Below are 56,626 nucleotides of genomic sequence, written 5' to 3' on the forward strand. Positions count from 1 at the left end.
AGCTTCGCCTGGTCGGCCCTACGGCGCGGGCACCCGCCGATGCGGCGCGTCGTTCCAGATCAGCGGCTCTTTCCGGCACGGCTGCCTGGCCCGGCGCGAACTCAGCGGAAGGCCGCCGCGTTCTCGGCAACCCAGTCGGCGAAGGTGCGGGCCGGGTGGCCCGTCACCTCCTCCACCGTCGGCAGGACCGTGCGGCCCTGGATCGGCGGGTCGGTGCGGACCTGGAGCATGAAGGCGACGTCCTCCGCGCCGAAGCCCCACGACGTCCAGACCGCGACCATCTCGTCGGCGGTCAGTTCCTCGAAGCGGATCTCGCGGTCGAGCACCTTCGACAACACCGCCACCTTCTCCGGGGCGGTCAGCGCCTCGGGGCCGGTGAGCCAGTACTCCCTGCCCTGGTGGCCGTCCTCCGTCAGGGCGCGGGCGGCGACGTCGGCGATGTCCGACTCGTGGATCATCGAGCTCGGCATGGTGGCGAAGCCGTCGCGGACCACGCCGTCCGCTTTGATCGAGTCGGCCCATTCCAGCACGTTCGACATGAACTCGACCGGGGCCAGGCAGGTCGGGCGCAGGCCCGCCGCGCGGAGGGCCTGTTCCAGCGGGTCGGCGGTGAGGGAGCCCTGCAGCAGGGTCACCCGGGTCAGGCCGCGGGCCGCCTCGGCGATGGCGGCCGGGTCGCCCGCGAAGGTGATGAGGTGGGCCGCCGTCACGCCGTCGAAGAGGCCCGAGGGGTTCGCCAGGTCGCCCTGCACGACGTCCACCCCTTCCGGCAGGGCCGCCCGCGCGGGGTCGCGGGTGAGCGCGACGACCTCGTGGCCCTCCGCGAGGAGCCGGTTCACCAGGGGGCGGCCGACGTTGCCGGTGGCGCCCGTCACCAGGATGCGTGTCATGCCGCCGACCCTAGGAACCCATGCGGTCAGTTCGTGACCTCAGATCGACTCGGCCCGCCCTTTGCGCCAGTAGCCCATGAACGCCACCGCCTTCCGGTCGAGCCCGCGCTCGCCGACCAGGTGCCGCCGCAGCGTCTTGACCACCGCGGCCTCCCCGGCCAGCCACACGGAACAGGCCGCCGGGGGCGTCTCGGGGATCTCCCACAGGATGTCCTCGTCGACGTCGACGTCCTCCACCTGCGCAGGGGCGGCCGGCGGGATGAGCCGCGCCGCCGCCGCCCTGACCTCGTCGATCAGCAGCGAGCCGTGGACGGCGCCGTTCCTCGGCAGCCAGGTGACCCGCATCCCGGCGGGCGCGGTCTCCTTCTGTACGTCCGCCGTCTCCGGCACCTCCAGCAGCGCCTCGCCGGTGGTGTCCGGAGGGAGCTGCTCCAGGATCCTGGTGATCGCCGGGACCGCCGTCTCGTCGCCCGCGAGCAGCAGGTTGCCGCCGTCGGCGGGCAGCTTGAACTCCAGCCCGCCGTAGGGGCCGCCGTGCCGGGAGTCGGGCCCCCACAGGGCGCACCGGTCGTCCTCCTGGACGTCGGCGGCCCACCGCGCGGCCGGGCCGAGGTGGCCGTCGTCGGCGTGCAGGACGACGTCGACGTCCACCTCCGCGACCGAGGGGCGGACGGCGCGCACGGTGTAGGTCCTGATCGGGTTCTTCTGGTCGTCGGGCAGGGCGCAGTAGCGGGCGTACCAGTCGGGGCCGTCGGGGAACAGCAGCGTGCCGTACTCGGGGATCGGGACGACCAGTTTGATGCGCTGGTCGTAGCCGGGGTCGGCGAAGTGCGCCAGGTCGTCGCCGGTGAAGGTGACGCGCAGGAACGCCGGGCTCAGCCGTTCGACGCGGCGGACGCGCACCTGGAAGACGTGCCACGGGTCGTGCATGTCAGGACTCCTGTCCCGCTCGTGACCGCCACAGCAGCCAGACGAAATACGGTGTGCCGAGCATGGCCGTGACCAGCCCGGCGGGGATCTGGGCGGGGGCGATGACCGTCCGGCCCAGGGTGTCGGCGAGGCTGACCAGCAGCGCGCCCAGCAGGGCGGCGACCGGCAGCACCCGGGTGTGCCTGCCGCCCACGAGCGCGCGGGCGGCGTGCGGGGCGACGAGCCCGACGAAGCCGACCACGCCGATCGCCGAGACGGCGGTCGCGGTCAGCAGCACCGCGCCCGCCAGGGCGGTGAGGCGGGCCGGTTCGACCGGCACCCCCAGGATGCGCGGGGTGTGCTCGTCGAGCGAGAGCAGGTCGAGCTCCCGGCGCTGCGCGACCGCCAGCGGCGTCACGATCGCCAGGGCGATCGCCACCGGCAGCAGTTGCAGCGGGACGCGGCCATAGGTCGAGCCGGACAACCAGGTCAGCGCCATGGCGGTGTTCCAGGGGTCGGTCTCCACGATGATCAGCACGGTCAGCGCCGTGCCGGCCGAGGCGACCGCGAAGCCCATCAGCACCAGCCGGTCGGAGCTCAGCCCGCCCTTCCACGCCAGGCCGTAGACCAGCGCGAACGACACCAGCGCGCCGAGCCCGGCGGCGCCGGTGACGGCCCACAACCCGGCCGCCGGGGCGAACGAGATGATCGAGATCGCGCCGACGCCCGCGCCCGAGGTGATGCCGAGCACGCTCGGCTCGGCCAGCGGGTTGCGGCAGACGGCCTGGATGATCGTGCCGGCCACCGCGAGCGCGGCCCCGGCGAGCACCGCTGCCAGCACCCGGGGATACCGCTGGTCGAGCACGAACGTGATGCCCATGCCGGTGCGCCCCTGCAACCACAACCCCACGTCGCCGGTCCGCAGGAAGGTGTCGCCGAGGAGCATGCCGAGCACGACGGCCCCGGCGAGCAGGACCGTACCGCAGGCCAGGAAGAGGGTGAAGACGGCGCGCGACCGGTGGGCGGCGGCCCGGATGCCGGGCGGACGGCGGGCCGGCCCGCCGTCGCGGTGCCGCCGCGCCAGGTAGACCATGACCGCCGCGCCGACCAGCGCCGTCACGACGCCGGGCGGCACGTCGACCCCCGACTGGCCGCCGAACAGTGCCCGCAGCGACACGTCGGCGGCCAGCACCACCAGCACTCCGGCCAGGCCGGAGAGTGGGACCAGGGTCCGGTGGGCCAGCAGGCCGGGCGACCACCGCCCGGCCAGCCGGACGACCACCGGCGCGCACAACCCGACGAACCCGACCGGCCCGGCGATCACCACGGCAGCCGTGGCCAGCAGCACGGCGAGCAGGGTCACTCCGAACCGCAACCGGCGCACGTTCACGCCGAGCACGGTCGCGCCCTCGTCGCCGAGGCCGAGCACGTCGAGCCGGGGCCCGACGAGGACCCCGGCGGCCAGCGCGACGACGATGATCGGCCCGACCTGCGTGACGACCGACAGGTCCTTCTGCGTCAGCGCGCCCGAACCCCAGGCGTACAGGCCCGTCGTCTCCTGCTGGAACAGGATCATCATCAGGTTCGTCAGCGCGGTGAACGCCAGCGCGGCGGCCGATCCGGCCAGGATCAGCCGGGTGGTGCCGCTGCGCCCGCCCGCCGACACGGCCATGACGAGCCCGGCCGCCGCGAGGCCGCCGAGGAAGGCCAGCCCGCCCGACGGCAGGGTCGGCAGGTTGACGCCCAGCGCGGCGGCGGCCACCACGGCGAGGTAGGCGCCGGAGGAGACAGCCAGGGTGTCGGGTGAGGCGAGCGGGTTGCGCGAGATCGACTGGAGCAGCGCCCCGGAGGCGCCGAGCGCCAGCCCGACCGCGACCGCGGCCAGCAGGCGCGGCAGCCGGGAGGCCAGCAGCACGCGCATGGCCTCGTCGCCGGTGTCGAGCAGGTCGAACAGGCCGACCGACGAGGTGCCCTGGGTGAGGTGCACCGCCGCGACCACGACGATCGCGGCGACGGCGGCGGCGAAGACGCCCGCCACCCCGAGTCGCGGGGCGGCGGGGGTCACGACGGTGGTGGTCAAGCCGTGTAGGCCTTCACGAGCGCGTCGGCGTACTGGGCCACCGAGAGGGGGCCGCCGAACGTCCAGATGCCGTTGGGCAACTTGGTGACCTGGCCGCTCTTGACGAAGGGCAGGGAGGTCCAGATCGCGTTGTTCTTCAGGTCGTCGGCGAAGACGTCGAGGCCGTCGCTGGCGTTGTAGAAGAAGCGGATCTTCTCGTCCTTCAGCGGGCTCAGGCCCTCGACGTCGGTGGTGCCCAGGCCCCAGTCGGGGTCGACCTCGCCGGTCCAGGCGTTGCGCAGGCCGATGGCCTCGGCGGTCTCGGCGACCAGGGCGCCCTTGCCGAACATCCGGATCGACACGCTGCCGCCCTCGGACCAGCCGTCGGCCATCGCGAACGCGCTGCCGGCGTGCCCGGCGGCCTCGAGGGCCGACTTCGCGGCGGCGAACTTCGTGTCCATGTCGGCGAGCAGCCGGTCGGCCTCGGCCTCCTTGCCGACGGCGGTCGCGATCATCTTCAGGTCGGCGCGCATGCGGCCGAGGTTGTCGGTGGCCGAGGAACCCTTGGGCACCAGCACCGGGACGAACTTCTCCAGCTGCGCCACCAGCGGGCTGTTGGCCGCGGCCTCCATCACGATCAGGTCGGGCTGCAGGGCCACGATCGAGTCGACGCTCGGCTCGCCCCGGGTGCCGACGTCCTTGACCGACGGGTCGAGCGGCGCGGCGGTCACCCAGGTGGCGTATCCCTTGACGTCGGCCGCGCCGACCGGCATCACGCCGAGGCCGACGAGCATCTCGATCTCGCCCCACTCCAGGCCGACCACGCGGGTGGCGGGCTTGGCCAGCGTGACCTCGCGGCCGAGGCCGTCGGTGACGGTGATCGCCTGGGCCTGGCTCTCGGAGGCGGTGGGGGCGGGGGCTGCGGCGGGCTCGGTCGTGCCGCACGCGCCCAATCCCAGGACGGCGGCGATGAGGAGCGCGGTGCGCAGGGGCTTCATTGAACGTCTTCCTTAAATGGTGCTTCTCGAATGACGGCCGACCGGACGGGTCCGGATCGTCGCGCCGTCGTGGGTCACTTCGACCCGGATGCCGTAGGCCTCGGTGAGAAGGGCCTCGGTGAGGACCTCGGCGGGGGAGCCGACGGCCTTGATCCGGCCGCCGTGCAGCAGCACGACCTCGTCGGCGAGGGCGGCGGCCTGGTCGAGGTCGTGCAGCACGACGCCGATGGCGACGTCGTGGTGGTCGGCCAGATCGCGGACCAGGTCGAGCAGTTCGACCTGGTAGCGCAGGTCGAGGAAGGTCGTGGGCTCGTCGAGCAGCAGCACGCCGGTCTGCTGCGCCAGGCAGGTGGCCAGCCAGACCCGCTGGAGTTCGCCGCCGGACAGTTCGTCGGCGGGGCGGTCGGCCATCGTGGTCGTCCCGGTCAGGTCCATGGCCCGCGCCACCGCCGCCGCGCCCTCGGCGTCGCCGGCGCGCCAGCGGCCCCGGTGGGGATGGCGGCCGTACGCCACCACGTCCCGCACCAGCACGCCCGAAGGCGTCGGCCGTGACTGGGAGAGCAGGGTGACCTTCCTGGCGAACTCGCGGGGGGCGAGGTCGAAGACCGAGGTGTCGTCGCCGAGCCGTACGGAACCGGAAACGGGCTCGTGGAGCCGGGCCAGCGCGCGCAGCAGGGTCGACTTGCCGCTGCCGTTGGGGCCGACGAGCGCGGTCACCCGGCCGGGGCGCAGCACGATCCCGGCGTCGTGGACGACGGGAGCGCCTTGGTAAGCGAGGGACAGGCCGGAGCCGCGCAACGCGAGAGTTTCGGTCACGTGGACTTAGGTTAGGCTAACCTTCGCCAACCTTCAATATCGGGTAAAAAGGACACCCCCGTTAGAACCCCACCCCTGGTGGCAGACTCCCCGCCATGGAGCGCCACGAGTCCGACGGATTCCTGATCATCCCGTTCGCCTCCGCCGAGGCGTTCGAAGACTGGCTGGAGAAGAACCACGCCCACGAGCCCGGCCTGTGGCTGAAGTTCGCGAAGAAGGGGCGCGGGATCCCGACGATCACCTTCGAGGAGGCCCTGGAGAGCTCGTCGTGTTACGGCTGGGTCGACTCGAAGATGTACCGCTACGACGACGACTACTACATCCTCCGCTACCAGCCGAGGAAGAAGACCTCCAAGTGGTCGCCGCGCAACAGCGACCTGGCCCAGCGGCTCATCGACGAGGGCCGGATGCGCCCCGCCGGGCAGGCCCAGGTCGACCAGGCCAAGGCCGACGGCCGCTGGTCGGGCACCAAGGGCTGACCCGGCTCGGCGGCCCTCATCGGATCGCGGTGAGCACGCAGTCGCCGCAGATGCCGCCCACCCGGTAGTGGAGACAGCACGACCGGCGGACGCCCCGCCGGTCGAGCGTGCCGGTCAGCGGCCCGTCGTTCAGGTACTCGCGCCGCAGTTCCTCGGCCTTGGACGCCTGCCACGGCCGCGCCCGGGAGAACGCGCCCACCGCGCCCGTCAGCGCCGAGGCCGCGTTGCCGTAGAGGACCTTGGGCGACACCCACGGCAGCGCCGCCACCAGCGGTTCGAGGGCGAACCTCGGCCCTTCGCGCAGCTCCGGCACCCGCACCCCGTCGTCGTCCCAGCACGCCTCGGCCAGGTCGATCGAGATGCCGTGGGCGGCCCGGAGGGCGACGTACGGGGACCACAACCGCGCCAGCGCCCCCTGGAACAGGATGGACGCCGCCGCCCTGCGGTCGAGGGTGAGCAGCCGTTTCGCCGTCGCGTCGATCACCGCGTCGTCGGCCAGCCGCTCCACGAGCGGGACCCCGCCGCCGACGCCGAGCGCGAAGAACGCGTTCACCCCGGCCACGTCGGCGACGGCGGCCTCGATGGTCGTCATTCCGCCGATTATCGGTCAGATGTAGGTGACCGTGCAGGGCACTCCGTTGAGCGTGATGCCGGTCGGGTTCGTGTAGGTCCCGGTGAACGTGGCCACGAAGCCGAGGGCCGCCGAGGTGGTTCCCGGGGCGATCGACGTGGCCCAGACGGGGTTGGCCGCCTGGAGGCTCGGGGGCGTCTGGGTCCAGGTGGCCGACCACCCGGAGCTCATCGTCTCGTTCCCGGCGAAGACGATCTGCAGCAGCCAGGGCGAGAAGGCAGACGTGCCGGTGTTCTCGATGGTGATGGACGTGACGAAGCCGCCGGTCCAGACGGTGGCGTCGTAGGTGACGTCGCAGGAGTACGACATCGCGTGGGCGGGAGCGGAGGTGCCGAGCACGAGTGCGGCGGCGACGGCGAGGGCGGTCAGGATCCTCATGCGCGGATGGTCTGCCGAGGACCGTTCCCGGTCAACGAAACAGCACGTCACCGCAGCTCAGCGCGATGAATCTTTCACATGCCAGGGCCGGTCGGGCCGGGTCGGCGTGGCAGTGCCGGCCACCCGCACGGCGTAGAGGTGGTCGCCGACGACGCCGAGGTAGTCGTGGCCGGTCAGGTGGCACCAGGCTGGCAGGTCGATGGGCGCGGCCGGGTCGGTCGCGCGCAGGTGCACGACCGCCCCCGGGTCGAGCGACTCGACGAGCCCGCGCAACTCGATCAGGAGCAGCACGCAGCGGCGGTCGCCGCCGTCGAGCACCACCGGTTCGTTGGCCATGGGACAAGTCTCCCCCAACCAGGTCAAGCGAGGGGGTGGCGGGATCGGGCCTTAGTCCGTACATGAACGGGATTTTCGGTAGCAAAACGGGGCAAATGCCGTATTGCTAGCGTGGCCCGGGTCCAGTCGATGTCAGGGGGGACGATATGGGCAAGGTCACCGTCGGCCGGGAGAACAGCGACACGATCGACATCCACTTCGAAGACCACGGCTCCGGACGGCCGGTCGTGCTGATCCACGGCTACCCGCTCAACGGCGCGTCCTGGGAGAAGCAGCAGCGCGTGCTGCTCGACGCCGGCTTCCGGGTGATCACCTACGACCGGCGCGGCTGGGGCAAGTCGAGCCAGCCGACCCAGGGCCACGACTACGACACCTTCGCCCACGACCTCAAGATCCTCCTCGACCACCTCGACCTGCCCGAAGTCGACCTCGTCGGCTTCTCGATGGGCACCGGGGAGGTCACCCGCTACCTGGCCAGATACGGCAACGCCCGGATCCGCCGCGCGGTCCTGCTGGGCGCGATCCCGCCGTTCCTGCTCAAGACGGCCGACAACCCCGAAGGCGTCGACCGGTCGGTCTTCGACGGCATCAAGGAGGCGGTCGTGCACGACCGCCCCGCCTACTTCCGGAAGTTCCTGGACGACTTCTTCAACGTCGACATGTACGAGGGCACCCGCATCAGCCGGGAGGCCTACCAGAACTGCTTCATCGCGGCCTGCCTGGGGAGTTCGTACTCGGCGTACAAGTGCGTCGACTCCTGGCTGGAGGACTTCCGCGACGACCTGCCGAAGATCGACGTGCCGGTCCTGCTGGTCCACGGCGACCAGGACCGCATCCTGCCCTACGCCAGCACGGCCGCCCGCCTGCCCGGCCTGATCAAGGACCTGACCTTCGTCACCGTCGAGGGCGGCCCCCACAACATCGGCTGGACGCACGCCGAAGAGGTCAACAAGGAGCTGCTGGACTTCCTGGAGCGCTAGGGCTTGCAGCCGCCCGCAAGGCGGGCCCAAGAGGGCCGCCCGACGCTTGGCCTCATGAGCTCACGCCTGTTCAGAGGACTCGCCGCGGCGGCCCTCCTCGTGTCCGCGGTCTTACCCGCGAGCCCCGCGTACGCGGCCCCCGCCCCGTATGTGCGGATCATCCTCGACTCGATCGTCGCCCACTCGACCCAGGAGGGCGGCTGGGACGAGATCAGACTCAAGGTCAAGGGGCCGGGGATCGTCCCGCTCTTCAGCCGCACGGTCCAGATCTGGCCGGCCAACGAGTGGTATCCGCCGGTGGGCATCAGGACCGGCGTCTGCTACAGCCCCGACGACGTCGCCTGCCCACCGGGGATGCCGGTCCAGACGAACGGCGGCGGCACCCCGAACCGTCCGGCGTTCCCCGCCAACGGCGGGCTCGCCCACATCGACCTGTGGGAGATCGACGACTTCGACCCCGACGACCTGATCCTGGGCGGCTCGGTCCTGCTGACCCCGAGAGAGGGCTTCTCCCGCCAGACGATCCGCATGCGAACCGGCGACGCCGACTACGAGGTCACCTTCACCATCGCCCCGAGCGAGACCCCGCTCTGAGGTCTCCTGACGGTGTGGAACGCCTCGGGACGGCTCCGGCGCCGCCCCGAGGCGGGTCTGTGTGGTGTGGTCACGCGGCGGCGTGGGGGGCCGGTCGGGCGGCGGCCGCCTGGGGGTCGACGACGATGCCCGGCACGCCGATGTCCCTGAGGAGGGCGCGCAGGGCCGGTTCGCAGAGCCTGATCCAGGGCTGGTCCTCGCCGAGCACGAGCGCGAGCCGGACCGGAGAGGTGAAGGCCACCGCCGTGCGGGCTCCCTCGGGGGTGCGGAACACCCGGAGAGCGTCGGCGCAGCCGGTCTTCCGGACCGGCACGAATAGCGGCACGTCCATCGTCGTTTTCCCTTCCACGTTCACGGCATCGACGTTAGGGGCCGGAGAAAGGCCGTGAGGCTTTCCCTACGGCGATCCGACGGGTCCGCCGCCGATGCTGACGCCGTTTTGACGCGTAGTCATCGCGTCAACAGGGCGTAGGAATGGCATCAATACGGCCCGGCGGGGTCCCTCTCGCTTGTTGAATATGAGCGAAAGGGGGCGGGAGAATGGTTTCTCGGCGCACCACGTCATTGGAGTTGCTGATTCCGGGCGCGGCCGTGCTGGCGGTCGGGGCGGTGGTCGTGGTGGCCGTGGCCGTCCCCGACGTGTCGGAACGGGTCGCGGCCATGGCCGGGCTGACGGCGGCGATCGGGCTGGCCGTGCGGCGGCCGGTGGCCGCCGGGGCGGCCGGGGTGATCGGCTGGTTCCTGACGACGGGGTTCCTGGTGAACGGGCTCGGCGAGCTGACGTTCACGACGGCCGACTGGTCGCGGCTGGGCCTGCTGACCGGGGCCGGGCTGGTGGGGGCGGCGATGCGGCTGCCGATGCCGCTGCGGGCGTCCGGACGGGTTCCCGTCGTCACTGCATATCGGCCTATCAGCCGATTTGCGCACCATAAGACTTTGTCCTGAATTAGCGTTCGCCGGGGCTGGCGTCAGAATCCATGCGGGTATTTTCCGGGCCGGACACCTCAATGGTGTTCGGTCATTTTGGAATTACAACTCATATGGAAGTGCATATGCACCCACGTGCCAACAAATGGAGTATGGGGCTGACGGGCGTACTCGCCGCCGCCCTGGTCACCTTCTCCGGGGCGGCCGCCTCGGCGCAGGTCAACCCCATCGACCCCCCCGTCCAGCCGGCCCCGGCCGCCAAGAACATCCCGGGCACGGCCGGCGCCGAGAAGTCGGCCAAGAAACCCGCCCGCGCCGCCGCCAAGAAGGCCGTCGCCATCTGGGGCGCCGCCCCGGCGACCTCGTCAGCCAAGAACGACGACCCGGTCCCGCCCGCCAAGCCCGCCAAGCCCGGGGTCCCGGCCGCGCAGACCAAGCCCGCCAAGCCCGCCGCTCCGGCCGCGCAGGCCAAGCCCGCCGCTCCGGCCGCGCAGGCCAAGCCCGCCGCTCCGGCCGCGCAGGCCAAGCCCGCCGCTCCGGCCGCGCAGGCCAAGCCCGCCGCTCCGGTTGCTCCGGCCAAGCCTGCGGCACTGCTCGTGCAGGCCAAGTCGGCCGCTCCGGTTGCACCCGCTGCTTCGGCCGAGCTCGCTCCCGCCAAGGCGGCTGTTCCGGCCAAGCCCGCGGCTGCGAAGCCTGCCGCCGCTGCCAAGCCTGCGGCTCCGGTCAGCGCGGCCGCGCCGGTCGAGCCTGCGGCTTCGGCCAAGGCGGCGGCTCCGGTCGAGCCTGCCGCCCCGGTCGAGGCTGCTGTTTCGGCTGAGGCTGCCGCTCCGGCGTCTGTTGAGGCTGCGGCGGTGGACGCCGTCGCCGTTCGGGCCGCGCTGGCCGAGAAGGTCGCCGCCAAGCGGGCCGAGGCGCTGCAGCGGGCCGCTGCCAAGCGGGCCGAGATGATGCAGAAGGCCGCTGCCAAGCGGGCCGCCATGATGCAGAGGCTGGCCGAGATGCGCGCCACCGCCGCGATCAAGGCCGCGCTGGTCGCGAAGGGCGCCGCTCCGATGGCGACGCTCGACGACCCGGCTGCCAAGGCCGCAGCTGAGAAGGCCGCCGCCCCGGCTCCGGTCGCGGAGGAGGCTAGTGCGCAGGGGCAGGGTGCGGCGCTGCTCGCCGGGGCCGCCGCCGCCACGCCGGCCGCCGTCGCGCTGACCGAGGCGGCCAAGGCCGAGGCGCAGCGCGCGGGGACTGCCGACCACCCGTGTTGCAAGGGTCCGCGCGGTCCGCGTGGCCCGATGGGTCCGGCCGGCCCTCCCGGACCGCCCGGGTTCCCCGGTGTTCCCGGCCCGATGGGTCCGCTGGGCGCGACCGGTCCGACCGGTCGGACCGGTCCGGCGGGTCCCGCTGGTCTGGCCGGTCCCGAGGGGGCGGTCGGTCCGGCCGGGGCGCCGGGGCTGAACGGTGAGGCGGGCCTGAACGGCGTCTCGGGTTACGAGGTCGTCGACGGGCTGCCCGTCACCTGCCAGCCGTTCGCCCAGTGCACCGCTCAGGTCGCCTGCCCGCTCGGCAAGCGTTCCGTCGGCGGCGGCTACTCGCTGGATCCGATCGGCCAGCCCGTGCTGAGCTCGGTCCCGGCCGCGTCGGGTCTCTCGTGGAGCGTGACCGTGTTCAACGGCGCCCTGCTGCCGCTGGTGACGGTCCCGCGGACGGTCTGCGTCTCCGCCCTCTAGGTCGGTCCGCCAGGACGAAACGCCGTCCCGCCTGGTGCGGGACGGCGTTTCGCCGTCTAACGGCCGACGTCGCGCCGCATCAGGTCGGCGGTCTCCTCGCGCCGGACGATCAGCCGCGCCGACCCGCTCCGCACGGCGACCACCGGAGGGCGGCACGTCAGGTTGTACGACGACCCCATCGCATGGTGGTAGGCCCCGGTCACCCGCACGACCACCAGGTCGCCGGGCCGGGCGTCACCGGCGGGCACGTCCTCGGCGATCACGTCGCCGGCCTCGCAGTGCCGCCCGACGATCGTCGCCGGCTCCCCGGAGCGGCCGGGCACCGAGACCGAGTACCGCGCGCCGTACAGCGCTGGCCGGGGGTTGTCGCTCATCCCGCCGTCGACCGCGACGAAGGTCCGGCCGCCCTGCCGCTTGACCGAGATCACCCGGTAGAGGGTCACGCCGGCGGCGGCCACGATGGCCCGGCCGGGCTCGACCACCAGCCGGGGTTCGGGCAGCCGCAGGTGGCGGCAGCGTTCGGCGATCACCTTGGGCACGGCGGCGCCGAAGTGCCCGAGGTCGAGGCCGTGTTCGTCGTCGAGGTAGGCGACGCCGTGGCCGCCGCCGAGGTCGAGTTCGGGCAGCGTGGTCGCGAACCGCTCCCGGACCATGGCCAGCTGGTCGACCATGATCTTGGCCGCCGCCTCGAACGGCGCGACCGAGGTGATCTGCGACCCGATGTGGCAGTGCAGCCCGGCCAGCCGCAACTCGGGCTGGCTCAGCACCCGCGCCACGGCGTCGGGGAGCTCGGCCAGCGGGATGCCGAACTTCTGCCCCTCGGAGCCGGTGCGGATCGCCGCGTGGCCCCCGGCGTCGATGCCGGGCGTGACCCGCAGGTAGACGTCCTGCCGCAGGGCGACGGGCACCAGCGCGGCCAGCCGGTGGATCTCGGCCACGTTGTCGATGACGACGCGCCCGACCCCGACGGCGTCGCGCAGTTCGGCGGGGGTCTTGGCGTTGCCGTGGAAGATGATCCGGGACGCGGGGAACCCGACCGACCGGGCGAGCGTGAGCTCTCCGCCGGAGCAGACGTCCAGGGAGAGCCCTTCTTCGGCCACCCACGACGCCATGGCCTGCGTGAGGAACGCCTTCCCGGCGTAGGCCACCGTCGCCGACGGCAACGCGGCGAGGTAGTCGCGGCAGCGGGCCCGGACGGCGTCCTCGTCCACGACGTACGCGGGGGTCCCGAATCGACGGGCGATATCAGCCAAATCCATAAATCGACACTAAGCACCCATAAAGCGATAAATGGGGATCTATATGTGGTCCTCGCGCCTTTCCTACGCCGTATTGACGGGGTCGTAACTGCCCACGCTCCACACGTGCCCTTCGGGGTCGCGGATCGTGTAGCCCCGGCCGCCGTAGTCCTCCGACCGCAGCTCCCGGATCACCTCCACGCCGGCCGCCTTCGCGATCTCGTACAGGGCGTCGATCTCCAGGTCGTCGACCACGACGTAGACGCTCGCGGGGCCGGTCACCACGTCGAGCCCGTGGCCGACGGAGCCCAGCATGACCATGCCGGTCCCCCGGCTGAGCTGGGCGTGGACGACCACGCCGTCGTCGGAGCGGTAGACCTCCGGCGAGGTGAACCCCAGCACGGCGGTCAGCCACGCGAGGGCCTTGTCGGCGTCGTGATAGCGGATCGTCGGAATCACTGTCATGGCGTACTTTTGCCCGCAAAGTCGTATGGACCTACCCCGGCCGGGCAAGGGGCGTGCGTATGGCGCTCTTCGACCGCCTCCACGACGCCCTGCGCGCCCACGTCGACGGCCAGGTCCGGTTCGACCGGGGGACCAGGGCGGCCTATTCGACCGACGCCTCCAACTATCGCGAGGTGCCGATCGGCGTGGTCGTACCGAGAACGATCGAGGACGCCGCCCTGGCGGTGGAGATCTGCGCCGACCACGACGTGCCCGTGGTGTCGCGGGGCGGCGGCACCAGCCTGGCCGGCCAGTGCTGCAACACCGCCGTGGTCGTCGACTGGTCGACGTACTGCACCCGGTTCCGGCAGCAGGACGACGGCTCCGTCGTCACCGAACCGGGCGCGGTCGTCGACGACCTCACCGCCGGCGGCCTGATGTTCGGCCCGAGACCGGCCACCCACAACCACTGCACCATCGGCGGCATGATCGGCAACGACGCCTGCGGCGCGACCGCGCAGGCGTACGGGAAGACCTCGGACAACGTCCACGACCTGGAGGTGCTCACCTACGAGGGCGCCCGTTTCTGGACCTCCGACCCGCCCGAGACGCTGCGCGCGGCCGTCGACGCCATCGCCGACGACCACGGCGACGCCGTCAGGGCCCGGTTTCCCAAGATCCCCCGCAGGGTCTCCGGCTACGGCCTCGACGCCCTGCTCCCCGAGAACGGCCGCGACCTGGCCAAGGCCCTGGTCGGCTCGGAGTCGACCCTGGTCACCGTGCTCCGCGCCCGGCTGAAGATGGTGCCCCGGCCGAGGGCGGGAGCGGCGGCGATCCTGGGCTTCCGCGACGTCTTCGAGGCCGCCGACGCCGCCCCGTCGATCGCGCCCTACGAACCGATCGCCCTGGAGGGCATGGACGACCGCCTGATCGGCCACGAACGTGCCCGCCGCCTCAACCTGGCCGCCATCGACCGGCTGCCGAAGGGCGGCGGCTGGCTGGTCGTCCAGTTCGGCGCCGACACCCCGGAGGAGGCCGCCGGCCTGGCCCGCGCGATGGCGGCCGACCTGGGCGTGCGGCCGGTGATCACGAACGACGTCGCCTCCGTGGCCGCCATCCGCGAGGCGGCCGTCGGGGCCACCGCGGGCGACGCCTGGCCCGGCTGGGAGGACTCGGCCGTGCCGCCGGAACGCCTCGGCGAGTACCTTCGCGACCTGCGACGGCTCCAGGAGGACCACGGCTACGGCGCGTCGTCCCTCTACGGCCACTTCGGCCACGGCTGCGTGCACACCCGGATGCCGTTCCGCCGCGACGACTACCGCGCCTTCGTCGAGGAGGCCGCCGACCTGGTCGTCTCCTACGGCGGCTCGTTCTCCGGCGAGCACGGCGACGGCCTGGCCAGGGGCGAGTTGTGGCCGAGGATGTTCGGCGACGAGGTCATGGCGGCGTTCATCCGCTTCAAGCGGCTGTTCGACCCCCGCAACCGGATGAACCCCGGCCGCCTGATCGACCCTGACCGGCTCGACGACCACCTGACCACCCGCCCGCCCGAGGCGGCGACCGTCTTCGCCTTCCGCGACGGCTTCGCCGCCGAGACGTTGGCCTGCGCCGGGGTCGGGGAGTGCCGCCGCGACACCGGCGGCGTGATGTGCCCGAGCTTCCGCGTCACCCGCGACGAGCAGCACTCCACCCGGGGCAGGGCCCGGCTGCTGGCCGAGATGCTCCGGGGCGAGGTGATCACCGGCGGCTGGCGGTCGGAGGAGGTCAGGGACGCCCTCGACCTGTGCCTGGCGTGCAAGGGATGCCGCTCCGACTGCCCCGTCCACGTCGACATGGCCACCTACAAGGCCGAGTTCCTGCACCACCACTACCAGGGCCGGATCCGCCCGTTGTCCCACTACGCCCTCGGCTGGCTCCCGCTGTGGGCGCGCTTCCCGCTGCTGCTGCGCGTCCCGAGGGTGCCCGGCCTGACGACCGAGCGCCCGCTGCCACGCCCGGCCCGGGTCCGCTTCAGCGACACCTTCCGGGCGCCGAAGCGCGGCCCGGAGGTGCTGCTGCTCCCCGACACCTTCACCGACAACTTCACCCCCCGGGTCGCGGTCGCCGCGACCCGGGTGCTCTCCCAGGCCGGTTTCTCGGTACGCGTCCCGCGCGCCCCCATCTGCTGCGGTCTCACCTGGATCTCCACCGGCCAGCTCGGCGTGGCCCGGCGGGTGCTGCGCAGAACCGCCCGCGTCCTGCGCGACGACCTCGACGCCGGCCTCCCGTTCGTCGGCCTCGAACCCTCCTGTACGGCCGTCCTCCGGTCGGACGCCCCCGAACTCCTCCCCGGCGACCCCGACATCAGACGGCTGGCCCACCGCACCAGGACCCTGGCCGAACTCCTCGACGACCACGACGTCGACCCGCCGCACCTCCCCGGGCGGGTCGTCACCCAGCCGCACTGCCACCAGCACGCGATCATGGGCGCCGACGCCGACCTCCGCGTCCTGCGCCGGACCGGCGCCGACGTCACCCAGCTCGACGCGGGCTGCTGCGGCCTGGCCGGGAACTTCGGCTTCGAGCCCGGCCACCACGACCTGGCGATGGCCGTCGGCGAACAGGCCCTCTTCCCGGCCCTCCGCGCGTCCGCAGGCGCCCGGGTCCTGGCCGACGGCTTCAGCTGCCGCACCCAGATCGAGCACGGCACCGGGATCCACGCCCTCCATCTGGCCGAGTTCCTGGCGTCTCAACCTTCCGGCCCCCGGCGGAGTCCATAGGACGATGCACGACGCGGAGGGGTTCCGGAAATTCGTGGCCGTACGCGGCCGCGCGTTGTCGCGTGCCGCCTATCTGCTCACCGGCGACCACGAGAAGGCCGAGGACCTCATGCAGGAGACCCTGGCCAAGGCGGCCGCCAAGTGGCGGCGGATCTCGGCCGCGGACGACCCCGAGGCCTACCTGAAGACGATGATGATCAACCAGTTACGGACCTGGCACCGCCCCCGCAGCCTGGTCTTCTTCCCGACCTCCCAGCCCCCGGAAACGGGCGCGCCCCCGCCCGACACCGAGCTGAAGATCGTGCTCCGGCACGCCCTGACCACCCTCACGGCCAAACAGCGCATCGTCCTCTACCTGCGCTTCTACGAAGACCTGCCCGAGGCGCAGATCGCCGCCCGGCTCGGCTGCTCGGTCGGCACGGTCAAACGGCACACGCACGACGCCCTGAAGCGGCTGCGGAAGGCAGGCATCCATGAACCCGCGTGAGGCCTATCTCGACCTGGCCGACGACGCCCGCGACTACGGCGACCCCGACCGCGCCATCGAGACCGCCGGACGCCGCAGGGCGGCCCGCTGGAGCGCCGTGGCCGTCGCGGTCACCGTGCTCGTCCTGTTCACGTGGCTGCGCCCCGAGCCGGAACCGGCGCCCGTCCTCCGCGAGCCGCCGCCGCATGCCGGCGCGCGGGCCCACTCCCTCTACTCCGTCTGCCGCACCGGCTGCCCGACCGTGTTGCGGCTGACCGACGGCCGCGAGACCGAGATCGTGTCCGGGGTCGAGACGGTCAACCCGCCCGGCAACCACACCATCTCGCCGGACGGCCGCTGGCTCGGCCTTCCCGACGACGGGGGCGGCTACCGGCTGAACGACCTGCTCGGCGGCCCCGACCTCCAACTGCCCGCCGAACTGGGCGGCGTCTACGGCCCATGGGTGTGGGCGGCCGACTCCAGCCGGATCATCCTGGCCAACCACCGGGACGGCGACGTCTTCCACTACCTCGACGTCGACCTGCGCACCGGCCAGGTGACCCGTCCGGTCGTCCCGGAGGGAACCGAGATCGTCGGCCTGACCGGCGGCGGTGAGCTGATCCTCCAGCCGCCCCAGAAGGTCACCGACCAGCTCACCCTGACCGTCGCCGGGCGGCCGGTCGTCTTCCGCGCCCAGACCGGCCGGTTCGCCGACGACGACCACGGCCTGTGGATCCAGTCGCGGGGCGAGCGGCTCTACCTGCACGAATACGGCGAGCAGGCCGTCGTCCGGCTGCTCAGCCCCGAGGGGCGGGCCGACGCCTATCTCCGCATTCCGGAGGGCCGCTTCGCGGTGGGCCCGACCGCGACCGGATACGTCGTGGTCGAGCCCGGAAACCAGGCGCAGCGCCTCTACGAGATCGGCCAGGAGGAGAGGCTCCTCGGCGAGTACCCGCCGGAGGCCGCCGTCGTCATCCCCGGCCTGGCCCGCCACTAGGCCAGCCGCGCCACCGCCTCGGGGGTGAGCGCGGCCAGGTCGGCCAGCACCAGCGACGCCCCGGCCAGCGCGTCGTCGTCGGGCGGGTAGGCCGCCTGCGGCACCGCGACCACGATCAGCCCGGCCGCGGCGGCCGACCGCAGGCCGTTGCTGGAGTCCTCCACCGCGACGCACCGCTCGGGCGTCACGCCGAGCCGCTCGACGACGGCCAGATAGACGTCGGGGGCGGGCTTGCCGCGCTTCATGGTCTCGGTGGAGATCGCCACCCGGACGTCCACGTCGAGGGCGGCCAGTACGGTGTCGATCAGCACGGCGGGCGAGGAGCTGGCCACCCCGATCGGCCACTGGTCGGCGATGGCGCGCATGGTCGCCGAGGCGTGCGGCAGCAGGGGCAGGTGGTCGCGGTAGCGCTCGGCCATGCGCTCGATCACCGTCGCGGCGGTCTCGTCGGGGGAGAGCCAGACGCCGAGCTCCCCGGTCAGGTAGTCGGCCCACTCGGGGGTGCTCATGCCCATCAGGCGCTTCTGGGTGTCGGGCATCCAGGTGCCGCCGAACTCGGCGACGACGCCCCGGCGGACCTCTTCCCAGACGGGCTCGGAGTCGATGACGACCCCGTCGAGGTCGAAAACCACTGCTTCGATCATGCGTACAGCCTGACACGGAAAAGGGGGCCGCCCCGAAGGACGGCCCCCTTCCCCACCTGGTTACGGCAGGGCGTCGATCACGGCGTCGCGCCAGTCGTAGTTCATCCAGTCGTAGTTCGCCCACATGCCGCCGGTGACGTCGGCGAGCTCGGTGTCGGCCAGCTCCTGGGCGGTGCTCTCGAAGTCGTTCATGACAACCCCCTCTTTCTCGATCCGTGAACCTTGCGAAACCAAGGTCCCATTGGGCACTTGGGGCTCACTTGAGCGCTTCTACAAGCCGCTCCAAGCCGGTTACGGCAGGGCCATCATGACCGCGTCGCGCCAGTCGTAGTTCATCCAGTCGTAGTTCGCCCACATGCCACCGGTGACCTCGGCGAGCTCCTCGTCGCCGAGGTGCTGTGCGGTGGACTCGAAGTCGTTCATGCTGAACCCTTCCGTTCGCTTCGTGAACCTTGCGCCTCGAAGAGTTCCAGCACCCGCTGGTACGCGGCTCGGCCGCGAATCCCAGCCGGATACAAGTCGGGGCCGTCCCCGCAAGAGGACGGCCCCGCGTTTCACCCCGTGGTTACGGCAGCGCCTCGATCACCGCGTCGCGCCAGTCGTAGTTCGCCCAGTCGTAGTTCCAGGGCAGACCGCCGGTGACCTCGGCGAGCTCGGTCTCGGTGAGCTCGTTCGCGGTGTTCTCGAAGTTGTTCATCACAACCCCCTTCGTTCGTGAACCTTGCGACTCAAGAGTCGCAAGGCACGCTTGGTGGGATCTTGGTACTTCTTGGGGTGTTTTCTTGGTGGGCCACCAGCCGGGCGTAGTGGCCGTCGAGTTCCACCAGCTCGTCGTGGGTGCCCTGCTCCACCACGCGGCCGTCGTCGATGACGGCGATCAGGTCGGCGTCGCGGACGGTGCTCAGCCGGTGGGCGATCACGATGCGGGTCTGGGTCAGCGCCGCGAGGTTGCGCTCGATGGCGGCCTCGGTGACGGTGTCGAGGTGGCTGGTGGCCTCGTCGAACAGCAGCACCTTGGGCCGCCCGAGCACCGCCCTGGCCAGCGCCAGCCGTTGCCGCTGCCCACCCGACAGGCCCATGCCCTCCGACAGGTTGGTCTCGTAGCCCATGGGCATCGCCATGATCTCGTCGTGGACGCAGGCCGTCTTCGCCGCCCGCACGATCTCCTGCGGCGTGGCCCCCGGCCGGCCCAGGGCGATGTTCTCCCTGATGGTGCCGGTGAACAGGTGGGCCTCCTGGGTGACCACCCCGAAGTGCCGCCGCAGGGACGAGCGCTGGAGGGCCTCCATCCGCACGCCGTCGTAGCTGACGGCGCCGAAGGTGGGTTCGTACAGGCCGACCATGACGCGGGCGAGGGTGCTCTTGCCCGAGCCGCTGCCGCCGACCAGGGCGATCTTCTGGCCGCGGCCGATGGCGAGCGAGACCTTCCACAGGATCCACGGGGCGTTGGGGGCGTGCCGGAAGGAGACGTCGCGCAGCTCGATCCGGCCGCGCAGGTGGCCCACCTGGACCTCGCCGTAGGGCTCGGGGGTGAACTCCAGGATGTCGGCCAGCCGTTCGAGGTGGGTGCCCGCCTCCTGGAGGATGCGGACCGTGCCGACCAGCGACAGGATCGGCGTCAGCGCCGCGCCCGCCAGGGCGACCAGCGTCAGCGTCTGGCCGAGGGAACGGCCGTTCAGCACCTCCCAGCCGCCGGTCCAGAGCAGCGCCGCCGGGGCGGCCAGCCGCATGCTGTCGAGGACCGAGGTGACCAGGTTCTCCATCCGGCCCTGCCGCGCGTCGGCCTTCAGCTGGTCGAGGAACAGCTGCGACCAGCGGCTCAGCGCGGCGTCCTCGATGGCCCCGGCCTTGAGGATCTCCACCCCCTTGATGGCCTCCATGAGCTGCCCCTGCGTCTGGACCTGCGCCGACAACGCCGCCAGGTTCAGGTCGGCCCGCCGCCGCCGGGTGACCAGCAGCAGCACGGCCTGCACCGCCGCCAGCGCGAGCAGGCAGAGCCCCAGCGGCGCCGACGACAGCAGCACGATCGTCACGTAGCCGACCGCGAGCGGCCCGTCGAGCAGGGCCGTGGTGATCGGCCCCGAGATGAGCTGCCGCAACCGGCCCACGCTGGCGCTGCGCTGGGCCAGGTCTCCCGAGCCCCGGGTGGCGAAGTAGCGGTAGGGGAGGCGGAACAGGTGGGCGACCACCTCCGACGACAGCAGCCGGTCGGCCCGCAGCCGCAGCTTGAGCACGGTCGCCGCGCGCAGGTAGGTGAGCCCGAGGTGGACGACGCCCGCCACCGCCAGCGCCACCCCCAGTGAGACCAGCAGTGCGGAGTCCCTGGTCGGGAGCACCCCGTCGACCAGGATGCCCGAGAACGTCTGCACCCCCAGCCCGAGGACCTGCAGCAGCAGCGACGCCAGCAGGATGCGCGCGATGAGGCCCTTCTGCAACGCGGTCCGGGCGAGCGGGCCGACCCAGGTCCGGCGGACCCGTTTCCGGCGCTCGAACGTCTCGCCGGGCTCGAAGGTGAGCAGCACCCCCGAGTAGCCCTCGGCGAACTCCTCCCGGGTCAGCCGGCGGCGGCCGATCGCCGGGTCGACGACGTCGACGTGGCGGGCGTTCTGCCGTTCGACGACCACGAAGTGGTTGCGCCGCCAGTGGGCCACCGCCGGGAGGGGCGCGTCGGTGACGGTCTCGGCCTTGTACGCGGTCGCGGTGAGCCCGTAGCCGCGCGCCGCCTTGACGATCGCCAGCGCCGAGAGGCCGTCGCGGCCGACCCCGCACTGCTCGGACACCTCGCGGACCCCGGTGTGGCGGCCGTGGTGGCTCAGCACCATGGCCAGGCAGGCGGCCCCGCATTCGGCCAGGCCCGACTGGAGCCGGACCGGTACTCTCACGTTCACTTCGGGATCGTGGCAGCGCCGACTTGGGCCTCACTTGTCCATGATTTGAGGACCCGGCGAAACCGCCGGGTCCTCAGGGAACGGGCCGATCAGGCGAAGGCGTCGAGCGTGGCCTCGCAGAAGGCCTTCAGGTCATCCGGCATGCGGCTGGTGACCAGGGTCGACGGCCCTTCGGCGCAGACCACGACCTCCTTGTCCTGCCAGGTCGCCCCGGCGTTGCGCAGGTCGGTCTGGAGGCTCGGCCACGAGGTCATCACGCGGCCCCGTACGACGTCGGCCTCGATCAGCGTCCACGGCGCGTGACAGATCGCCGCGACCGGCTTGCCCTGGTCGAAGAACTCACGCACGAACCTGACCGCCTTCGGATTCATCCGCAGGAAGTCGGGGTTGGCGACCCCGCCGGGCAGCACCAGTCCGTCGAAGTCGGCCGCCTGGGCCTGGCCGACGGTGGCGTCGATCGGGAACCTGTCTCCCTTGTCGAGGTGGTCGAACGCCTGGATCTCCCCTTCCTTCGTGGAGATCAGCTTGGGCGTCCCACCGGCGTCCTTGATCGCCTTCCAGGGTTCGGTGAGCTCCACCTGCTCGACGCCCGCCGGTGCGGCGAGGAAGGCTATCGTCTTGCCTTCGAGCATGTCAGTCTCCCCTCTGAGCGGTGCGGACTCTTCCCCTGCCCAGTCTTTACGCGGCCAACCGGAACGACTGGGCGGCCGTGCCGTTGCAGGCGTACTGGACCAGCTGCACCGAGTTGGCGGTCGAGGCGGCCGGGACGTCCAGGCACTTGCCGCTGTTGCGGTTGACGAAGTGGTAGTAGCCGCCGCCCTCGGCGACCGGGAGCCACTGCTGGTTGTTGCCGCCGCCGTAGGTCCAGGTCTGGATGGGGGCGTTGTCGGCGACGGAGACGTTGGTCACGTCGAGGGCCTGGGCCGGGTTGCCCTGGCCGGAGATCCGGTAGTAGCCGCCGCTGGTCGGGGTGAACTGGTAGCGCTGGGCGGCGGTGCCGTTGCAGGTGTACTGCTGGATCGCGGTGCCGCTGACCGTGCCGGCCGCGCGGGCGTCGACGCACTTGGCGCTGTTCTCGTTCACGACCGTGTACCAGGTCGTGGGGGAGATGGTGTCGGTGGGCGGCGGGGTGGTGCCGCCCTCGCCGGCCAGCCAGCGGATGCCCTGGATGAGCCACTGGTTCTGCTGGGCGCTGGCGAAGGTCGAGGAGGTGCGGGTGTTGGTGGAGTAGTTCATGCCGTTGTGGCCGAAGTTGGTGTAGAGCATCTTGTACTTCGTGTTCGTCCACATGATCGGGTAGAACCCGCTGCGCCACTGCTGGTTGGGGTCGGTGCCGACCGGGAAGCTGCCGGCGTCGATCGAGGCCAGGATGCTGATGTCGGGGTTCTGCCGCAGGTCGCGGCTCCACGAGTACCACTCGCTGACCGACGACTGGATGGTGGCGGGCAACCCGGCGGTCGACGGGTGGTTACGGTTCTCGATCCTCAGCGTCTCGGCCGTCGGGAACCAGGTGTTGGTGGCGAACGCCCCCGACCCGAGGAAGGTGTTGTAGTACCAGCTCCAGGAGTTGGGGTCGGTGGTGAAGGCGCTGACGTGGAAGCCCAGCCAGGCCCCGCCGTTGTTCATGTAGTTCTGGAACGCCTGCCGCTGGCTGGCCGGCGGGGCGTCGTCGAGGAACATGACGACCTTGTACTGCGAGATCGTCGAGGAGCTCAGCCGCGACCAGTCGGTCGTCGCCTCCCAGGTGAACCCGTTCTGGGCCGCCGCCGAGGGGAACCACTCCTTGGCGTCCTTGGTGAAGTCGATGTGGGCGGCGTCCCACGTGCCGTTGTAGAAGGCGAGCACCTTGAATGGGGCGGCCTGCGCGGGCGGGGCGAGCACGGCGATCAGGACGAGGCCGAATAAGGCGGCGAACAGACGTTTCACGGGTTACCTGCCCTCGAACGGTGTTTTTTCTTAAGAAAGTTTCCTAATAAATGACCGGGTCTGTCAATGATCTCGAAAATTGCACGTCATGCATCGATGCATATCGTGCAACTTAACGGGGTAGGCCGACGACATGACGACCGCAGCACAGACCCCGACGGAACTCCGCCGCCTGCTGCCCCGCGACCTGGTGGAGCGCGGCGGCTGCCCGTTCGACCCACCCGCCGGGCTGACCGCGCGCCGCGGCCAGGCCCCGGTCCAGCCGCTCCGGCTCGCCAACGGCGCCGAGGCGTGGCTGGTCACCGGCCTCGAAGAGGCCCGCGCCGTGCTGGCCGACACCCGCTTCAGCTCCGACCGCGTCCGCCACCCCGACGCCGCCTCCGGCGCGGAGCCGCGCCAGGTCGAGACCCGCGACGACGGCATGTTCGTGTTCATGGACCCGCCCGAGCACACCACGCTCCGCAAGCTGCTCACCGGCCAGTTCACCGTCCGGCGGATGCGCGCCCTGGAGGAGCGCGTCCGGGAGATCGCGGTCGGCCACATCGAGGCGATGAAGGCCGCCGGGACCGAGGCCGACCTGGTGCCCGCCTACGCGCTGCCGATCCCGTCGCTGGTCATCTGCGAGCTGCTCGGCGTCGACTACGCCGACCGCGACCGGTTCCAGCGCAACACCGCCGTCGCCCTCGACTCCGCCGCCTCCACCGACGAGCGGGCACGGGCGGGGCTGGAGCTCTACACGTTCATGGGGGAGCTGATCGCCGCCAAGCGGGCCGCGCCGGGCGACGACCTCGTGTCGGGCCTGCTCGACCTGCCCGACAACCAGCTCGTCGACATCGCGCTGGTGCTGCTCGGCGCGGGCCACGAGACCACCGCCAACATGCTCGCGCTGGGCACGTTCGCGCTGCTGGAGAACCCCGGCGAGCTGGCGCGGCTGCGCGCCGAGCCCGAGCTGCTCGACACCGCGATCGAGGAGCTGCTGCGGTACCTGTCGATCATCCAGATGGGGGTCAGCCGGGTCGCGACCGAAGACCTGACAATAGGTGACGTGACCATCCCCGCCGGCGCCACCGTGATCATCGCCACGCCCGAGGCCAACCGTGACCCGGCCCACTGGGACCAGCCCGACCGCCTCGACGTGAGCCGCCCCCGCGTCTCCCACCTGGCCTTCGGCCACGGCGTCCACCAGTGCCTCGGCCAGCAGCTGGCCCGGGTGGAGATGAAGGTCGGCCTGGGCGAGCTGATCACGCGGCTGCCCGGCCTGCGCCTGGCCGTGCCGGCCGACGAGGTGCCGCTGCGTGCGGAGATGCTCGTCTACGGCGTGCACTCCCTGCCGGTGACCTGGTCATGACCGTGGTCGGCCGGCGGGAGCGCAAGAAGCTGGCGACCAGGGCCGCCCTGCGCGACGCGGCCCTGCGGCTGGCCCTGCGCCACGGTGTCGAACACGTGACCGTGGAGCAGATCGCCGCCGAGACCGACATCGCGGTACGCACCTTCTTCAACTACTTCTCCAGCAAGGAGGAGGCGATGGTCGCGGCCGTGGCCGCCGAGGCCGACGCCCTGATCGCCGCGTTCCGCGACCGCCCCCGCGAGGAACCCGTCTTACGGGCGCTCCGCGAGGCGGTCGCCCGCGTGATCGCCGTCAGCGACACCGACGCGCTGCGGCTGATCGTCCGGGCCCCCTCGTTGCTGCCGCAGCGGCTGGCCGTCTACGCCACCCGCGAGAAGGCGCTGGCCGAGGCCATCGCCGACCGGCTCGGGCTGTCGCCCGACGATCTCTACCCGGCGGTCTGCGCGGCCACGGCGCTGACCGCCATGCGGGTGGTCCTGGAGCGATGGCTCGACCGGCCCGCCGACCACGCCGCCCTGCGCGAACAGACCGAAGAGGTCATCGGCCTGCTGGCCGCCGGCCTGGAAAGGGGACTGCCGTGAAAGTCACCGTCGACCACGAGCGGTGCTGCTCGTCGGGGCAGTGCGCGCTGATCGCCCCCGAGGTGTTCGACCAGAACGAGCACGACGGCGCCGTCGTGCTCCTCCAGCCCGAACCGGCACCCGGCCTGCACGCCGCCGTCGAGGACGCCGCCGACCACTGCCCCTGCTCGGCGATCAGCCTGAGCTAGCCGTCCGACCTGGCAGAGCGCTCGGCGACGAGCTGGAAGACCCGTTTGAACTCCGCGTACGCCTCCTCGCCGACCGCGCGGGCGTGTTCGGCCTCCATCTCGACGAGCACGGCGTCCGACTTCTCCATGTGGTCGAGGCCCAGGTCGGTGGGCACGACCAGCTTGGCCCGGCGGTCGGCGGGGTCGGGGCGGCGTTCGACGTACCCGAGCGCGACCAGTTCGTCGACCAGGGTGCCGATCACCTGTTTGTGCTGGCCCGACTGCGCGGCCAGGTCGGAGGCCCGGCTGCCCTCGGCGTCGAGGTAGGCCAGCACGGCTCCGTGGCGGGGCCTGACCTGGGCGTGGCCCATCGCCGACAGCCGCGTGAAGAGCTCCTTCTGCAGGCTGAACAGCGTGCGGCCCGACAGGATGCCCAGGTCGGGCCGCTCCCGTTTGCGCTCACTCCGTCGCACTGCCGGCCTCCGATTTAGTCACCATTTTTGACTGTCACTTTTTCTTACTATATTGTCGTGGACGACTTCGAATCGCATGGAAGAGGGGACCTCGCGATGACCATTCTGATCACCGGCGCCACCGGCACCGTCTCCGGTGAGGTGCTGCGCTCGCTCCAGGGGGCCGACGACCTGCGGGTGCTGGTGCGCGACCCGGCCAAGGCGCCGTCGGGGGCCGAGGCGGTGGCCGGCGACCTGCACCACCCCGAGACGCTGGAGCCGGCGTTCAAGGGCGTCGACACGGTATGGCTGCTCACCGCCATGGGAGCCGACGCCACCCACGCCAGCAGCAACGCGTTGTGGGCGGCCCGGCAGGCGGGGGTGCGCCACGTCGTGCGCATGTCGGCCATCGGCGCGGGGCACGACGCCCCGACCCGCAACGGCCGGCTGCACGCCCTGTCGGACCTCGAACTCGCGGCCTCCGGCCTCGGCTGGACGATCGTCCGCCCGGCGTACTTCATGCAGAACATTCTCGGCTCGGTCAACGGCGGCACCTTCTACGGGGCGCCGGGCGAGGGCCGGATCGGCATGATCGACGTGCGGGACATCGCCGACTTCGCCGCCGCCGTGATCCGCGACCCCGCGCCCCACCACGGGCAGACCTACACCATCACCGGGCCCGAGTCGGTCCGGCTGCGCGACCTGACCGGCACGCTGGCCGAGGTGGCGGGCGGCCCGCTCGACTTCCAGCCGGTACGCCCCGACGACGCCTACCCCGTGCTGGTGAACGCCGGCATGCGGGAGTGGGACGCGGCCGTCACGACGGAGTACCTGAAGGCGTACGACGCGGGCTGGGGCGACTACACCACGCCCACGTTCACCGCCGTGACCGGGCGGCCGGGCCGGACCTTCGCCGAGTTCGCGCGCGACTACGCCGACCGCATCGGCGGCTGACCGTCGCGCGGCGCGACCAGCCCCGACTCGTAGGCGAGGACGACCAGCTGGGCCCGGTCGCGGGCGTGGAGCTTGGTCATGGCCCGGTTGACATGGGTCTTGGCGGTCAGCGGGGTGATCGCCATCCGCTGGGCGAGTTCGTCGTTCGACAGGCCCCGCGCGACCCAGACGACGGCCTCGCGCTCCCGGTTGGTCAGCTCCGCGAGCGCGGCGGCGTCGATCCGGCGCGGCCGGCTGACGAAGCCGTCGATCAGTCTGCGGGTGATCGAGGGGGCCAGCAGCGCGTCACCCCGGGCGGCGACGCGCACGGCGTGCAGGAAGTCCTCCGGCACGACGTCCTTGACGAGGAAGCCGGCCGCGCCGGCCCGCAACGCGTCGAAGACGTGCTCGTCGAGGCCGTAGTTGGTGAGGATCACGACGTGCACGCCCGCCAGGGCCGGATCGGCGGCGATGCGCCGGGTCGCCTCGATGCCGTCCATGACCGGCATCTGCACGTCGACCAGGGCGATGTCCGGCACCAGCTCCCTGACCAGCGCGACCCCGGCCAGCCCGTCACCGGCCTCGCCGACGACCTCGATGTCGTCCTCGAGGTCGAGCAGGGCCCGGAACCCGCCGCGCAGCAGCGGCTGGTCGTCGACCAGCACGACCCGGATCACGACGTCTCGTCCACGGGCAGCTCGGCCTCGACGGTGAAGCCGCCCTCGCCGCGCGGCTCGGCCCGAAGCCGCCCGCCGAGCGCCGTGACGCGCTCGCGCATGCCGAGCAGTCCGACGCCCGGCACCGGCGCGACGCCGGGCCTCGCCCGGCCGTCGTCGTCGACCTGGACGACCAGCGCGCCGGGCCGGTAGTCGATGCGCACCGACGCCGTCGCCGCGGCGGCGTGCCGGGCGACGTTGGTGAGCGACTCCTGGACGATCCGGTAGGCGGTCCGGCCGACCGCCGCCGGCACGTCAGCCCGCGGCCCCTCGATCGTCAGCCGCGCGTCGAGGCCCGTCGTGCGCGCGCGTTCCACCAGTTCCGGTACGTCGTCGAGCCCGCGCGGCGGGGTCTTCCCGTCGTCGCGCAGCGCCTCCAGCGTCGCGCGCAGTTCCCGGGCGGCCTCACGACCGGCCTCCCGGATCACCAGCAGCGACTCGGGCACCGGCTCGCCGCGTTTGCGGGCGACGTGCACGGCCACCTCGGCCTGGAGCTTGATGACGGAGATCTGGTGGGTGAGCGAGTCGTGCAACTCCCGCGCGATGTGCAGCCGCTCCTGGTCGGCCCGCCGCCGCGCGGTCTCCTCCCGGGTCCGCTCGGCCTCGTCGGCCCGCCGCTCCGCCTGCCGCAGCGCCTCGCCCGCGGCCCCCGCCGCGACCAGCCAGGCCAGCTCCAGCGCGCCCCTGGCCTGGGCGAACGCCTCACCCGTGTCATGGAGCCCCGAGGCCAGCGCCGCGAGGGGGAGCGCGGCCAGCATCAGCACACTGGCCACCACGGTGACGACGCGTCGCCCGGCCCGGACGGCGGCGTACACGGCGAACAGGAAGGCGACGGCGGGCACGTCGAACCCGGCCGCCTGGTAGGCGACCGCGCACGCCCCCGTGACGACCAGCACGGCGACCGGCGCCCGGCGGCGCACGGCCAGCGCCAGCCCGCCCACGGCCAGCGGCACGTAACCGGCGGCCACCGGCCCCGGCTCAGCGAGACCGGTGACGAGCAGCGCCGCCGCGACGCAGACGGCGATCGCCCCGTCGATGAGCGCGGCCCGCCGTGTCTTCATGCGCGCACCCTAACCCGAGGGCCGCCGCGGGCGACTCCTGCCGGCGGAGGATCGGCCGGCTACCGCGGACGCGGTATGCCCGGGCCTGCGGACGGCGGACGACACCGGCCGGACCGGCGGACATCATCGGCCTCATGTCGATTCGAATCGTTCTCGCCCTGAACGCGGCGCCCGTCTACGGCTGGACCACACCGCGAGGCTGGGCGACCGTCGCCGCGCTCGTGGCCCTGGCCGGCGCGGTCTACGGCGGGCTGGCCCTGTTCCGCTTCGTCCGGCGGCGGGCCGTCATCGCCCTGACGGCGGGGGCCGCCGGGCTCGCCGGGGGCGGGTGGGTGGTGGCCGTCGCCGAGGGCGGTCCCGGCAGCGGCTCGGGCATCGTCGGCGGGCTGGCGGCGCTGGTGTTCGGGCTCGTGGCGCTGGCGCTGGGCGGCATGGCGCTGAAGCGGTCCTGAGTGTCAACTTCTCCGCTAATGGGCGCGTCATACCTTTATGGGCATATCGCTGCGTGTCACCGCCACCGCCGTCGCCTTGCTCGTCGCCGCCGAACCGGCGGCCGCCCACGCTGTGGCGGCGGCCGGTGACTGGAAGGTCGTGCGCGCCGACCGCCGCGACTCCTACGACGCGGTGACGGTGACCCCCGGGGGAGCCGTCTGGGTCGCCGGCATCCGAAGCGGCAAGCCGCTGCTGCTCAAAGGCCGTTCCACGGTCAAGCCGGTGACCGGCCCCGGCTTCCGGGTGAAGAAGCTGGCCTCGGCGTCCGACACCCGGGTCTGGGCCTTCGGCACGTCGAAGTACGCGCGATGGGACGGCAAACGCTGGCAGGTCAAGCCGTGGAACCACGGCCGGGTCGACCGGGCCTTCTCCATCGGCGCGAACCTGTGGGTGATCGAGAACGCCACCACCTTCCCCACGCCGGCCCGGTCGACGCTGCGCCGCCTCACCGGGTCGACCTGGCGCAAGGTCACCACCCCGATCGTGGTCAAAGGACTCGACGGCAAGTGGGCGGCGGGCTCCGCCAAGGGCAAGGCGGCGCTGGCCCGCTGGACCGGCACGGCCTGGCGCGCGGTCGCGCTGCCGGCGCTGCCGTCCGTGCACAAGGGCCAGTTGTCGGAGCTGACCGACGTCGCCGTCGACGGCGAGACCGGCCGGGTGATGGCCGTGGGCTGGGCCGCCTGGCCGTGCGGGAAGGCCGCCTTCTGCGGAGAGACCCTGCTGCTGACCGGTTATCTCGGCGACTTCGCCTACCAGGCCCGCCCCGAGTCGGGTGTGCGGCCGCGCGCCCAGGCCGAACCCGACGGCCGGGGCGGGGCCTGGATCGTCCTGTCCGGGAACCGCTACCTGCACATCGGGCCCGAGAGCGTCGAGACGGGCGCCTTCCCGTCGAACCAGCCCGTCCGCGACCTCGCGAACCTGCTGGGCAGCCGCTCCGTCTGGGCGGTCGGCGGGACGGCGATCCAGGCGACCCGCTGATCCGTCGTTTCCGTACAAGACGGCCGTCATGGGCGCCTCCTAGCATGGGCGTGGCTCCAGCACCCGTACTGAGGAGAACAGCACATGCGTGAGTTGGTCTACACCGGGTTCGTCTCGCTCGACGGCGTCGTCGACTCCCCGGGCGGACCCAGCGAAGGCCACCGCAGCGGCGGCTGGGTGGTCAAGGACATCGAGTTCCTGCCCGAGGCGTTCGCGCTCAAGGGCGAGGAGCTCGCCGACACGACGGCGCTGCTGTTCGGCCGCCACAGCTACGAGGCCTTCGCGCCGGTCTGGCGCGACTCCGACGACCACGCCGACTACAAGGACCTGCCCAAGTACGTCGTCTCCTCGACGCTGTCGGAAGACGCCCTCGTCGACGGGTGGGGCGAGACGACCATCCTGCGCTCGACCGAGGACGTCGCCGAGCTCAAGAAGACCGACGGCGGCGGGATCTTCATCCACGGCAGCGCCGACCTCGCCCGCCGTCTCGGGGAAGCGGGCCTGATCGACCGCTACAACCTGCTCGTCTTCCCCGTGCTGCTCGGGGCGGGGAAGGGCCTGTTCAGCCGGGCCGACAAGGACAAGCAGACGCTGCGCCTGCGCGAGTCCGAGGCCTACCCGAACGGCGTGCTCAAGGTGATCTACGACGTCGTCGGCTGATCGAGCCGCAGCGCGATCGCGCCGCCTTCGCCCTCGCGCAGTTGCCGCACCGTCCGCCCGACGTAACGCCGCAGGGCGCGGGCGAGGTGCGGCTCGTCGAAGTAGTCGAGCTTGCCGACGACGTCGGCGACCGGCGTGCCGGCGGCCAGCAGCATCGAGGCCGTGCGCACCCGTTCGATCTGCCGCACGGCCCCCTGGGTGAACCCGGTCGCCGCGCGGAACCGGCGCTCGACCGTGCGTCCCGACACGTCGGGGAGGGCACCGCGGCGGACCTCGGCGACGAGCGGGTCGCGCACCACGGCCCCGGCCCGCACCAGGCGTTCGACCAGCGCCTCGGCGTCGTCGGGACCGGGGGTCTCCCAGCGCAGGCCGTCGAGCCGGAAGGTGCGGTGCGTCGTGTCGGCCAGTTCGAGACCCCCGTCGACCAGTTCCGGGGTGGGCACGACCCGGAGCGAGGTGCCCACCGCGAACTCGATGCCGACGAAGGCCGCGCCCTCGGGCACCGGCGCGGTGCCGGTCGCGGTCTCGGGGCCGGTGACGCTCGCGTACGCCGTGCCCTCGCGCTCGTAGAACACCAGTCCCCAGCACGCCGTCGCCACCGAGGTCATCTCCGTGACGCTCTCGCTCGTGCACGTCCAGACGGAGTCGACCCAGGGCGAGTCGGACGCGCGCGTCTCGAACCGCAGGTTCACGGGAGAAGAATAGGCGCTTATGTCTGCGGAGGCCGAGCGACGCGGGTGTCGCCCGGCCCCCGCGCTTTCGCTACAACGTCACTTCACGACCTCGATGGTCTTCGACGTCGTGATCGGGGCGAGCGAGCCGTCGTCGGTGTACGCGCGCATGGAGTCGTTGGTGACCGACACGGTGACCGTGCCGGCGTTCAACGCGGTGAGCGTGCGCGTCCTCGGGTCGAGGATCGCGACCTTGCCCGCTTCCTGGGCCGCCTCGACCGCTCCCTCGCCGTTGCCGATCGCCAGGGTGTCCGAGCCGCCCCAGCCGACCGACATCGGGTACCGCAGCGGCACCACGCGCGAGCCGGTCGCCACGCCCTGCGGCTGCACGACGCTGCCGGAGAGCTCGGCCGTCTCGCCCACCTGCACCGACGCGGGCGCGTCGAGCGTGATCGACTGCGCGAACGCCCGCACCTGGGCCTCGATCCACTGCTCGTCCGCGTTCTGCCGCGAATCCACCGACCAGTTGACCCAGCCGGTGAAACCGCCTCGGTCGGGCGTCCCGTAGGGGTCCTTGCCGGACGACGGGAGCACGACGTACGGGACGCCCTCGACGCGGTTGACGTTGACGATCTGGGCGTGCGAGCCGATCATCGCGGCGCCCTTGCCGGTGGCGTCGCGGAAGTCGCCGAGCATCTTCTTGATCAGCGCCACCTCGTCGCGGTCGCCGAGCTGGCTCGACTTGGTGTCGGCCGGGTCGTCCACCGGGTGGTGGGCGAACACCAGCACGTTGTGCACCGACAGGTCGGACCGGGCCTCGTCGAGCGCCCGCCGCACCATCGGCAGCTGGTCCCAGGCCGTCGAGCGCAACGACCCGATCGAGCTGGCGAGCATGATGAAGCGGGTGCCCTTGTGGTCGAACGTCCGGTAGGGCCGGCCGAACTCCTCGGTGAAGTTCGTCAGGTCCGACTGGACGTTGTTGAGCCCGTACGACTCGTGGTTGCCCGGCACGTAGTAGCAGGGCACCTTCCCGGACTTCGGGTCGGGCGTGCTGGTGGCGGGCGGCTCCTGGCCGACCGGCACGAGGTCGCAGCCGGCGTCGGTGAGCACCTGGCGGGCCAGCGCGAGGTCCTGCGGCAGGCCGCGGTCGGTGATGTCGCCGTTGAGCACGATCAGATCGGGGTTGGTGGCCCTGATCCGCCGGACGGCGGCCGTCGCCACCTGGGTCAGCCCGGGGTTGTCGGCGGTGAACTGCACGTCCGAGAGCGTGGCGAACCGCCAGGTCTTGTTGCTCTGGATCAGCGTGCCGTCGTCGGAGATCAGCGGGTCGGCCTTCAGGGCCGGCTGCGCGGGCAGGTCGATCGAGGTCGGGATGTCGGCCTCGATGCGGTCGAGCACGAACGTGCCCGGCTTCTGCTGGCTGACGTTGGTGTTGATGCCCTGGAAGCTGTTGATCGTGATCGGGAACACCGTGTTGGCGGGCAGCGTGAAGTTGGCGTACTGCCACTCGGTGCTCGGGACCAGACCGGTGCCGTAGATGCCGGTGCTCTTGCCGTTGGCGTCGTAGTAGAGGAAGTAGGTCAGGCCGCTCGGCACGTTGATGCTCGACTTGATCCGCATGCGCAGCCGCAGCGGCTGGCCGGGCACCGCGACCCGCTGCGCCGCCGACAGCGCGCCGACGCCGACGTTGCGCATCGCGTTGAAGTCGATGCGCAGCCCGTCGGGGTCGGCCGAGATCTTTGTGGCCGTGGTGCTGATGTCCCGCCAGCGGGTGAGCACGTTGTCGTCGAAGTCGTAGACGGTCTGCGTCCGCACGCCGATCGTGATCGGCAGCTGCACCGACCGCCCGGCGGCCGAGACCGTCAGGATCGTGGCCGCGTCGGCCTTCGGGGTGATCCTCAGTCTGCCGTCCACCGGCTTGATGTCGACCACATCGTGGTCGTAGTCGAGGTCGAGGTCCCGGGGGTCGATCGGGGCCGTGTACCCCTGGTCGTCCCGGCCGGTCACCGCGACGGACACCGCCGCGCTGGCGGTGTCGGCCAGGGCCAGCCGCTGCGACGACAACTCGAGGCGGTCGAGCGGGTTCAGGACGGTGATCCGCGCCCGCCCCGCCTCACGGCCGACGTGCGCCTCGACTTTTAGCACGCCGTAGGGCTTGGTGATCTTCGCCGGAGCCGTGACGGTCCCGTTCTCGACCGAGGCCCCCGGCGCCGCCCATCCGACGGACGCCGGATCGACCGTCACCGGGGTCTGGTGGTCGTCCACCCCCTGAGCGACGAGCGCGCGGCGCAGCCCCGGGAACACCCGCAGGTCCCCGTCGGCAGTGGCCGACCCGGCGGCGGGCCTGACGATGATCTCGTGCGCCTTGCCGTCGCCCTTGGCGACGAACACGCCCACACCGTTGGTGTTGCCGCGCTCCCCGCCGTCCGAGGGGGTGTTGCGGATGCTCACCTTCTCGTCGCCGAGCGCCCGCGCGACCATCTCGCTCGACCCGCCGCTGTCGAGGATGACCGCGGTCTCCACACCCTGCGCGACCATGTCCCGCGCGACCTTGTCGATCGCGACCCCGCCGTTGCCGGTCCCGCCCGGCCCGTTCCACTGCCCGAGCACGAGGGTGCGCCCCCCGTCCTTGAACCCGAAGGAGGTGCGCGGAGAGATCGCGGTGCTGTTCAGATTGGCCCGCGGCCTGCCGCCGGACACGATGATCCCCTCGCCGGTGCCACCGTGCCCGAGCGCGAACCGCATGCTCCTGGCGACCGGATCGGCGAGCTCCCAGCTCAGCGTCACCGGGTCCCCCGGCCGCAACGCGCGAATCGCCGCCGCTGCGGCGTCCCGCCCGACGAGGTAGAACCCGTCGTCGGGGATGACCCCCGACCCGGCGGGAGCACTCGGCGTGACCGAGACCACCTTGTCATCACGGACCAGCACCTCGGCGACGTCACCGTCCACCCCGATGAAAGGCCGATTGCGGCTGTACGTCCCCCAAGCGGAGGTGAACGCCACCATGCCGCCGGCCGGAACGGGGTGCGGCTCGGGGTTGGCCGCGTTGACCGTCAGCACCTTGTAGGGCGTGCCGGCCAGATTCGCGGAGGCGTTGACGGTGACGTTGACGAGCTGGGCGAGGCCGTCCATGCTGACGCCGACGTGCGGCTGAATCGCCGCGGCCTCCGGACCACCCAGGTTGGTGGTCTTGCGCAACTTCCCGTTCTGGATCTCGGCGCCATGGGCGGCGGTGGAGTTGCCCAGGTCGTAGAAGTCACCGTTGACCGCGGCGACGGCCCCGGCCTTGTCGGCCGCGACGGTGAGCGGCCCGCCAGAGGCCACGGGGCCGGCGGTCAGCAGGTCGGTGGTGACCGCGCTGTTGGACAGGTCGACGGTCAGGAAACGGGCGTTGTACCAGCCCTTCTGATCGACGGCCTGGATGTGCCGCAGGTCGATGCCCGGGCCGATCTTCTCAATCGTGTTGATCAGAGGGATGCCGCCGGTGACGGGTTCCGTGTCGGCGTGGGCTGCGGCTGGGAGGAGGGCCAGCGTGGTCATCGCGGCGAGTGCCAGCAGTAATGGCCTCGTGGCCTGACGGTTCAGGATCATCAAAACCTCGGCTCAAAGTAGGCGGAGACGCCTGTGCCACACCCTGATGATCAAGGGTGCGGGGGAGATCAAAACGGTCACCTTGGACTCGGGGGTGACGCGACTGGGAGCAGGTGATGAAGTCGGACGAAATAGGCGGATCGGGGCTGGTGTCCGACCTGAAATGTCACCGCCGCGTGTGCGAGATGGTTCCCAGGCGGCTCGCGGGTCCGGGGCCACAGAGGCAGGCGGCCCAAGCTGATGAGGCTCCGGCACTGCCGGCTGCCAACGGCGCCAAAGGCAGTGCGGGGCAGATCTCAGGCGGCTTGTCGCCATTCACCCATGAACAGCGCGAACCATCGGCGACTCTCCACGACCACCAGCTTCTATCAAGAGCGTATTCGGCGCCGCCCCGCTGATTGAAGCGCGAGGGCGGGGGATGTCACCGTCACACCCGACCGTGAGTCAATTTCCGTAGTCCGACGGTTCGTTCTCGTGAGAAATAGCCGATGAAAAACGGTGCCTACCGATAGCATTTCGCCAAATAACGATAAAGGGATGGCGATGAACCCTCGTGACATCGGGCTTGGACGGTTGAAAAGTGTCGCCGACGCCGCCGGGCGGATCGTCGCCGATGCCGTAAGCGATGCCCAGGAGAAAGTGCGGCAGTCCGCCGAAGAGGTGATGGCGAAGGTCGCAGAAGTGAAGGGCGGCCTGTCGTCGCGGCCGTCCGCCGATTCCGCCGACTTGTCCGAGCTCGGCGACGACGCGAAGCTGCTCTATTGCCGGGTGCTGGTGAGCCTGGCCCTGGTCGACTCCCTTCTCGATCCTCGCGAAATCGCGAATCTGTACCTGTTCGCATCGACGATCGGTCTCGACGCCGAAGCACGATCGGCGTTGCGTAGCCAGATCACCGGGGCCCAGCGCGACGCGGCGAGCGGCGCCGGGGTCCTCGACGCCACGGTGGAGCTGTCCAGGCAGCTGCACGACCTCCTTGAGGCGGATCAACGTGAGCCGGTGTTCACGGTGCTGGTGCGCGATCTGGTCCGGATCTCACGTGCCGACAGGCATACCGCGGAGGTCGAGCGTGAACGGATCGTGCAGGTCGCGCAGCTCGTGTTCGCCGAGTCCGCGGAGAAGGTCGTACAGGCGACCGAGCAGCTGGTGATCACCGAAGAGGAGTTCGCCGCCGGCCGGATCACGACCGGCCAGCTGGAGGAGACCACCAAGGACATCGCCGCCAAGGCGGCCGCGTTCGGCGTCCCGATCGCCGCGATCAGCCTCGCCGGCAGCGTCTCCGGCCTCGGGGGAGCGGGAATCACCTCCGGCCTGGCGGCCCTGGGATTCGGCGGTCTGCTGGGCTTGAGCGCGATGGTCACCGGAATCGGCACGGTGGTGATTCTCGGAGTCGCAGTCCATCAGGGCACGCGTTACCTGCTGTCCACCAACGAGCGTGAACGAGAAAAACGACGCGAGCACCTGATCCAGCACGTCATCAAGAATCACCAGCAGGCAATGGCCGAGCTCACCGACGACATCGCGGGGCTCGCTCACCGAATGGAGACCCAGCTCACCCAGACCACGAGGAACGAAGAGCGACTCGCCGCACTCAAGGCCGAGTTGGCCGCATTCCAGTTGGCTTTGGTGAATCTGCAGACCAGTAACGAGGCCTTCGAACGGCGGGAGCCGTTACGTGCCGGGTGACCAGCTTTCGCCTGCCGCCGCGGTCGTGGCCTACCAGGCGGTCACCCTGACCGAACTGCATGTCCTGTTCGATCAGGTGGAATTCGACTTCAAAGATGTCCTCGAACGTGAACACCGTGTCAGTGACACCCTCGACACGGTCGAATCGGAATTCGACGCGGTGCGTCTCCGTCTTCAGGCGCTGGGCGCCTTCATACCTGCTCCAGAGCCTTTCCCGATCGCGAAGGTCGAGACACCGAGTACCCCCCGCTACTCCGTGCCCGTCGTTCCGGCCGACGGTGACTTCGATCAGCTGGTCAGGCTCGCCGAGGCTCGCTTGAATCTGCTGGGCGTCGATCTCACCCGAGATCCGCTCCAGCAGGTGCTTCCCTCCGGCCAGGTGGCTCAGAGCCTGCGCCACTACGCCGCGGAACACGGCGACATCAGCTGGGATGAGACCGACTGGACGGTCGTCCTGCTCGCCGGCGCCCTCGCGACCTTCCTCGACGTCGTCCTCGTCAGAATTCCCCGCGATTCCACCTTCCTGGGCAAGGAGTACTCGGGGTCACCCCTCACCAAATGGCTCCAGGACCGCGACCGCGCAAAAGACGTCCACGAGCATTTCTTCAAGGGGTTCGAGAAACTGGCCAAGGCGCCCTACGACGCCCCCACCACGAAGGCCACAGGGGGACTGGTCAGCGGCATGCGACCGGCTACTCATCGGCTGCAGAGCCTCGGCCACGACCCGGCCCTGGGTTTCCTCTTCGGCGTGGCGGATCTCATGCGCGGCACCGGGACCTACATCGACAAGGCGGGAAAACTGGTCCAGGTTGCGACGAACCAATCCCCGGTCGACCTGATCAGCGCTTTCATCACGCAGGTACGCCATTTGCTCTCGGACGTCTACACCCCGGCCGGCCTGCAGCCGCCGCTGTTCAGCCTGCTTCAACTCGGCCAGATCGGCTCCCCGTTCGCGCTGGGCCCTTCAGGCGTCAAGGTGCCCTGGACCGACGTGGCCCGTTACATGTACACGAACGGCTACGACCTGCGCCATTTCTTCACGATGGGCATCACCCCCGGCGTCGTGTCCGCGGTCATCCGCGGATACTGGCTTCTCAAGAGTTATGCCACCGGCGGCACCGCGGAGCAGCGGAAGCTGGAGCACGCCAAACTCACCTCCATGCTGCTCCTCGGGCACACCATCGCCACTTCGGGCACGCTCCTCAAGACCGGGCTCCTGTTCGGCATGAACCCGGCGGCTCTCAACTACAACCAGATTCTCGCCATGGCGCCCGCCACCATCGCCTGGTTCAGGGAAGCCGTCGCCCGCGACGAACGAATCAATCAGGCGCTGGACAAGGAATGGGAATCGCTCCTGGCCGTATCGGAGCGACGCACCTGACGACCGCTCCATGGGCCACGTCCAGGGCCAGGATCGACATCTGCTTGGTGTGTCGACATCACCTCGCGCGGGATAGTCGGCTTGGAGCGGCCTGGTCGCCGAGGCGCTGCATCGGGCCGGGTGGGTGGTCTTCCAGCTCGATCGTGGCCGTCACTATACGAATGCCGCCTACGCCCAGTCAGCTGAGCGGTGTTCAGTCGGCCGCCGAGGCTGGCGCTGAATCATCGCAGTCCTTAACCACGATGACGGACGGTCATCGCCGGCGGCCACGGACCGCCGCCCGCAGACGAAGGCTGCTACAACCTGCGGCGGGTTCGCGGCCTGACCACCGCACCATCGGCGTCCGTCGAATTAACACTTCTCGTGTCAGCGAAACCCCGACTGATTCGAGGCGACATGCGAAAAGTCCTGAGCCATCTCGGCCCTGCGACGCTCCTGGCAGGAGGCGCGGCCCTCGCGCTGCCCACGGCGGCGAACGCCGCCTCCTGCGGTCAGCGCACCGACGTCTACAGCAACATCGGCACGTACTACCCCTTCTCCTACACGGGCCGGCAGGTCGGGCTCAAGAACGGAACCCAGCGGAAGCCGCACCTTCGCCACGGCGACCAACGTCCGCAGGGGAGACGTGCTGGTCCAGCAAGACCTTCACCGTGAGGTGGGTGACGACGGCACAGGTGTCCGGTTCCACGTACATAACCTGCTCAGGAACCTTCAGCGGCAGCGGGACCACCTACATACAGACCCCGTCGATCGAGAACTGGCACGTGCCGATCCGCGCGTGCGTCTACCCCGTCGAGAGCGGCTACTACTGCCACGACCGCGACCGGGCCGCCACGACCGCCGGTGGCGGCCCACGGCTTCGAACGTGGAGGGCTTAAATCCGACCGTCGGCGATCCCTCGCGCAGGAAGCGTTCGCCACCTGCCGAGCAGCAGGACAACCCGGGTGACCTCGCGGCCGACCTCATCGCCGTGGCATGACCTGGCCAGGCATCGGGAAAGGCCGCCCGGGGCGGTGCGGGCGGCCCTGGTTCCAGGTCAGATCGCGGTGACCTCGAGCTTGACCTCGTACGAGTACCACGTCGAGTTCGTACCGCTGATGAACTGCGTCGGCAGCACCAGCGACTGCCCCACCGGCAGCCCCGCGCAGTCGCCCCCATCGGCGGTGGCCGAGCCGAGCGAGGTCCCCCAGCCGGGAGACGGCAGCGTCACCTCGCGCAGCGTGAACGACACCGACCCCCCCACCGAGGTGATCACCGAGCTCGGGTTCTCGAAGGAGGCCGGGTACTTCGTGTCACCCGTCACCATCTTCACGTGGTTGTAGTTGACCGTCGGGTACAGGTTGCCCCCGACCGAGAAGCGGAGCTCGTCCCTGCCGTCCGACTCGTCCACGTTGTTGGCGTAGATGGAGTAGAGCTCCACGCGGCAGGGAACGGCGGCGTAGGCCGGAGCCGCGACCGCGACCGGCGCCACCACGGCGGCGCTAAGGGCGAGGACGCCGATGAGCTTTCGCATGATTGGTCCCTCCTTGGGACTGCACGCCCACGACCGTCGCGGGCGCCGCCCCAGGCTGCGGCGACCACCGTGAGCACACCGTTAAGGCCCAGCTACGCGTACTTTTACGCATGGACCGCCGGGACGGCCGGACGTACGCTCCAGCTGTCATGGGGGACCAACTCACACTTCTGTTGCTCGGCCCTCCGTACCTGGCGATCGGGGAGACGCCTGTCGCGGTCCGGTCGGCCAAGAGCCGGGCACTGCTCTGTTACCTGGCCGCCGCGCCAGGCCCGAGGCCGAGAGCCGAACTCGCGGGGTTGTTATGGGGTGAACGCCCCGACGCGCATGCCCGCGGCAGCCTCCGGCTGGCACTGTCGGAGTTGCGCAAGGAGGTCGGCGGCTGGCTCGACATCACCCGCGAGCACGTGGCCTTCCGCGCCGACCCGGCCTGCTACGTCGACCACGACAAACTGGCCCAAGCCACCACCATCGGCGAAGCCCTGCCCCTGTGGCGCGGCGAGTTCTTAGACGGCGTCTCTTTCATCGACGCCCCGGCCTTCACCGGGTGGCTCACCGCCGAACGCCTGCGGGTCCGCGCCCTTTTCCGAGACCTTCTTGTACGTCAGGCGGGCCCCGCCCACGAGATCGTCAGACTGGCCAGACTGCTGAGCGAGCTGGACCAGTACGACGAGGAAGTACACCGCCTCCTCATCTCCGCGCTGGCGGAGACGGGCAACCGCGCCGCCGCCCTGCTCGCCTACACGGACCTGCGCGACCGCCTGTCCGCCGACCTGGGCGTGGAGCCCTCCGCCGAGACCCGCGCCGTCCGCGAGACCCTGGGCCCCCAGCGAAAGGTCGCCGCCCCGCCCATCCCCAGCACGCCGCTCGTGGGACGGAAAGCCGAAGTAGACCAGGTGGCAGCGCTACTGAAACGGGAACGGATCGTCACGCTGCTGGGCCCGGGAGGGGTGGGCAAGACCCGCCTGGCCCTCGCCGCCGCGGCCCGCGTACCGGGCGCGGCGTTCGTGACCTTCGCCGGCGTCGGCCCGGAAGCGGCGGTCACCACGGTGGCCCGGCGGCTGGGAATGGACCTGTCGTCACCGCGTCCCGCCAGGGAGATCCTGTTCGAAACCCTCGCCGACCGATGCCTCCTGCTGGTGCTGGACAACCTTGAGCACCTGCCGGACTTCGACCTGGTGATCGGCGAACTCCTGGCTGCCTGTCCCGACGTGCGCGTCCTGGCCACCAGCAGACGCCGCCTGACCCTGCCGACCCCCACCGTGGTGGTCGAGGGCCTGACCGCCCCCGCGGCCGAAGAGCTCTTCGCCGTCAGAGCACGCGCCGTGCAGCCGACTTTCGACCCTGGACGCGACTCCGCGCTGGTAGCCGGAATCTGCGCCGCCACCCGAGGATTGCCACTGGCGATAGAACTGGCGGCCAGCCTGCTGCGTGCCCTGTCCTGCGCCGACCTGGCCGACCATCTCGACGCCGGCCTGCTGGGCGCCGACTGCCCCGCCCCCCGACCACGGCACGCCACCATGCGCCGCGTGTTCGAGACGTCCTGGACGCTGCTCACCGAGGAAGCCCGCCGCGTGTTGCCGATCCTGTCGGTCTTCGGCGGCGGCTTCACCCTGGAGGCCGCACTGGACGTCGCCGAGACCACCCCCGAGGTGCTGGTCCACCTGGTCGACCACAGCATGATCACCTTCCAGCCACCGGCCCGCTACCTTATACACCCCCTCATCCAGGCGTTCGCAGCCCAGCACCTGAAAGCCGAGCCCCCCGCGCGCCTGCGTCACGCACACCACTTCACCACCCTGCTCGACGCCCACGCCCAAGGCCTCCACGACGCGACCGACGAGCAGACCCCCCTCCTGTTGGGCGCAGAGCTGGACAACATCCGCCTGGCCTGGACCCACGCCCCCGACCCCGCCTTCCTCGACCTCTACTGGACGCTCTGCCTGCGGCTCGGCCTGTACGAGGAGTCGGCGGCGACAGTGGAGGACAACCTGGAACCGTTGACCCCAGAAGCGCGAGCCCGCCGGCTGCGCATGGCAGCGGTCAGCTACTACCAGCTGGCCAAGGAACGCCGCGCCCTGCGCCTGGCCGAGGAGGCACTGGAAGCACTGGGGCGGCCACTGCCGTCGGGGTGGCGGCGAGCGGTCGTACAGAGAATCGGGCAGTTGTGCTCACCCACGCGACGGGACCCGCGCGAGGCCGAAGCGGCGCAGGCCCTGTCGATGATCGCCATGTTCGCCTACTACCGGCAGGACCTCCCCACAATGGTGTCGGCGACGCTGCTGCAGCTCAACGCCGTGGACCGGGCGGGCGTCCCAGAGCTACGAGCGGAGGCCTACGCGAACGTCGCCACCGCCGTGCGAACCGCCGGCCGCTCGCACCTGGCCGGCCGCTACGCGAAACGAGCCGACGCCGCGCTGGCCAAGCTCCCCCTTGCCCACGTCAGCGAGGCGGCGAACCGGGCACGGCTCGCACGCGGCATCGACCAGCTGGCGTGCGGGGCGTTGGAAGCGGCGTGGCGTTCGTTCACGGAAGCCCGGGCGCGGACCCTGGAACCGAGGCTGGCGGAGGTCTGCACGGGCCTGCTCGCGGAGACCTCGGTGTGGCGAGGCGAGTTCGGCCGGGCCGCGGAGCTGTTCGTGGTGACGGGCGAACTGTCCGCCCGCCGGGTGGGCGGCGACGACATCGGCCGCTACTGGTGCCTGACGGGGCAGGCGGAGGCGCTGCTGCGCATGGACGGGGTGCCGACCGGGCGGATCCGGGAGGTGCTCACGGCCGCGCAGGCCGCAACGGATCGACGCCGGGCGCTTGAGCAGGCGTTCGGGCTACGGAACGGGCCGATCGTCGAGGTGATCCAGCGGATGCGGTTGCTGACGGGGTTCGCCCGGACTGACCTGCGTGATCGACGGCCCGAGTGTGCTGCGGAGGCTGTGCCGGAGATTGTGGGGTTGGCGGGGAAGCTGCCTTCGGCGCAGCCGGGCATGCTGGAGTGCTGGTCGGGGTTGGCCGAGTTGTTGTGGGAGCTGCGCTGGGCTGATCCTGTCGTGGTGCGGACGGTGCTTCGGGGGATGCGCGGTTATGTGGGGCGTTACCCGGGTGCGGCGGCGCGGCTGGGGTGGGGGCAAGTGCTCTTACGGGGTACGGCGGGTATGGCCGTGCGGGAGACTCGCCGGGAGGCGATGCGGGCGGCGGATCGGCTGGGGGTCGCCTACGACATTCGCCGAGCTGCGGAGGCGGCCGGCGGGGTGGTGTCTACGTAATGCTGACGTTCTCGATGAGGACTTCGCCTTGGGGGCGTCGGAGACGACGGTTTTCGAGCGGTGCTGGCGTTCACCCGCCGACTCTCAAGCTGCTCAGCTGCGCGATAGAGGCCGACGTTGACGAAAGACATGAACGGCTTCCTCGGGCGTGGACCTCGCAGGGATGACACTGTGTCGGCTCGTAGTGGTCAAGCCACCGGATGGCTCCATACGCAGGGTCACCTTGGCGCGGGCGACCCCACCTGGCGTTCAAGACGTCGTATTCGCCTGCTCAGCGCCGGTTGGCTCAGGTGAAGTCGACTTGGCGGCATGCTGATGAAGCTTTCGTCGGTCAATACGAAATCCAACCCATAGGCGCCCCGGGCTCCGGAAACCGATTACCGACTGCAACGCCCGTACAGCAGCCTGGAACTTTTCTGATCAACCACAACTGCCGGCCAGCCCATCTGCCAGATCACATGACCCTGCCGGCGCCGAGCGCTCCGTCCGCAGAGCTCAAGCGCCAGGCGCGTATCCGAACCCAAACGATCAGTTGACGTGCTCCAATTTCATGTCCATCATAATGGACATGAAAGAGGAAGGCGCCCGGCCCTACCGGATGGTCGCGCGGGCCGAGGCGGCGGCCGAGACCGGCGAGCGCATCATGGCGGCTGCCCTTTCCCTCTACATGGAGTACTGGCTGGACGAGATCACCCTGGAGCGGGTGGCGGAGCGGGCGGGGGTGTCGGTCAAGACGTTGATGCGTCGGTACGGCAACCGGGACGGCCTGCTGACAGCGGCCGGCGAGACGATCTCCGCCAGCATCGCCGGACACCGGTTCGAAGCCCCGGTCGGCGATGTCGACGCCGCCGTACAGAACCTGATGACCCATTACGAGCGGTGGGGTCGGATGGCGCTGCGCAATCTGGTCCAGGCACAACGTTCGCCGTGGATCGCGGCGGGCGTCGAGGCGGCCAGAGATGAACATCGGCGCTGGGTGGAGCTGGCCTTCGCCCCGTTTCTCGCCCAGCGCCGTGGCACCGGCCGTGAGTTGCTGCTCGCGCAACTGTTCACGGTCACCGACCTGGCGGTCTGGCAGGTCCTGCGTAACGACCTCGGCCTATCCCCGACGCGTACCGGGGAGGCTATCCGCGGCCTCGTAGAAGGCGTCCTGGCAAGGGACAACCTCCAGTGACCAAGTTCCTGTTCTACCTCACGCCTCAGACGGGACACCTGTTCCCGCTGATCCCCACCTGGCAAGACCTGATCAGCCGAGGGCATCAGGTGGCGGTGCGGTGCCAGCCACAGCACGTCCAACTACTGACCGGGCTCGGCGTGGCCGCCAGCCCGGTCGCCTCATCGATCGTCGCCCGGGAGCAGGACGACTGGAAGGCGCGCAACCCGATCGCAGCCGCCCGTCTCTCGATGCGCACGTTCCTCGACCGGGCCGCACTGGAGGTGGCCGACCTGCGTCAGGCACTACGCGACGAATCCCCTGACGTGGTCGTCGTGGACGCGCTGTCGTGGGGCGCCGGAGCCACCGCCGAGACCTCCGGCCTGCCATGGGCATGGGTGGCGCCCTGGCCGATCGGCATCGCGTCGCGAGATCTGCCACCCCCGGGACTCGGGCTGGCCCCCCAAACCGGTCTCCTGGGCACGCTCCGCGACGCCGCCGTCGGCCTGGTCTCGCGAGGGTTCTGGCGACCCGTACTGACCGAACTCAACGATCTGCGCGACAGCCTCGACCTTTCCGCCGTCGCCAGCATGACCGAGTTATGGTCTGCGCGTGCACCGCTGACCGTCGTCTATGGCGCCGAACCGCTGGAGTACCCCCGCTCAGACTGGCCTTCGACCGTGACGCTGGTCGGCCCCGGCGTATGGTCGCCGCCCGCGTCGCCACCTGATTGGCTGAGCGAGATCACCGCGCCACTGATCCTCGTGACCTGCTCCACTGAACGACAGGCCGATGACGTGCTGGCCACGACCGCTCTCCGAGCATTCGCCGACCAGGCCGTCTTCGTCGTGGTGACCACCGCTGCGGCCGGCACGATGCGCGGCGAGGTACCCCGCAACGCACGACTGGAACGTTTCATCCCGCACGGGACGCTACTGCCCCGCGCGGCCTGTGTGGTTTGCCCTGGCGGAATGGGGATCGTTCACGCAGCGGTACTGGCCGGCGTGCCTGTGTGCACCGTGCCGTTCGGCAGAGACCAGCCGGAAGTGGCCCGCCGGGTGGAGATCGCCGGCGTCGGCACCAGACTGCCTGCCCAGCGGCTGAACCCGCACAGGTTACGCCAAGCCGTCCATGCGGCCATGGGCATGCGAGAGCGGACCGCCCAGGTGGGCCGGCAACTAGGCGCTGCCGCCAGCGCGGCCAACGCCGCGAACGCTTTTGAAAGACTGCACGTCAGAAACTAGAGACGATGACTCAGGACGATCCCTCATCAGGCGCGAAGCGTGCTCATTCTCCACCGGCGCGGAAACACCGGGTTGTACGGGGGATGACAGGCGCGGCATAGCGAGAACCCGCCGTGGACGGAACGACGGTTGGGCTCGTATCCGTGCCGTTTCGCACGAAGGCATGTGCGCGCCCAGCAGATCAGCCTCGTGATTCCCTGAGACGCGGCTTGTCCGACAAAGCTCGAGCGTGGCTGGGGGCACAGCCGCGAAACGACGCCGGGACCCCCGGCTGAGCCCGCACCACCCTTCCAACCGGCTCGCGGAAGGCTCTATGCCGGCAAGGAAAGCGCAGATGATCGGCTTACCTTGATGGCGGATGCTCCCTCGCCGGATCATGGAGGGGGGCGGCGATATTGTTGACGTCTCCCGTGCAAATCGCGGTCACGCAGGCGCCCACACTTCCAGGCTCTAGCCGCCTTGTACGACGAATTCCCGGAAGCGCTGACAGTTGACGCCCGGACCCAGGCCAACGTTGAAGGTGCGGACGCCGTTTACGTAACGGCGGCGGTCAGGGGGCACCGCCCCGGCGCCGGCGAACAACCCGAATGACGACTTATCTTCATCCTTTGGGTGGACATCGGGCAGACCAGTCGTAAACGATCACTGTCAGCCGCACGCGTCCGGACAACGAAAGAAGCCCGCGCCCCTGCGAAGCAGCAGGTCACGGGCTGTTTCAAGGGTGCCCCCGGTAGGAATCGAACCTACGACACCAGGTTTAGGAAACAGAGCTGCTTTCGATAGAAAGCATGCTCTTGAATTGCAGAAACGCAAGCTCTCCGGTTACTGGACATGCCTCATGGGTAGGGATTGGGATCGGCGCCCGAGAACAGCTTGGATCGGCGTGGCCGCCGAGTGAGAGGAACTGCCATTCCTCCACCGCTCCTCAGTAGTCTCTGAGCCGGTCAAGCGAGCAGCAGTCAATACCTATGGATCATGCTTCAGGCGACTGTCGAGGATGAGTCCTCGGTGGGGGCCTCGCCGGGTCGTTCGACGAGCTTGCCATGACAAAGGTTGCGCTGGTGCGGACCAGGGTGACCAGATGGAGCGTTGACCGCGCCAGCGGGCCTGAGTCGCCTCGATTAGCTTTGAAGGCCATGGCTGGCTCGGCTGCGCGTGACCCAGGCCCTTTTGCGACCCCTGTGGCGGCGCTCCGTGACCGCGCTGCGCGCCGCGAACACGGCGCTGCCGAGGTGCCGGTCGCCGACGGGACGCCGCCGCACCCGACCCCTCTGCATCCCGACTGGCGAAGCGGCCACAACGCTCTATACGGGCGCCGCGGCGGAGGTTCTCGAGACGCTGGTCGGCAATCGGTCCTAGGGCCTGTACGGAGTTGAGATCAGAGGGATTCGCGTGCGGGTGATCTGTGGGTCCTGATAGGTCATCGCCATGGCGCGTGGAGACCTCAACGACGCAGAGTGGTCCCTGATCGAGCCTCACCTGCCCTTGGGTGAGCGGGGCCCGATCCCGGATCTGCGGCATCAGTTCAATGCCGTGATGTGGCGGTTCCGGACGGGCAGTCCATGGCGGGACCTGCCGGTGGAATACGGGCCGTGGTCCACCACCTATGACCGATTCCAGTCCTGGGCCAAGGCAGGTGTCTTCGAAGACCTGATACAGGCGATGATCGCCGAGACCGCCGCTCGCGGGCAGGTCGATCTGGGACTGATCAGTGTGGACTCCACGACCGTCCGGGCCCATCAGCACGCCGCCGGAATGGTCTTGGACGGCGAGCTGGCCGCAGCTCTGGCCGAGGCCCTCGACCAGGAAAAGGGGCTACGCCAAAGGCGAATCACCCGGCCAGAGGTAGCCGGCCCGGTAGTGCAGGAGCGCCGGGCCGCGCGACGATGGTTACGGCTGCGGCACGGCATCCGGCTGAAGCTTGCCGCACTGGGACGCTCGCGAGGCGGGCTCACCAGCAAGATCCACCTGCTGGCCGATCGGCGATGCCGGCCGCTGTCCTTCGTTCTCACTCCAGGTCAGGCCGGAGACAGCCTGCGGTTCCGCGCAGTGCTGTCAAAGATCAAAGTTCGACTTCCGATCGGGCGTCCACGCACCCGGCCCGAGGCGCTGGCCGCCGACAGGGCCTACTCCTCACGCGGCAACCGCGCCCACTTACGTGAGCGCGGCATCAGAGCCGTCATCCCAGAGAAGAAGGACCAAGCCTCCACCGTAAGAACCGCGGCTCACGCGGCGGCTGCCCCATCAGCCACGACCCCATCCTTTACCAGCAGCGCAACACCGCCGAACGCTGCATCAACCAGATCAAACAATGGCGCGGCCTGGCCTTCCGCTCCGACAAGACCCCGGGAAGCTATCTGGCTGGGCTCTATCTACGCGGTGCTCTCCTGTGGGCCCGAAGCCTTCAGCTCAGCTGAAGATCCGAAGTCCGTACACGCCCTAGAGCCCCCTCGCCCTCCACAGTCCGACGGCGCTTGGTGTCCTGTGGAGTTACATCCCGTGGAAGACACCAAGCGAACAGAACGCCGGCGCTCGGGTGTGGTCGTCTGATCTGCACGTGCGGTACGCCGACGAGGCGGGGCCACACTGGGGCTCGATGTCATCTCGCCGTGTGTTGACGATGTCAATGCATTTATGACTTGGGTAGCTTGGTCATCTCGTGTACGGTTGCGGTCATGGATGCCGATTCTCGTACTCCTGCCTCCGCTCTGGTCTCGGCTGCGGAGATCGCGAGAGCGGCTGGTGTGACCCGAGCTGCAGTCTCCAACTGGCGCAAGCGATACCCCGACTTTCCACGGCCGGTCGGCGGCTCCGTGCGCAATGCCCTTTTCGCCCCCGACGAGGTCGAGACCTGGCTGGAACAGCATCGGAAAGGCTCCGACGTTTCTGAGGAGGTGCTCCTTTGGCAGTTGCTGCGTGGCTCCTACAGAGACGACATGGTGCGCGGCCTCACGGACATCTGCCGAATGTTTATCTCTGGGTGCTCCGAGATGCCGGATCCCGAAATCGCGGAAGTCGCCTACAGCCTGGCCGGGCAGAGTTCACCCGCCGAGGTCGTCGCGGCGCTCACCGAGCGGTTCGTCGACTCCTCAAGCCGTGTCGGGTCGGAACAAGTGTCGACGCGGCGCCTGGTCCGGGCGGTCGGCGAGTTCGCCGGACCAGTGGATGGCACGGTTTTCGACCCCACCTGCGGAATTGGTTCCCTGCTCCTCGGGCTTGTGACAGACACCAGCGTCACGCTGGCTGGGCAGGAGATCAACCTGTCGGTCGCGCGGCTCGCCGAAGCGCGTGCGGAGCTCGCCGGACATCGAGATGTGACGATCAGGGTGGGCGACTCCCTTCGCGATGATCGCTGGCCCGGGCTCCGGGCGGATCTCGTCGTCTGCGATCCGCCGATGAACCTGCCCGACTGGGGCCGCGATGATCTCCTACTGGACACCCGATGGGAACTCGGCCTTCCCACACGCGGTGAGAGCGAACTGGCGTGGTTGCAGCACTGCTACGCGCACGCCGAGCCCGGCGGCAAGGTGATCATGGTGATGCCCGCGTCCGTCGCCTACCGCAAGGCGGGACGCCGAATCCGGGCCGAGCTGGTGCGGCGTGGCATCCTCACCCAGATCGTGGCGCTGCCCCCAGGTATGGCCGTCTCCCATGCCCAGCCCGTACATCTGTGGATGCTGACCCGGCCGTCCGCTCACGAGGGCGTGACCACAGCAGTCCGCATGGTCGATCTGACCGCCAACGATCCCGACGAATCGTTCGAGCCAGAGCCACACCAGGTCGAGGATGTGCCCTTGATCGATCTGCTCGACGAGGCCGTTGATCTCACTCCCGCCCACCACATTGCCAAGCGAACCACTGATCATCTGGCCGAGTACCTGGCCGTACGAGAGACACTGCTCAGCGGGCTTCGGCAGTTGTCGGACACCCTGCCGCCCCTCGCCTTGGGTCCGGGGTCCCTCGACGGAGCCGCGGTCCGCATCGCCGACCTCGCCCGAGCCAAGCTCGTCGAAGTCTCCGACGCGGGGGTGACCTCCACCACCGATCAGCTCGATACCGACTACCTGCGGGGCTTCGCGGCGAGCACGGCCAACGCCCGCCGCTCCACCAGTTCCAGCGGTAGCTACCGTGTCGACACGAGGATCGCGCGTGTCCCCCAGATGGAGATCGCCGACCAGCGGCACTACGGAGACGCCTTCCGGAGCCTCGACGAGTTCGAACGGCGCGTGCGGGAGCTGACGTCGCTGAGTGAACAGGCGATTGCCCTCGCTCGTGACGGGCTCACCAGCGGGACCCTACGGCCGGATCAGCTGGGGACGAAGGGGCTGGGTGCCCCGCTCCACGAGACGTAGAGCGCCTCGCGGGCCCGCGTGCAGGCGACGAAGAGCACGCACCGTTCGCGGAGTAAGTCGCTGTCATGCTGAAGCCGGTCCACCTCCGGCGGGGTGATCTCCTTCGCAAAAGGCACGGCTCGCGCCGTCACCCCGGCCACCGCAACGCATCGGAACTCCAGCCCCTTCATCGCGTGCATCGTGGCCAGTCGCACGCCGTCGGCCATCGCGTGGGGATGTTCCTTGACCTTGACCACCGGAATGCCCGCACCGGCCAGCCGATCGGCGGCCTTGTCCAGCACGATGTTGAACCGGCTGGAGACCGCGATCTCCCGAGCCGGGATCCCCTGGTCCATCCACGCCTTGATCCGCTCCACCACTGCGGACACCTCCTCCTGTTCCGTCGGGTGTCCGGTGGCGACGGGGTGGCTGCCGCGCAGAAGTGAGCGGTAGCCGGCGAGGCTGTCCCCACCTTCTCCCGAGAGATCCTCCACCGGTGAGTCCGCCATCACCCCCGCCGCCCACGCGAGGATCTCCGCAGTGCTCCGGTAGTTGACGCGGAGCCGGTTGCTCCGGCCGGTGACGTGAATTCCCACCGTGCCCAGCGACACCTTCGAGTCGTAGATGCGCTGGTGCGGGTCGCCGACGATGAACATGTCATCGGGCCCTTCGAGGACGGCCGCCCGGAGCACCCGCCACTGAGCCGGGTGCAAGTCCTGTGCTTCGTCGACGACGACATGGTCGTACCCGTGCGAGCGCGGACTGTGACCGTCTACCAGTGAGGCGGCCTCATGGCAGACCTGCAGGTGAGTACAGTCACCGGTCCTGCGCAGGTCGTCCAAAAAGATCCGGACGGCCTGCCAGACCTGTTCCCGCTGGCGCGGACCGAGCGCCGAGCCGCGTCCTCGACGGCTCACGGACTGGTACTCCTCCAACGTCTCCACGCGGTGGGCCAGGATCACATGACGGTACTCCTGGACCAGGAAGTGCTCGGTCCACGGCAGATCCTGCCGAGCGATGATCTTCCGCCAGCGCTGCCGTTCGTCGGCGTCGTTGATCAGATTCCGCACGCCTCCGCCCAGCTCATGGACGATCCGGTAGGCGAACGCGTTGACAGTGGTGACGTCGGCCCGGGCGAGTAGCTCGTCGTCGTCATCGAGAAGTAACGCGAGGTTCTCCCGCAGTGACGCCGCCAGGGCGTTGGTGTACGTGGTGAGCAGCACGCGGGTGTCCGGGGAGCGCGAGAGCAGGTGCTTGACCCGGTGCAGTGCGACCACGGTCTTGCCGGTCCCCGGCCCGCCGGTCACCTGGGCGGGCCCGTTGAACGAGGGCCGGTAGGCGACCCGGCGCTGCGACGGATGCAGGAAGATCCGCCATGCCGTGAACGGCTTGTCCAGCACGTCGGCCAGTTCGTCCGGTCCGGTGACTAGAGTGATGCGGCCTGCCGTGTTGACGATCGCCATTTCCAGACTCGGTTCGCCGACATGGTCGACCATGGGGCGCCGTTCGGCGACCACGTCACGATAGACCTCCTCAGGGGTGAAGCCCTCGGCGAGATACTGCAGGACTTCGAATTGGTCCTCCGGAAGCAGCGTCGCAAAGGCCTCCAGCTGCGTTTGGTCGATGATGGTCCTGACGGCGCGTCGCACCTGGTCGTCGATGCCGAGGTCGCGCAGCACCGTGTCGGAGTGCTTGGCGAACAGCAACGCGGGAGCCTCGGAGGCGGCCTTCTCCAACGCGGGGGTGAGCTGCTCGATCGCCACGACGTTGCGAACTTCGACGGCGAGCGTCGCCGTGTTGACGGTGATGCGGCGTTTCTTCGCCCAGTCGTAGGCCGCGTCGTGCGGCAGGATGATCAGAAGAAGGAAGACCTCGCTGCCGTCGTCGGGGGCCACCACGACGCCGCGCCAGAAGTCGGTGATCCTGACGGTGCGGATCCGCGAGTCCTTCGCCTGCGCCACCGATTCCAGGTGTACGCCCTTCTTGCCATGTAGCTGGTGGATGGTGAGCTGCTGGAATCGTGCCATCACCTTGCGCACGCCGGCTTTGACGTCCTTTTCGAGGGCGTCGTAGCTTTCCCAGAAGGTGCTGGCGAAGGCGAGCTGTGGCACGGCGAACCTCCAGGCGAGGGGACTGATGATCATATGCCGAGCTTCAGGGCCAATGCCCCGATTTCGTCAAGCAGTGCGTCGGGGGGGCGGGCCAGGTCGAGCGCATGCTGATGAATGGTGATGCCCGCGTGCCGCACCCGGTGGGCGGTGTGCTCGGCCTCGCCCTTGGCGTAGACGAGGTGGCCGTCTGACAGGTTGAGCGCGGTGCAGTAGGCGAGCATCTGGTAGAGGTCGGCGTCGGGGAAACCGTCAGGTTTTTCGGCCTTGTACTTCGCGTCGGCCACCACGGCCGGGGTGCCGTCTTCGGTGTAACGCACGAAGTCGGGAATGATCCGGATCGCACCACCCTCGTCGAGGTGGTGACCTGCCTGCAGAACGCAGGGGCCGGTGCTGATCTCACGCAGCGCGGTCGTCACGAAGTCCTCGAAGACCTTCGCCATGTCGAAGAGGAAGCCGCTGACGGTGAACTCTCCGGGCAGGTGGTCGACGGAGCTGCCGCGCAGTAACAGCTCGGCCAGCCGAAGCGCATGGTGGTAGCGGGCGTTGAGCCGGCTGGGCCTCCAAGCGGGTAACCGTTGACCGCGTCCGATCGGCGTGACGTCGCCCAGGCGGAGCCGGAGTCTCAGCAGGCCGCCACGCACATCGTGATCGACCCCCGGCAACCGGCGGAGCCGCTCGACCGTGGTTCGCAGCAGCCGGTTCTCCACGATGTCGGTCGTGTACTCGTCATGCGCGATCTCCAGCGGGATCATCCGGCCGTGATACCGGCGGATCTGCTCCGCCTCGCGGATACGTCCCCGCACCACGAGAGCCGTCTCATCCGTTGCCCGGTAGCCCTGCAGCAACCCCTGCCGCAGAGCCGTGTCCGCCTGCCGGGCGAAGAGCCGGGCGAGCACCGGCAGCAGGTCCGTGGCCTCACCGAGCTGTACCTCGTCGGCCCGCCAGCCTTTGGGATCGAGGCTGTAGCCGAGGAGGAAGAGCAGTCGGCTGATAGGCAGCTTGGGGGCGATGTGCAGGGCGATCGTCTGCCCGTCGGGCGCGATGACCGTGGCCGCACCGATCTTCCGTCGGGCCTTCAGCCGCCACTGACCGGGATGCCACGGATCGGGTGTGGCTTCGACGAGACCGGAGGCTGCCAGAGCCTGGCCGACGGCGGCGGGCAGCGCCACCGAGCGTGCCGGACCGCGTTCCCTCAGCTCGATCGGAGTCACGACGACTCGATCGCAGCCCGCAGCGCTTTCAGGCCATAACGTTGCTCGACGTCGACGCCCTCGCCGTAGTGATGTTCCTCGAGTAGTGGCAGGATCTTCGTGCGCCAGGCACGCTCCAGTCCTCCCTCGCGGTAGACACCCTTCTTCATCAGGTACGACGGCCCGATCCGGAAGTCCGCGTCCACGATGCGCCGATTGAGTATGTCGAGCAGGTCGGCCGGTTCGCGATCGTGTTCCTCCCGTTCTAGCCATCGGCGCAGAAGGCCACGGGTCGGCTCGATCCTCGGTGACAGTTCGACGAAGGAGAAGCGGCGGCGCATGGCGGCGTCCACGAGCGCGATCGAACGGTCGGCGGTGTTCATGGTGCCGATGACGAACAGGTTCGGCGGCAGGGCGAAGTCGTCTCCCGAGTACGTGAGCCGCACCGACTTGTTGCGGTATTCCAGCAGAAAGTACAACTCGCCAAAGACCTTCGCCAGGTTGGCCCGGTTGATCTCGTCGACGATGAGGAAGTGCGGGACGTGCCGGTTGCCCTCACGGGAGGCCAGATCGGCCAGCTCACGCAGGGGCCCCGCTGTGAGCCGGAAGGCGACCTGCCGGGTCTCCGGGTCCTCCTTCGGCCGGAAGCCCTCGAAGAAGTCCTCGTAGGCGTAGGACGGATGGAACTGAACCAGTTTGACCTGTTCAGGGCCGCCACCGAGGAATTCCGCCAGCTTGAGCGCCAGGAAGGTCTTGCCCGTGCCGGGCGGGCCGTACAGCACCAGCTGACGGTCGTCCCACAGTAGGTCGCGCACTTCACGTAGCCACTCCACGTCGTGGATCAGCAGGTCGTCGGCCAGTTCCTTGGTCGGCTCCGGCAGCTCCAGCTCCCGCCGGGCGACGATCGCGGGGATCTCTCCGGTCGAGTCGCCGTCCAGCCCCTCGGCCTCGTCGAGCAGTTCCTCGTCACTGCGCCCGAGGCCGACGAGCAGGGCTTCGACGGAGGTGAGGTCCACGACGTCGTCTTGGGTGGAGAGCTTCTGCTGGAGCTCCTCAGGCAGTTCCTCGTACGTGTAGCCGATGCTCTGCCACTCCACCGGCCGCCGCAGGTTGGACCGGTTCGCATCGGAGGTGACCTGCTCGACGTCGCCGGTGACCTCTCCGACATGGAGCAGGCCGTTGGAGATCGTGCAGACCGTATCGCCCGGCTTCATCCGGGACAGGAAGATGTGGAACTCGTCGACCAGCCGTGACCGCTCGCTGTAGGGACGGGACGCGTAGTCCTCCTCGACGAACCCGCGCAACTGGTCTTTGGTCATGCCCTGCGAAACGCCCTCGCGCAGGCGGCTCGCGGCGAGACTCACGCGCTGCTCGGGCAGCCAGAGGCGCTGAACGAGGTTGACCCCGGCGACATTGGAACCACGGATCAGCCAGGCACGGCTGGGGCCTGCGACAGCTGTCTGCAGGTAGTCGCCGAGGGGATGGCCGCCGGCGCTCTTCCATTCCGTCCAGCCGTTGGAGCTACGGCCAAGCAGGATCTCGGCTGCGGCCGAAGGGGAGTTGTAGATGATGTCCTCGGCCGTCTCCAGATAGCCGGGCCAGCTTGCCGACTGAACGATCTTGCCCGCAGCGATCTGGTGTTCACGCAAGTCGTTGGAGGAAGGCATCCGCGTTGGAAAAGACGGCACCACTTCTGGCCGGACCGGTGATCCTGCCAGTACCAGGAATTTCTGGCTGCCGTTGGTTCCCTTTTCGTCCAGTAACCGCCCGCGGCCTGAGGGGCCGCCGTGCGGTAGGCGGATGTGGAACTCGGGATACTCGGTGGACATCAAGTCACTCCGTTACCGGTACGACCGGCGTCAGCGGGATGGCGGGGGCCGTGGCCGGGCGGTGGGAACAGCGTGGAGGTGTAGTTCTCGCCGTCGACGAGTGGGGTGTCGAGGCTGACACCTGCGGGGGCCATGCGGTTGTATTCGGCGAGGACGAGGTCCTTGGTGCGGTAGGTACCGTATTTGGCGATCTCGTTGTTCTTCAGTCCACCGGTCTCGGATTGGAATGTCTCGAGGATGTAGTCGACGTCGTCGCGGGCGATCCCATAGAGGTGGAAGAAGTAGGCGTCCAGCTCGGCGCGGATCATTGTACGGCGCTGCACGTCCCACTCGAAGGGAGCGCCGGAATCGCCGAGGTCGCGCGCGAGTCCAACCAGGTCATGGGCAGTGTAAACAAGCTCGAGCACTCTCGGGATGATGAATGGAATGTGGGGAGCGAAGTTATCGGGAGTGGGAACGGGGAGTTGCTTCCAGACCATCAGCGCCAGGTGGATGCCGCCGACTTTCTGTCGTGCCACGAAATCGAAGACCAGGGAACTCTGGGCAGCGATAAGCGCCCCCACGAGTGGAGGCGGTACATGAGGGAACATCAGCGGGAACGTGTGGATGACGGCCGTACGCGGAATGAAGGCTGGAATGGCGGTCCGCTCGTTGGTCGACGATGTTACATCGCACCAGCCGCATAGCCAGCTCCGTTCCCACTTCACATCATTCAGTCGCGGAGAGATACCTGGAACCTTAAGTTCCTTATCCTTTCTTCGAACTGGGATCCAATCGCGCTGGTCTATCCAGTTGAGTGAAACGACAGATCGTCCTGCATCCTTAAGGCTGTCGGTGTCCAAGTAGCGGGGCTGGTTTTGGCGATTTACTGCCGTTTCGCTCTTGACTACGTCTGCGGCGCGATGGTTGAAGAAGTCGACCATTTTCGCTTCGTACAGCGGAAGCATCTTTCCTTCGCCGCGAACAAAGACATTCTTCTGGAGTTCCCAACCTTCCGCCTCCAGTTCCTCCCGCGTGCGCAAGAGATCGCCATCGTTGGCGTTCCGGAAGAGATATTTAAATTCTATCGGCCATGGGTTGCCACCACCCAAGGATTCATTGCTCAGTACTGGCAGGCGTCGGTAGATCGCGAGCGTGAGGTCGGCGTCTCGCCGTGTGCGGAAGATCGGAAGTGATCCGGTGTTGGGGCTGATGGTGGCGATCTCCTCGGGGCTGAGGGCGAAGGCGCGTTCAGCGTCGTCAAGATCGGCCGAATCTTCTAGGAAGAAGGCGAACTTCGCCGCTGGTTCCCGTAGACCGCTTCCCATCAGTGAAAGCAGGCAGAACTTGTAGCGAGAGTCTACTCCGAGGAAGAGTTTCTTGCGGTTCTCGAAATCATAGAGGAGGGAAATGGCGCCGCGGCGGGTCAGATCGCCAAACAGATGCTGTGCACCCGCGCTCGTTGCGATAGCGGTCGGAATGATGCAGCCGAAGCGACCGTCCGGGGCGACGATGGTGGAGAAATGCTCGGCGAAGAGCTGATCCACCTGTAGTTTGGTAACGCCGCCAGTCGTGAGTCCTTTCGCGCACAGTGGAAAGACGCCGGAGCTGCTCGCGAACAGTGATGTGGACTTCAGCTTGCGCCGCTCGGCTTGATACCGCATCCCCGCCTCGGGGTTTTCCTTCTCCCAAGCCGCGATACGTCTGCCTCGCGCCGCGCCGGCAATTTCGGCGATTGACGGCTCAATGACGCTGAAGTATTTTTTGTCCTCGAATTCCAATCTGTCCCAGGGCGGGTTGCCGAGCACGCAGGAGAAGCCACCCGACCAGCCGGTTGCCAGGTCCACGGCCTTGCCGGAGTCACCCTCCGGGACATGGAAGATGTCGGGAAACGCCAGGTGCCAGTGGAAGAACCGGTACTCGTCACGTAGTCGCACGATTTCGTCGCGGATCTCTAGCGAAGGGGCATCAGCCTCTGGATCTTGGAGAGAGCGGAAGACGTCGTGTGTGATTGCGGGTGGGGCGTCCTTGGTTTTTCGCCACATGAAAGCCGCGCACCAGGCGTCGGCGAGGTGTCGGGCGTTGATGTAGTCGAGAGATGACTCCCAGTCCTGGTAGTCGGCCTCTTGCCGATGGACCTGCATCAACGTGTTATCCGGCGCATTGGCGATGGCCCGGAGGCCAGGGACGAATGCGGTGTTGGCTACTTTCGTCGTCGTCGATCG

At 69.7% G+C, this 56,626-nt stretch carries 51 protein-coding genes and 1 pseudogene (1 of these 52 cut by a window edge); 23 read left to right on the plus strand and 29 right to left on the minus strand.

Going from position 1 to position 56,626, the window contains the following annotated elements:
* Window positions 1-101: 101 nt before the first annotated feature.
* The 5 genes from AW271_RS19445 to AW271_RS19465 are packed head-to-tail and all read right to left on the minus strand — an operon-like array spanning window position 102 to window position 5,672.
* Window positions 102-890, minus strand: a complete 789-nt coding sequence (locus AW271_RS19445) for an SDR family oxidoreductase (protein ID WP_062338798.1) — start codon at window positions 888-890, stop codon at window positions 102-104.
* Between the two features lie 39 nt (window positions 891-929).
* Entirely contained in the window at window positions 930-1,820 is an 891-nt protein-coding gene (locus tag AW271_RS19450) for a siderophore-interacting protein (protein WP_062338800.1), read from the minus strand.
* A gap of 1 nt (window position 1,821) precedes the next feature.
* A complete protein-coding gene (locus tag AW271_RS19455; RefSeq protein ID WP_083976875.1) occupies window positions 1,822-3,879 on the minus strand; it encodes an iron ABC transporter permease in 2,058 nt (685 codons plus the stop codon).
* The gene (locus tag AW271_RS19460; protein ID WP_062338802.1) at window positions 3,876-4,856 is read right to left on the minus strand and encodes an ABC transporter substrate-binding protein; all 981 of its coding nucleotides are present in this window, start codon (window positions 4,854-4,856) and stop codon (window positions 3,876-3,878) included. Before AW271_RS19460 ends, AW271_RS19455 begins: the two co-directional genes overlap by 4 nt.
* Window positions 4,857-4,868: 12 nt before the next feature.
* A complete protein-coding gene (locus AW271_RS19465; protein WP_157554389.1) occupies window positions 4,869-5,672 on the minus strand; it encodes an ABC transporter ATP-binding protein in 804 nt (267 codons plus the stop codon).
* Between the two features lie 95 nt (window positions 5,673-5,767).
* Here AW271_RS19465 and AW271_RS19470 point away from each other — a divergent pair, with 95 nt between their 5' ends.
* On the plus strand, window positions 5,768-6,151 hold the full coding sequence (locus AW271_RS19470) for a YdeI/OmpD-associated family protein (RefSeq protein WP_062338804.1): 384 nt from the start codon (window positions 5,768-5,770) through the stop codon (window positions 6,149-6,151).
* Window positions 6,152-6,167: 16 nt separating this feature from the next.
* Here AW271_RS19470 and AW271_RS19475 read toward each other — a convergent pair whose 3' ends face one another.
* From AW271_RS19475 to AW271_RS19485, 3 genes are read right to left on the minus strand one after another with little or no spacing between them, the layout of a single operon-like run.
* On the minus strand, window positions 6,168-6,743 hold the full coding sequence (locus AW271_RS19475) for a (2Fe-2S)-binding protein (protein ID WP_062338806.1): 576 nt from the start codon (window positions 6,741-6,743) through the stop codon (window positions 6,168-6,170).
* A gap of 15 nt (window positions 6,744-6,758) precedes the next feature.
* Complete coding sequence (locus AW271_RS19480; RefSeq protein WP_062338808.1) at window positions 6,759-7,160, minus strand: cellulose binding domain-containing protein; 402 nt, start codon at window positions 7,158-7,160, stop codon at window positions 6,759-6,761.
* Window positions 7,161-7,217: 57 nt separating this feature from the next.
* Window positions 7,218-7,496 carry a sulfurtransferase TusA family protein gene (locus AW271_RS19485; protein ID WP_062338810.1) on the minus strand — a complete coding sequence of 93 codons (279 nt, stop codon included), beginning with the start codon at window positions 7,494-7,496 and terminating at the stop codon, window positions 7,218-7,220.
* Between the two features lie 146 nt (window positions 7,497-7,642).
* On the opposite strand from AW271_RS19485, the gene AW271_RS19490 reads away from it, so the two are divergent.
* Together AW271_RS19490 and AW271_RS19495 are read left to right on the plus strand one after the other, a co-directional pair.
* On the plus strand, window positions 7,643-8,476 hold the full coding sequence (locus tag AW271_RS19490; RefSeq protein ID WP_062338812.1) for an alpha/beta fold hydrolase: 834 nt from the start codon (window positions 7,643-7,645) through the stop codon (window positions 8,474-8,476).
* Window positions 8,477-8,530: 54 nt separating this feature from the next.
* Complete coding sequence (locus AW271_RS19495) at window positions 8,531-9,070, plus strand: hypothetical protein (RefSeq protein WP_062338814.1); 540 nt, start codon at window positions 8,531-8,533, stop codon at window positions 9,068-9,070.
* A gap of 70 nt (window positions 9,071-9,140) precedes the next feature.
* Here AW271_RS19495 and AW271_RS19500 read toward each other — a convergent pair whose 3' ends face one another.
* A complete protein-coding gene (locus AW271_RS19500) occupies window positions 9,141-9,425 on the minus strand; it encodes an SAV_915 family protein (RefSeq protein WP_169806365.1) in 285 nt (94 codons plus the stop codon).
* Between the two features lie 185 nt (window positions 9,426-9,610).
* Here AW271_RS19500 and AW271_RS19505 point away from each other — a divergent pair, with 185 nt between their 5' ends.
* Both AW271_RS19505 and AW271_RS42875 read left to right on the plus strand, forming a co-directional pair.
* Window positions 9,611-10,015 (plus strand): hypothetical protein, encoded by a 405-nt coding sequence (locus AW271_RS19505; RefSeq protein WP_157554391.1) that lies wholly within the window; start codon window positions 9,611-9,613, stop codon window positions 10,013-10,015.
* A 134-nt stretch (window positions 10,016-10,149) separates the two neighbouring features.
* Window positions 10,150-11,715 (plus strand): collagen-like domain-containing protein, encoded by a 1,566-nt coding sequence (locus AW271_RS42875; RefSeq protein WP_218008102.1) that lies wholly within the window; start codon window positions 10,150-10,152, stop codon window positions 11,713-11,715.
* A 56-nt stretch (window positions 11,716-11,771) separates the two neighbouring features.
* On the opposite strand, the gene lysA is transcribed toward AW271_RS42875, so the two are convergent.
* Window positions 11,772-12,974, minus strand: a complete 1,203-nt coding sequence (gene lysA / locus AW271_RS19520; protein ID WP_062338822.1) for a diaminopimelate decarboxylase — start codon at window positions 12,972-12,974, stop codon at window positions 11,772-11,774.
* Window positions 12,975-13,037: 63 nt separating this feature from the next.
* Window positions 13,038-13,418, minus strand: coding sequence for a VOC family protein (locus tag AW271_RS19525; RefSeq protein WP_062338823.1), 381 nt, complete (start codon window positions 13,416-13,418; stop codon window positions 13,038-13,040).
* A 59-nt stretch (window positions 13,419-13,477) separates the two neighbouring features.
* On the opposite strand from AW271_RS19525, the gene AW271_RS19530 reads away from it, so the two are divergent.
* From AW271_RS19530 to AW271_RS19540, 3 genes are read left to right on the plus strand one after another with little or no spacing between them, the layout of a single operon-like run.
* Complete coding sequence (locus AW271_RS19530) at window positions 13,478-16,156, plus strand: FAD-binding and (Fe-S)-binding domain-containing protein (protein WP_062338824.1); 2,679 nt, start codon at window positions 13,478-13,480, stop codon at window positions 16,154-16,156.
* A 4-nt stretch (window positions 16,157-16,160) separates the two neighbouring features.
* Window positions 16,161-16,643 carry a SigE family RNA polymerase sigma factor gene (locus AW271_RS19535; protein ID WP_062338825.1) on the plus strand — a complete coding sequence of 161 codons (483 nt, stop codon included), beginning with the start codon at window positions 16,161-16,163 and terminating at the stop codon, window positions 16,641-16,643.
* Entirely contained in the window at window positions 16,630-17,619 is a 990-nt protein-coding gene (locus AW271_RS19540) for a TolB-like translocation protein (RefSeq protein ID WP_062338826.1), read from the plus strand. Before AW271_RS19535 ends, AW271_RS19540 begins: the two co-directional genes overlap by 14 nt.
* Here the strand turns inward: AW271_RS19540 and AW271_RS19545 are convergent.
* From AW271_RS19545 to AW271_RS19560, 7 genes are all read right to left on the minus strand, one after another.
* Window positions 17,616-18,263, minus strand: coding sequence for an HAD family hydrolase (locus tag AW271_RS19545; RefSeq protein ID WP_062338827.1), 648 nt, complete (start codon window positions 18,261-18,263; stop codon window positions 17,616-17,618). The two genes, AW271_RS19540 and AW271_RS19545, sit on opposite strands and share 4 nt — an antisense overlap.
* A gap of 60 nt (window positions 18,264-18,323) precedes the next feature.
* On the minus strand, window positions 18,324-18,455 hold the full coding sequence (locus tag AW271_RS42880; RefSeq protein WP_275935767.1) for a hypothetical protein: 132 nt from the start codon (window positions 18,453-18,455) through the stop codon (window positions 18,324-18,326).
* 99 nt (window positions 18,456-18,554) lie between these two features.
* Window positions 18,555-18,686 (minus strand): hypothetical protein, encoded by a 132-nt coding sequence (locus tag AW271_RS42885; RefSeq protein ID WP_275935768.1) that lies wholly within the window; start codon window positions 18,684-18,686, stop codon window positions 18,555-18,557.
* Between the two features lie 142 nt (window positions 18,687-18,828).
* On the minus strand, window positions 18,829-18,960 hold the full coding sequence (locus AW271_RS39820) for a bacteriocin (protein WP_157554393.1): 132 nt from the start codon (window positions 18,958-18,960) through the stop codon (window positions 18,829-18,831).
* 31 nt (window positions 18,961-18,991) lie between these two features.
* Entirely contained in the window at window positions 18,992-21,151 is a 2,160-nt protein-coding gene (locus AW271_RS19550) for a peptidase domain-containing ABC transporter (protein WP_062338828.1), read from the minus strand.
* 89 nt (window positions 21,152-21,240) lie between these two features.
* Window positions 21,241-21,783 (minus strand): type 1 glutamine amidotransferase domain-containing protein, encoded by a 543-nt coding sequence (locus AW271_RS19555; protein ID WP_062338829.1) that lies wholly within the window; start codon window positions 21,781-21,783, stop codon window positions 21,241-21,243.
* Window positions 21,784-21,829: 46 nt separating this feature from the next.
* Window positions 21,830-23,077 (minus strand): ThuA domain-containing protein, encoded by a 1,248-nt coding sequence (locus AW271_RS19560; RefSeq protein ID WP_062338830.1) that lies wholly within the window; start codon window positions 23,075-23,077, stop codon window positions 21,830-21,832.
* Between the two features lie 133 nt (window positions 23,078-23,210).
* On the opposite strand from AW271_RS19560, the gene AW271_RS19565 reads away from it, so the two are divergent.
* From AW271_RS19565 to AW271_RS19575, 3 genes are read left to right on the plus strand one after another with little or no spacing between them, the layout of a single operon-like run.
* Window positions 23,211-24,425, plus strand: coding sequence for a cytochrome P450 (locus tag AW271_RS19565; protein WP_062338831.1), 1,215 nt, complete (start codon window positions 23,211-23,213; stop codon window positions 24,423-24,425).
* Complete coding sequence (locus AW271_RS19570; protein ID WP_062338832.1) at window positions 24,422-25,006, plus strand: TetR/AcrR family transcriptional regulator; 585 nt, start codon at window positions 24,422-24,424, stop codon at window positions 25,004-25,006. Before AW271_RS19565 ends, AW271_RS19570 begins: the two co-directional genes overlap by 4 nt.
* Window positions 25,003-25,194, plus strand: coding sequence for a ferredoxin (locus AW271_RS19575; RefSeq protein WP_062338833.1), 192 nt, complete (start codon window positions 25,003-25,005; stop codon window positions 25,192-25,194). The genes AW271_RS19570 and AW271_RS19575 overlap by 4 nt, the downstream gene beginning before the upstream one ends.
* Here the strand turns inward: AW271_RS19575 and AW271_RS19580 are convergent.
* Window positions 25,191-25,646 carry a MarR family winged helix-turn-helix transcriptional regulator gene (locus tag AW271_RS19580; RefSeq protein ID WP_062338834.1) on the minus strand — a complete coding sequence of 152 codons (456 nt, stop codon included), beginning with the start codon at window positions 25,644-25,646 and terminating at the stop codon, window positions 25,191-25,193. The genes AW271_RS19575 and AW271_RS19580 overlap by 4 nt on opposite strands.
* Window positions 25,647-25,742: 96 nt before the next feature.
* Between AW271_RS19580 and AW271_RS19585 the strand changes: the two genes are divergently transcribed.
* Window positions 25,743-26,579, plus strand: a complete 837-nt coding sequence (locus AW271_RS19585) for an SDR family oxidoreductase (protein WP_062338835.1) — start codon at window positions 25,743-25,745, stop codon at window positions 26,577-26,579.
* On the opposite strand, the gene AW271_RS19590 is transcribed toward AW271_RS19585, so the two are convergent.
* A complete protein-coding gene (locus AW271_RS19590; RefSeq protein ID WP_062338836.1) occupies window positions 26,555-27,235 on the minus strand; it encodes a response regulator in 681 nt (226 codons plus the stop codon). The two genes, AW271_RS19585 and AW271_RS19590, sit on opposite strands and share 25 nt — an antisense overlap.
* Window positions 27,232-28,335 (minus strand): sensor histidine kinase, encoded by a 1,104-nt coding sequence (locus AW271_RS19595; RefSeq protein ID WP_062338837.1) that lies wholly within the window; start codon window positions 28,333-28,335, stop codon window positions 27,232-27,234. The genes AW271_RS19590 and AW271_RS19595 overlap by 4 nt, the downstream gene beginning before the upstream one ends.
* A gap of 134 nt (window positions 28,336-28,469) precedes the next feature.
* Between AW271_RS19595 and AW271_RS19600 the strand changes: the two genes are divergently transcribed.
* The 3 genes from AW271_RS19600 to AW271_RS19610 all read left to right on the plus strand — a co-directional run bounded on the left by AW271_RS19600 (window position 28,470) and on the right by AW271_RS19610 (window position 30,465).
* Window positions 28,470-28,787, plus strand: a complete 318-nt coding sequence (locus AW271_RS19600) for a DUF6223 family protein (RefSeq protein ID WP_062338838.1) — start codon at window positions 28,470-28,472, stop codon at window positions 28,785-28,787.
* Between the two features lie 37 nt (window positions 28,788-28,824).
* Window positions 28,825-29,805, plus strand: coding sequence for a hypothetical protein (locus AW271_RS19605; RefSeq protein WP_062338839.1), 981 nt, complete (start codon window positions 28,825-28,827; stop codon window positions 29,803-29,805).
* Window positions 29,806-29,889: 84 nt separating this feature from the next.
* Window positions 29,890-30,465 carry a dihydrofolate reductase family protein gene (locus AW271_RS19610; RefSeq protein ID WP_062338840.1) on the plus strand — a complete coding sequence of 192 codons (576 nt, stop codon included), beginning with the start codon at window positions 29,890-29,892 and terminating at the stop codon, window positions 30,463-30,465.
* Here AW271_RS19610 and AW271_RS19615 read toward each other — a convergent pair.
* Together AW271_RS19615 and AW271_RS19620 are read right to left on the minus strand one after the other, a co-directional pair.
* Window positions 30,447-31,157, minus strand: coding sequence for a helix-turn-helix domain-containing protein (locus tag AW271_RS19615; RefSeq protein ID WP_062338841.1), 711 nt, complete (start codon window positions 31,155-31,157; stop codon window positions 30,447-30,449). The genes AW271_RS19610 and AW271_RS19615 overlap by 19 nt on opposite strands.
* A 78-nt stretch (window positions 31,158-31,235) precedes the next feature.
* Window positions 31,236-34,727, minus strand: a complete 3,492-nt coding sequence (locus AW271_RS19620) for a phosphodiester glycosidase family protein (protein ID WP_062338842.1) — start codon at window positions 34,725-34,727, stop codon at window positions 31,236-31,238.
* A 537-nt stretch (window positions 34,728-35,264) separates the two neighbouring features.
* On the opposite strand from AW271_RS19620, the gene AW271_RS19625 reads away from it, so the two are divergent.
* From AW271_RS19625 to AW271_RS39825, 3 genes are all read left to right on the plus strand, one after another.
* The gene (locus tag AW271_RS19625) at window positions 35,265-36,410 is read left to right on the plus strand and encodes a hypothetical protein (protein ID WP_083976877.1); all 1,146 of its coding nucleotides are present in this window, start codon (window positions 35,265-35,267) and stop codon (window positions 36,408-36,410) included.
* Window positions 36,400-37,791 (plus strand): hypothetical protein, encoded by a 1,392-nt coding sequence (locus tag AW271_RS19630; RefSeq protein ID WP_062338843.1) that lies wholly within the window; start codon window positions 36,400-36,402, stop codon window positions 37,789-37,791. Before AW271_RS19625 ends, AW271_RS19630 begins: the two co-directional genes overlap by 11 nt.
* Window positions 37,792-38,450: 659 nt before the next feature.
* Window positions 38,451-38,669 (plus strand): hypothetical protein, encoded by a 219-nt coding sequence (locus AW271_RS39825; RefSeq protein ID WP_157554395.1) that lies wholly within the window; start codon window positions 38,451-38,453, stop codon window positions 38,667-38,669.
* 158 nt (window positions 38,670-38,827) lie between these two features.
* On the opposite strand, the gene AW271_RS19635 is transcribed toward AW271_RS39825, so the two are convergent.
* Complete coding sequence (locus AW271_RS19635) at window positions 38,828-39,304, minus strand: hypothetical protein (protein ID WP_062338844.1); 477 nt, start codon at window positions 39,302-39,304, stop codon at window positions 38,828-38,830.
* A gap of 173 nt (window positions 39,305-39,477) precedes the next feature.
* Here AW271_RS19635 and AW271_RS19640 point away from each other — a divergent pair, with 173 nt between their 5' ends.
* The gene (locus tag AW271_RS19640; protein ID WP_169806366.1) at window positions 39,478-42,564 is read left to right on the plus strand and encodes an AfsR/SARP family transcriptional regulator; all 3,087 of its coding nucleotides are present in this window, start codon (window positions 39,478-39,480) and stop codon (window positions 42,562-42,564) included.
* A 218-nt stretch (window positions 42,565-42,782) separates the two neighbouring features.
* On the opposite strand, the gene AW271_RS43160 is transcribed toward AW271_RS19640, so the two are convergent.
* Entirely contained in the window at window positions 42,783-42,875 is a 93-nt protein-coding gene (locus tag AW271_RS43160; RefSeq protein WP_369408457.1) for a helix-turn-helix domain-containing protein, read from the minus strand.
* Window positions 42,876-43,132: 257 nt separating this feature from the next.
* Here AW271_RS43160 and AW271_RS19645 point away from each other — a divergent pair, with 257 nt between their 5' ends.
* From AW271_RS19645 to AW271_RS19655, 4 genes and pseudogenes are all read left to right on the plus strand, one after another.
* Complete coding sequence (locus tag AW271_RS19645) at window positions 43,133-43,738, plus strand: TetR/AcrR family transcriptional regulator (protein ID WP_218008103.1); 606 nt, start codon at window positions 43,133-43,135, stop codon at window positions 43,736-43,738.
* Window positions 43,735-44,961: a glycosyltransferase gene (locus AW271_RS39835; RefSeq protein ID WP_062338846.1), complete on the plus strand. Its 1,227-nt coding sequence runs from the start codon at window positions 43,735-43,737 to the stop codon at window positions 44,959-44,961. The genes AW271_RS19645 and AW271_RS39835 overlap by 4 nt, the downstream gene beginning before the upstream one ends.
* A 1,428-nt stretch (window positions 44,962-46,389) precedes the next feature.
* Window positions 46,390-47,378 (plus strand): annotated as a pseudogene (locus AW271_RS38625) (IS5 family transposase).
* A 258-nt stretch (window positions 47,379-47,636) separates the two neighbouring features.
* On the plus strand, window positions 47,637-49,313 hold the full coding sequence (locus tag AW271_RS19655; protein WP_062339115.1) for an N-6 DNA methylase: 1,677 nt from the start codon (window positions 47,637-47,639) through the stop codon (window positions 49,311-49,313).
* Here the strand turns inward: AW271_RS19655 and AW271_RS19660 are convergent.
* The 4 genes in view from AW271_RS19660 to AW271_RS19675 are tightly spaced (at most 29 nt apart) and all read right to left on the minus strand, a layout consistent with a single transcriptional unit that may run on beyond the window.
* Complete coding sequence (locus AW271_RS19660) at window positions 49,268-51,403, minus strand: UvrD-helicase domain-containing protein (RefSeq protein WP_062339114.1); 2,136 nt, start codon at window positions 51,401-51,403, stop codon at window positions 49,268-49,270. The genes AW271_RS19655 and AW271_RS19660 overlap by 46 nt on opposite strands.
* A 29-nt stretch (window positions 51,404-51,432) precedes the next feature.
* Window positions 51,433-52,614 (minus strand): McrC family protein, encoded by a 1,182-nt coding sequence (locus AW271_RS19665; protein ID WP_062338847.1) that lies wholly within the window; start codon window positions 52,612-52,614, stop codon window positions 51,433-51,435.
* Window positions 52,611-54,422, minus strand: coding sequence for a DUF4357 domain-containing protein (locus AW271_RS19670; protein ID WP_062338848.1), 1,812 nt, complete (start codon window positions 54,420-54,422; stop codon window positions 52,611-52,613). The genes AW271_RS19665 and AW271_RS19670 overlap by 4 nt, the downstream gene beginning before the upstream one ends.
* Window positions 54,422-56,626: the 3' portion of an Eco57I restriction-modification methylase domain-containing protein gene (locus AW271_RS19675; protein ID WP_062338849.1), read on the minus strand. Its footprint extends 1,944 nt past the window's final position; the window shows 2,205 of its 4,149 coding nt (coding positions 1,945-4,149); its start codon lies beyond the right edge, outside the window; its stop codon occupies window positions 54,422-54,424. The genes AW271_RS19670 and AW271_RS19675 overlap by 1 nt, the downstream gene beginning before the upstream one ends.

The organism is Herbidospora sakaeratensis, from assembly GCF_001570525.1.
GTDB classification, from domain to species: domain Bacteria; phylum Actinomycetota; class Actinomycetes; order Streptosporangiales; family Streptosporangiaceae; genus Herbidospora; species Herbidospora sakaeratensis.

Excerpts from the sequence above, each read along its gene's own strand:
- AW271_RS19445 (WP_062338798.1), bottom strand. The coding sequence starts at position 890 with ATGACACGCATCCTGGTGACGGGCGCCACCGGCAACGTCGGCCGCCCC.
- AW271_RS19450 (WP_062338800.1), bottom strand. The coding sequence starts at position 1,820 with ATGCACGACCCGTGGCACGTCTTCCAGGTGCGCGTCCGCCGCGTCGAA.
- AW271_RS19460 (WP_062338802.1), bottom strand. The coding sequence starts at position 4,856 with ATGAAGCCCCTGCGCACCGCGCTCCTCATCGCCGCCGTCCTGGGATTG.
- AW271_RS19470 (WP_062338804.1), top strand. The coding sequence starts at position 5,768 with ATGGAGCGCCACGAGTCCGACGGATTCCTGATCATCCCGTTCGCCTCC.
- AW271_RS19475 (WP_062338806.1), bottom strand. The coding sequence starts at position 6,743 with ATGACGACCATCGAGGCCGCCGTCGCCGACGTGGCCGGGGTGAACGCG.
- AW271_RS19480 (WP_062338808.1), bottom strand. The coding sequence starts at position 7,160 with ATGAGGATCCTGACCGCCCTCGCCGTCGCCGCCGCACTCGTGCTCGGC.
- AW271_RS19485 (WP_062338810.1), bottom strand. The coding sequence starts at position 7,496 with ATGGCCAACGAACCGGTGGTGCTCGACGGCGGCGACCGCCGCTGCGTG.
- AW271_RS19490 (WP_062338812.1), top strand. The coding sequence starts at position 7,643 with ATGGGCAAGGTCACCGTCGGCCGGGAGAACAGCGACACGATCGACATC.
- AW271_RS19495 (WP_062338814.1), top strand. The coding sequence starts at position 8,531 with ATGAGCTCACGCCTGTTCAGAGGACTCGCCGCGGCGGCCCTCCTCGTG.
- AW271_RS19505 (WP_157554391.1), top strand. The coding sequence starts at position 9,611 with ATGGTTTCTCGGCGCACCACGTCATTGGAGTTGCTGATTCCGGGCGCG.
- AW271_RS42875 (WP_218008102.1), top strand. The coding sequence starts at position 10,150 with ATGGGGCTGACGGGCGTACTCGCCGCCGCCCTGGTCACCTTCTCCGGG.
- lysA (WP_062338822.1), bottom strand. The coding sequence starts at position 12,974 with ATGGATTTGGCTGATATCGCCCGTCGATTCGGGACCCCCGCGTACGTC.
- AW271_RS19525 (WP_062338823.1), bottom strand. The coding sequence starts at position 13,418 with ATGACAGTGATTCCGACGATCCGCTATCACGACGCCGACAAGGCCCTC.
- AW271_RS19530 (WP_062338824.1), top strand. The coding sequence starts at position 13,478 with ATGGCGCTCTTCGACCGCCTCCACGACGCCCTGCGCGCCCACGTCGAC.
- AW271_RS19535 (WP_062338825.1), top strand. The coding sequence starts at position 16,161 with ATGCACGACGCGGAGGGGTTCCGGAAATTCGTGGCCGTACGCGGCCGC.
- AW271_RS19540 (WP_062338826.1), top strand. The coding sequence starts at position 16,630 with ATGAACCCGCGTGAGGCCTATCTCGACCTGGCCGACGACGCCCGCGAC.
- AW271_RS19545 (WP_062338827.1), bottom strand. The coding sequence starts at position 18,263 with ATGATCGAAGCAGTGGTTTTCGACCTCGACGGGGTCGTCATCGACTCC.
- AW271_RS42880 (WP_275935767.1), bottom strand. The coding sequence starts at position 18,455 with ATGAACGACTTCGAGAGCACCGCCCAGGAGCTGGCCGACACCGAGCTC.
- AW271_RS42885 (WP_275935768.1), bottom strand. The coding sequence starts at position 18,686 with ATGAACGACTTCGAGTCCACCGCACAGCACCTCGGCGACGAGGAGCTC.
- AW271_RS39820 (WP_157554393.1), bottom strand. The coding sequence starts at position 18,960 with ATGAACAACTTCGAGAACACCGCGAACGAGCTCACCGAGACCGAGCTC.
- AW271_RS19555 (WP_062338829.1), bottom strand. The coding sequence starts at position 21,783 with ATGCTCGAAGGCAAGACGATAGCCTTCCTCGCCGCACCGGCGGGCGTC.
- AW271_RS19565 (WP_062338831.1), top strand. The coding sequence starts at position 23,211 with ATGACGACCGCAGCACAGACCCCGACGGAACTCCGCCGCCTGCTGCCC.
- AW271_RS19570 (WP_062338832.1), top strand. The coding sequence starts at position 24,422 with ATGACCGTGGTCGGCCGGCGGGAGCGCAAGAAGCTGGCGACCAGGGCC.
- AW271_RS19585 (WP_062338835.1), top strand. The coding sequence starts at position 25,743 with ATGACCATTCTGATCACCGGCGCCACCGGCACCGTCTCCGGTGAGGTG.
- AW271_RS19595 (WP_062338837.1), bottom strand. The coding sequence starts at position 28,335 with ATGAAGACACGGCGGGCCGCGCTCATCGACGGGGCGATCGCCGTCTGC.
- AW271_RS19600 (WP_062338838.1), top strand. The coding sequence starts at position 28,470 with ATGTCGATTCGAATCGTTCTCGCCCTGAACGCGGCGCCCGTCTACGGC.
- AW271_RS19605 (WP_062338839.1), top strand. The coding sequence starts at position 28,825 with ATGGGCATATCGCTGCGTGTCACCGCCACCGCCGTCGCCTTGCTCGTC.
- AW271_RS19610 (WP_062338840.1), top strand. The coding sequence starts at position 29,890 with ATGCGTGAGTTGGTCTACACCGGGTTCGTCTCGCTCGACGGCGTCGTC.
- AW271_RS19620 (WP_062338842.1), bottom strand. The coding sequence starts at position 34,727 with ATGATCCTGAACCGTCAGGCCACGAGGCCATTACTGCTGGCACTCGCC.
- AW271_RS19625 (WP_083976877.1), top strand. The coding sequence starts at position 35,265 with ATGGCGATGAACCCTCGTGACATCGGGCTTGGACGGTTGAAAAGTGTC.
- AW271_RS19635 (WP_062338844.1), bottom strand. The coding sequence starts at position 39,304 with ATGCGAAAGCTCATCGGCGTCCTCGCCCTTAGCGCCGCCGTGGTGGCG.
- AW271_RS43160 (WP_369408457.1), bottom strand. The coding sequence starts at position 42,875 with ATGCCGCCAAGTCGACTTCACCTGAGCCAACCGGCGCTGAGCAGGCGA.
- AW271_RS19645 (WP_218008103.1), top strand. The coding sequence starts at position 43,133 with ATGAAAGAGGAAGGCGCCCGGCCCTACCGGATGGTCGCGCGGGCCGAG.
- AW271_RS19655 (WP_062339115.1), top strand. The coding sequence starts at position 47,637 with ATGGATGCCGATTCTCGTACTCCTGCCTCCGCTCTGGTCTCGGCTGCG.
- AW271_RS19670 (WP_062338848.1), bottom strand. The coding sequence starts at position 54,422 with ATGTCCACCGAGTATCCCGAGTTCCACATCCGCCTACCGCACGGCGGC.